The organism is Enterobacter sp. BNK-22 (assembly GCF_048684805.1).
Classification (GTDB): domain Bacteria; phylum Pseudomonadota; class Gammaproteobacteria; order Enterobacterales; family Enterobacteriaceae; genus Enterobacter; species Enterobacter quasiroggenkampii.
In genome coordinates this window covers 57,277-114,947 of the sequence record NZ_JBLQTT010000001.1, presented here as the reverse complement: position 1 = coordinate 114,947, position 57,671 = coordinate 57,277, and the positions used below count along the sequence as shown (strand labels likewise).

Here is a 57,671-nt window from a genome sequence, read left to right as displayed (position 1 = left end):
CCATCTTCCCGCTGTGCCTTAATATCCTTATCGCCCGGAAGGGCTTATCCAGGAAAAACAGAGTGAGTCAGGTCACGCGTATGCGCAAACGACATCGATTTAACACCCGAATGACCCGCATCATACTGCTCATCAGCTTCCTGTTTTTCTTTGGCCGCTTCGTTTACTCTTCGATTGGCGCCTGGTACCACCATCAGGATAAAACCCAGTCGCAGCAATCCAGCCTGACCGTCGACACCGCTGACCGCTAAACCGCCGAAGGCTGTTGCACGAGCCGAATAAGGGCCGCGATCCCTTTGCTGAGGATTTTATCCTGCCGCATGACCACCGCCAGCTGCCGCTGCAGCATGGGCATCAGCGACATCACGCATAGCCCTTCGCGATCGACCTCCTGTTCCACCGCCATGCGCGGCACGATGCTGTAGCCCAGCCCTGCGCGAACCATCCGTTTGATCGCCTCGATGCTGCCAAGCTGCATCACCGGCGCGATCGCTAACCCCTGGGCGGCAAACCAGCCGTCGATCAGCGCCCGGGTGCCACTGCCTGATTCAAAGGCTATCAGCGGATGAGCGTGCAGCGCGGCTGGGGTGAAGTCCCTGAATGCAGCCTGCTGTTCCCTTGAGGCAATAAAGACAAACTCTTCGTCCATCACCGGCATCACGTCCAGCGCTCTGCCACTCACCGGCAGCGTGACCAGCCCCATATCGAGACGGTTCTCTTCGATAGCTCTGACGATGTCGAGGGTGTTGCCCGTCGTCACCCCCACGCTCAGGAGCGGATAGTCGCGGCGTAGCTGCTCCAGCAGCGGCGGCAGAAGATGGATGCAGGCCGTTGCCCCCGTGCCAAGGGTAATGGTGCCACTTACGTCGTGGCTAAACGCATTCACGGCCCGGATGGCGTCATCCACCACCTGCTGAATACGCTCCCCGTGCGCCAGCAAGGTTTCTCCGGCAGCCGTCGCCTTAATCCCTCGCCCGGTACGCTCCACCAGCCGCGTTAGCAGAAACTGCTCCAGCTGGCGTATTTGCAGGCTGACGGCGGGCTGGGAGAGGCCCAGCACGTCCGCTGCCGCTGAAAAACTGCCGCGCTGGATCACCAGACGGAAGGTGGCGAGATAGCCCAGATTAAGCGTCGTCATTCAAAGTTTCTCTTATACCGCGCATAAGGTTGCGGCCCTGCCAGCACAATACCGCGCCCGTTATGCTCAGGACAACTGCATAGCGGAATGAAAACTCATGGAAACACCTGCCCTGCCACACCGCCTCGCCCTCACGGCCGGGTGTAATCAGCTCATCAACTGGGGGATCTCGTTTTATATGCCCGGCACCTTTGCGCTGGCCATTTCAGCCGACCAGGGATGGTCATCACCGCAGATTTACCTCGGCCTGACGCTGGCGATGCTGGTGATGGCGGCCGTATCCCCTTTTGTTGCCCGCCTGCTGGCACGCTTTGGCGGTCAGAAGGTGGTGGTGGGCGGAACGCTGCTGATCGCCGCAAGCTGTGCCTGTATGGCGTATACCCGGACGCTTTATGGATGGTACGGCGCCTGGCTGATCACAGGCGTGGGAATGCGCCTGTCGCTGTACGATGCGCTCTTCGCCGCGCTGGTCAACCTCTACGGACAGCAGGCGCGAAGAACAATCTCTCGCGTCACGCTGGCGGGCGGGCTGGCCTCCGTCGTCTTCTGGCCGCTGGGCGATGCGCTGCTTCACGTGATGCGCTGGCAGGACGCATTACGCATTTATGCCCTGCTTGGCCTGCTGAGCGCGTTGCTGATCCGCACGCTTCCCCGGCAGCGGCTGACGGTGACGACGAAAATCGCCGCACCGCCGCTGAACAACGAGCGCCGAAACGGCTGGCTTTATGCCGCCTTCATTGCCCTCATCACCTTTGTCTCTAACGGCACCTCCACCCATCTGCCGGAGTTTATTGCCCACTACGGCCTGCCGGTCGCTATCGGCATGCTGTGGGGAATCGGCCAGACGGGCGCGCGCTCGCTGGAAGTGCTGGCGGGGGCTCGCTTAACGCCCTTCACGTTAACGCTTTTTACCGCTCTCGCCATGCCGCTCTGTTTTCTTGTTGGGTTGAGCAGCGCCCTGTTTGTCTGGTGTGCGGCCGGTTTTGTGCTGGGCTATGGGGCCATCAACGGGCTGGTTACCCTTGTCAAAGCCACCCTGCCGCTGGAGCTGTTTAGCGCGGAAAGCTATGCCCGCCGCACGGGCATACTGCTTATCCCCGGTCAGCTGATGGCCGCAGCCTCACCGTATGCCTATGCGTGGCTAAATAAAACGCTGGGGATCGCGGGTGCAATGGGGGTATCGACGGGCCTGACGCTGGTGATTGCCGCGCTGGCGATAGCCATTGTGCGCCGTCCCGGGAGGCAAACTGTATCGCAGTGTATCCCGCGGGCCACGGTGACAAACGGGTACAAAACGCCCCCTCCGGCAAATATCTCCGATACATAAAAATGGTTTTCTTTCCCTGTCGCCATTGAGAACTGATGAGGAGAGAGAGCAATGATTCGTCGCTACGTACTTTTCCCCCTGCTTGTCCTGACATCCGTCGCAGGTGCCCAGGCCACTCCCCTGGACAATCTGAGCGCCGCGGATGTTAACGGCCCCGCCGCCGTTGCCCCGCTGGCGCAGCCGCAGCCGCCTGCAAAACTGATCGTCGATCCGCCGCTTGCCGGGCCGCTGAGCAAAGGCGCGGTGTTTATCCAGTACCGCGCCGAAAACCTTCGCATCGAGCCGGTATTCGGGCCCGACGCGCTCAAGGTCACCCCGCGCATCGGGCACATTCACGTGGTGGTGGATGATGCGCCGTGGCACTGGGCTGACACCAGCGGAGAGCCGGTGATCCTGGTGGGGCTGCCCGCCGGTAAACACAAGGTGACGATAATTCTGGCCGACCCGACGCACAAGCCGCTCGACCACAAAACCGTTGAATTCACCGTCCCGCCCCACGCGGCGGTCCACCATTTTTAAGGAGTCTGAAGATGAAAGCACTGTCTGTAGTCACGGCAGGCCTGCTGGCGCTTTCCGCCGGCGCCTTTGCACAGAGTAAAACCAGCGTCGTGCTGGTCCACGGCGCGTTTGCCGACGGCAGCAGCTGGAATAAGGTCATTACCCTGTTGCAGAAACAGCACGCAGAGGTCATTGCCGTCCAGCTGCCGCTCACGTCGCTAAAAGATGACGTTGCCGCCACAAAGCGGGCCATCGCCCGCGCGCAGGGTGACGTAGTGCTGGTGGGTCACTCCTGGGGCGGCACCGTCATTAGCGAGGCGGGTAACGATGCGCGGGTAAAATCGCTGGTGTATGTGGCGGCTTTCGCGCCGGACTCTGGCCAGTCGACGGCGGACCTGGCAGGAAGCTACCCTGCACCGCCGGGCAGCGCGGGCATTGCCAAAACGGCGGACGGCTATTTATATCTGCCAACGGACGCCGTCAGGAAGGATTTCGCGCCGGATGTGAAACCGGGTGAACAACAGACCATTGCAGCCACGCAGGGGCCAATTAAGGCCGAGGCGTTTGGTGAAAAGGTCGCCCACGCGGCGTGGCATGACAAACCGAGCTGGTTTGTGGTCAGCAAAAATGACCGAATGATCAACCCCGATCTTGAACGTGCGATGGCGAAGACGATCCACGCGAAAACCACCGAGGTGGCGGCGAGCCACGTGTCGATGGTGAGCCAGCCGCAGATCGTTGCCCGGACGATTGAGCAGGCGATTGACGCAGAGTAATTTTTTGCGAATTGTAGGCCGGGTAAGCGCAGCGCCACCCGGCAAAAAACAGCCTCAGCGCCCGCCATCCGCGGGATAATCCCGATTAATCCACGCGTGGTCCTCTTCCCAGGTGAACATCCACTTGCGCACCGGCCCCGCCATCACGTTGAGATAATAGCTGTCATACCCGGCCATCGTCGCCACCGGGTGGTAGCCCTTCGGCACCATGACCACATCACGGTTGTAGACCGCCATGCACTCATCCAGCGCTCTGTCGTCGGTGTAAACCCGCTGCATGCAGAACCCCTGCTCCGGGTTGAGGCGATGGTAGTAGGTCTCCTCCAGATACGTCTCCTGGGGCGGGTTATCCGTGTCGTGCTTGTGGCTCGGGTACGAGCTGGTGCAGCCCTCGTTGGTCCACACCTCCACCACCAGCAGGCTGTCGGCGGGCTTGTCTTCCGGCAGAATGTTGTGCACGTAGCGCTGGTTGTGGCCCTTGCCGCGCGCCTCAGCGTCGATATCCTGCGGCGCAATCAGCCGGGTCGGACAGGTGCCCTTGCCCGGCGCAGCGCAGACCGCCAGCTCCAGCGTCGTCAGCGCCTTCACCTGCACCGTCTCCTGCGGAGTGATGTACACCGCCCACGGCTTGATGCGCTCGAACGGGCTCATCCGCTCGCCGATGTCGTTAAACTGCGCGGAAGGCGTACTGAGGGAGGCGCGTCCTGCCACCAGCACCAGGCAGCGCTCTTCGCGGACGGCGGGCAGCGTCAGCGTCTGCCCCTCCTGTAGCTCATACGCCTCAAAGCCGACGTACCCCCACCCTGCGCTTTCCGGCGTGACGGACTGGGTGCGTCCCTCCGCGTTCGGCTGTTGCCAGCGTGATAACAGACGTGACATGTCACCTCCTCAAATCAGTCCGGCGTCGCGCGCCAGACGGCTCAGATTGTTATACCCCAGACGGGCGTAGGTCAGCGGATGGGCAATGGCCGGATCCTGCTCCGCCTCCACCACCAGCCAGCCGTGATAGTCCTGCGCCTTCAGCAGCTGCATAATCGGCGGATAATCCACGCAGCCGTCGCCCGGCACCGTAAACACGCCGCTCAGTACCGCATCAAGGAAGCTGGTTTTGCGGTTTTTCACGTCCGCCAGCACGTCGGCACGCACGTCTTTGCAGTGAACGTGGTTGATACGCGACGCCCAGCGCTGCGCCACCGCCAGCGGATCGGCCCCGGCAAAGGTCAGATGACCGGTATCCAGCAGTAGCCCCACCGCGTCGCCGGTGTGGGTCATCAGATTGTCCACGTCGTCGGCGGACTCAATCACCGTGCCCATATGGTGATGGTAGGCAATCTGCACGCCCTGCTGCTGGGTGTAGCGGGCAAATTCGGTAAGCTTCTCGCCGTACTCCTTCCAGCGCGACTGCGGGAAGCGCGGGCGCAGGTGCACCGGGGTCTGCTGCTCGCCGTGAATGCAGCCGCTCACTTCCGCAAAGACCAGCACCTTCGCCCCCAGCTCGCGCAGGAGCGTCAGGTGGGACTGCACGGCGGCGATCTCTTCCTCCACGCTGCGCTCCAGCAGGCGGCCGGAATACCAGCCGGAGACCAGCTGCAGGTCGTGGCGCTGCAGGATGGGGCCGAGCAGGCGCGCTTCGCGCGGGAACTTATTGCCCAGCTCGAAACCGGCGAAACCGGCCTCTTTACCTTCGCTCAGGCAGGTCTCCAGCGACGTCTCCGCGCCGAGTGAAGGCAGATCGTCGTTTGTCCACGTCAGCGGGTTAATGCCCAGTTGTACACTCATTGTCGTCTCCATTATGCGTGTCCGCGCTCGCGCCACCAGGCGATAAGCTGCAGGTAGTTGTCCCGGATGCGCGCCACCAGCTGCGCATCGTCAATATCGTGCTTCAGCCACGCGCGGGAGGCATCGCCAAACAGCGTGCGCCCTACGGCGAAGCCTTTTACTACCGTCTGCCCCGCTGCGGCCCTGAAGTCGGCGCGCAGCTGTTCCGCCGGAGCGTCCAGGCCGAGGATCACCACCCCGCGGCAGTGCGGGTCCCGGCGTTCGATAATCTCGCTCAGCGCCGTCCAGCCCTCGACGGAAAGCGGCGGCAGTTTCCACCAGTCGGGGTAAATGCCGAGGTTGTAGAAGCGGGAAATGGCGCGCAGGTAGAGCTCGTCGCTACGCGGCATGCTGGCAGGCAGGATCACCTCCAGCAGCAGCTCGTGCCCGGACTGACAGCAGGCGTGATACACCTCGGCAATTTTCTGCTCCTGCTCCAGGCGCAGGCCGTGAGCGTCTTCCGGATGGAAAAAGACCAGACACTTCACCACGTGCTCCTGCGGCCAGCTGATGAGCTGGGTGCCGATGTTGCCATGCTCCATCTCCAGCGGACGCGAGCCCGGCAGCTCAATGGGGCGACCAATCCACCACCCCTCGCCGGTGATGGCGTTCAGCGCGTCCTGACCAAAGGTGCCGTCGCACAGCAGGCCGGCTTTGCCCTCCAGCCCGGCCCGGCTCGCCGCCTCGCGGCTGGCCTGCAGGATCAGCTGCTTCAGCGCCGGAATGCGCCCGATCGACGCGCCGCACTGCAGCGCCATGTCCTCAAGCTGGCTGCGGTGATCGAAGGCCATCACGCACAGCTCCGGCCACTCGCGGCGGCGGGTGGTCACCCGGTGGAGGTGGTTCAGACGCGGGTCGAGATCCGGGCGCGGCACATCCGCAGCGCGGGAGAGATAGTCATCCAGCTCGATTTTGCTCGGCATCGCCGGGGCGCAGCCGTGGCGCGAGACCACCAGCGCGCCGCAGGCGTTGGCATAGCGGCACGCCTGCTCCCAGCCCTCGTCGTTCAGGTAGCCGCGCAGCAGGCCGGACATAAACGCGTCCCCCGCGCCGAGGACGTTCAGCACCTCCACGCGCACGCCGGTCACCGTCAGGCCGTCGTCCAGCCGGGGCGGAATGGCATCGGTATAGACCGAGCAGCCGAGGGCGCCGCGCTTGCAGACCAGCGTGGCCTGACTCACGGCACGCACCTGCCCCAGCGCCTGCAGGGTCTCCGTGCTACCGCCCGCAATGTGAAACTCCTCCTCGGTGCCGACAATGACGTCGAAGAGGTGCAGCACCTCCTGCAGCTCGCGGGTGACCTTATCGGCGGCGATAAAGCGCGTTTCACCGTCGCCTAAGGAGGTCAGCCCCCACAGCACCGGACGGTAGTCGATGTCCAGCACCGTGCGCACGCCGTGACGGCGGGCATAGCCCAGCGCCGTCAGCACCGCCTCGCGGGTCTGGGGATGAGAAAGGTGAGTCCCGGTGATGGCAAGACAACGTGCGGAGGCAATGTAGCTTTCGTCCACATCGCTGGCCGTAATGGCCATATCCGCGCAGTTATCGCGATAAAAAATCAGAGGAAAGGTGTCCCGGTCTTTAATGCCGAGTAGCACCAGCGCCGTGAGGCGGTCTTTATCGGTAATCAGATGGCTGGTATCGCAGCCCACCTGGTTAAGCTCTTCCCGCAGAAAGCGGCCCATATGTTCATCGCCGACGCGCGCCAGCATCGACGAGCGCAGGCCCTGGCGTGCGGTGCCGTACGCCACGTTGCCGGACGAGCCGCCGAGGTATTTGGCAAAGCTCGACACATCCTCCAGACGGGCACCAATCTGCTGACTGTAGAGGTCTACCGCCACGCGGCCCATGCATATCACATCAAACTGCTTTTCCACGTTGATACCTCATCAGACAATGTCGTTCACGTTCAGCCAGCGGCCTTCCCGGTGCGAGAGCGCGATCGCGTCCAGCACGCGCGACACCTTCCAGCCCTCTTCGAAGTCCGGCCACATCGGCACGTCGGCGGCAATCCCGTCCACCAGATCGCGCACCTCCACCGTTTTTTGATCGTTAAAGCCTATCCCGTGGCCTGCGCCCATGCAGAACGCGGCGTAGTCGGGGTGTGCAGGGCCGACGAGTAAGGTGCGGAATCCCTGACGGTTAACCGGATCGTCATGCAGATAGAGCTTCAGCTCCGCCATGCGCTCCTGGGTGAAGCTGATGGCGCCTTTCGTCCCGGTAATGACGTACGACAACCCCATCTTGCGGCCGCAGGCGACGCGGGAGGTTTCAATCACGCCCTGCGCCCCGCCCGCGAAGCGCACCATCGCGTGGGCCTGATCCTCGTTTTCGACGGCAATCATGTCCGACGATCCGGCCTTCGCCGGGCGTTCCGGGACCACGATCTTCAGGTCGCCGCAAACCTGCTCAATCTCCCCGACCAGGTACTGGGCCATGTTGACGATATGCGCCGCGAGGTCGCCCAGCGCTCCCAGCCCGGCGGTCTCTTTGAAGCAGTGCCAGTGAATGGGCGAGCGCGGGTCGGCCATATAGTCTTCGTTGTGGGTGCCGTAGAAGTGGATCACCTCGCCAATCTCGCCGCGGGCAATAATCTCCTTCGCCAGCTGCGCCGTCGGGTTTTTCATGTAGTTGAACCCCACCAGCGTTTTCACCCCGGCCCGCTTCGCGGCGTCGACCATCTCCCGTGCGTCGTGGGCGTTCAGCGCCAGCGGCTTCTCCGAGTAGACGTGCTTGCCGTGGCGGATCGCCTCCAGCGCCATCTCTTTATGCAGATGGTTGGGTGAGCAAATATCCACCACGTCAATCGCCGGGTCGGCCACCAGCGCCCGCCAGTCGCCGGTGGAGCGGTTGAAGCCAAACGCCTGCGCGCGCGCTGCCGCCAGCTCCGGCGTGACTTCCGCCACCATCTCGCGCACCAGCCTGCCGCGCAGGTTGAACACCGTCGGGGCCTGGGCATAGGCGATAGCGTGCGCCTTGCCGATATATCCGGTGCCAATTAATCCAATACGAACCTCTTTCATCGTGATCCTCACAGTGCGCCGCGACGGCTCTTGGCGTAGGTATCAAACGCCACCGCCAGAACGATAATTAATCCGGTGATAATCTGCTGGTAGTAGGCCGAGACGTTCATCAGCACCAGGCCGTTAATCAGAATCCCCATGATGATGGAGCCGATAATGGTGCCGCCGATGCGCCCGTAGCCGCCCATCAGCGAGGTGCCGCCAATCACCACCGAGGCGATGACGCGCAGCTCAAAGGAGATCCCGGCCACCGCCTCGGCGCTCCCCAGACGCGCGCTCAGAATGAAGCCCGCCAGCCCCGCCAGGCAGCCAATCAGCACGTAGACGCTGACCAGTACGCGCTTGACGTTCACCCCCGCCAGGCGCGCTGCCTCCGGGTTACCGCCGATGGCGTAGACGAAGCGGCCCCAGCGGGTTTTATGCAGCGCCAGATAGCCGCCGAGGGCGACAATGGCGAAGATCCAGATCGGAATGGAGATGCCGAGCAGCTCCCCACGCCCCCACCAGCGGTAGCCCTGATCGAAACCGGCAATCGGCGCGCCGTCGTTGATCACCAGCGTCAGGCCGCGCCAGATGGTCATCCCACCGAGGGTCACGATGAACGGCGGCAGACGCAGGCGGGTCACGCCCAGACCGTGCAGGAAGCCAATCGCCGTGCCCATCGCCAGGCAAATCCCCAGCCCAATCAGCCAGCTCATGCCGCCCCAGGCGTTCGGGTCGACGGTGGTGAAGTTGTCGCCCTTAATCACGTACGCCGCGGTCATGGCGCAGACCGCCAGAATGGATCCCACGGAGAGGTCAATCCCGGCAGTCAGGATGACGAAGGTCATCCCCACGGCCATGATCCCGTAGATGGAGACTTCGGTCAGGATGTTGAAAATATTGCGTTCAGAGAAAAAATTACTGTTCTGCGACTGGAAGAAGATCAGCAGCAGGATCATGAAAATCAGAACCCCGAAGCGCTCGAAGAAGGCGATGGGATCGATGCGTCCGGCGCGTTTGACCGGGGCCTGCGTTTTAGAAATCATCTGCGTCATGAGAAACTCCGTTATGCCGCGTTCAGGGCGTTGTGGTTGATGGCCATCATCGTCATCAGCCGTTCTTCGTTAGCGTCGTCACCGTGGATCTCGCCGGTCACCCGGCCTTCGCTGAGGGTGATGATCCGGTCTGACACCGCCATCACTTCAGGCAGATCGGAGGAGATCACGATCACCGCCACGCCCTTTTTCGCCATGTCAAACAGCACCTGGTGCACTTCCGATTTGGTCCCCACGTCGATGCCGCGCGTCGGCTCATCGACGATCAGCACCCGCGGGTTGAGCGCCATGCAGCGCGCGAGGATCACCTTTTGCTGGTTACCGCCGGAGAGCTTGCGCACCTCCTGCGCGCTGTTGACCATTTTGATCTGCAGCGCCTTGCGGTAGGACTCGATCAGATCGTCCTCTTTGCGGGTGTTCACGAACCAGCGCCACTGCAGCAGCGAGGAGAGGCAGGAGAGCGACAGGTTGTCGCGAATCGACAGTCCCAGCACCGCCCCCTCTTTTTTGCGGTCTTCCGGTACCAGCGCCACGCCCTGGTCGAGGGCATAGAGCGGGTCGCGCGGCTGGTACGGTACGCCGTCCAGCTCAAAGCTCCCGGCGGTAAACGCGTCTGCGCCAAACAGGCAGCGGGCCACTTCGGTGCGCCCAGCGCCCACCAGTCCGGCAATGCCTAAGACCTCCCCGGCGTGGACGTGGAAGCTGATGTCGTGCAGGGCGATGCCGTGCGGATCCAGCGGCGGCTTTTCGCGGCTCAGCCCCTTCACCGCCAGGCGGACGGGTTTGTCCTCATGATGGGTTTCGCTGGCGGGACGGCGATTAAAGGCCACGTCGCGCCCGACCATCAGGCGGATCAGCTGTTCGACGTTGGTCTCCGCCACCGCACCGGTGCCGGTAAAACGGCCGTCCTGGAAAACGGTGAAGCGGTCGCAGAGCTGGAAAACTTCGTGCAGGCGGTGGGTGACATAGATAATGCTCACGCCACGGTTTTTAAGCTCGCGCACCACGCGGTGCAGGCTTTCCACCTCGCTGTCGCTCAGCGCGGCGGAAGGTTCGTCCATAATGATTAAGCGGGCGTTGAGGGTCAGCGCCCGGGCGATCTCCACCATCTGCTGCTGGGCAACGCTCAGGCGGGCGACCGGGGTGGTCGGTGCAACGTTCAGCTGCAGATAGTCGAGAATGACCTGCGCCTCCTGATTGACCGCCTTTTCGTCGACGATCAGGTTACGTTTACGCGGCTCTCGCCCGAGAAACATGTTTTCCGCGACGGTCATGTTGGGCAGCAGGTTGAATTCCTGATAGATGGTGATAATGCCCTTGTTCTGCCGTTCCACCGGGGAGTCGTCCACCGGCAGCGTTTCGCCGTTGAACCAGATCTCCCCGCGGGTTTGCGGCTGCGCCCCTGCGAGCGCCTTCAGCAGCGTGGATTTACCCGCCCCGTTTTCCCCCAGCAGGGCGTGGATCTCGCCCGCGCCGACGGTCAACTGGGCGCTGCTTAACGCCCAGACGCCGGAAAAGCTTTTTGCCAGGTCGGTCACTTTCAGTAAGGGTTGCGACATCGGTCTGCTCCTCCTTTAGAGTGAGCCGCCGCGCCAGCGGCGGCTGCGGATAAATCAGTTACCGGCCTCACCGATACGCTCAGCCTGCTGCAGGTTCTCTTTGGTGATCAGCGTCGGCGGGTAGTCGGCCCCGGTGATGGCTTTTTTCTCGCGCACGTTGGCCACCAGCTGGCTCATCGCCGTCTGCACCGCAAAGCCCGGACGCTGATCCGCCGTCACCGCCAGCCAGCCGTCGCGCACGCGGGCCAGCGCTTCCGGTACCGCATCAAAGCCGGTGACCAGAATTTCGCCCGGCTTCACGCCCTGGCTCTGCAGGGCTTCAATCGCCCCCAGCGCCATGTCGTCGTTGGCGGAGAGGATCACCTGAGGACGCTTCGGCAGCGAGGGCAGCACGCTTTCCACGATGCGCATCCCTTCAGAACGCATCCAGTTGCCGGTCTGATCGGCGACGATCTTGTACTTATCCCCGCCTGCCTTCAGGCTGTCGCGGATCCCTTTGGTGCGTTCGATGTTGGAGGAGGAGCCCGGCTGGCCGGTCAGCAGAATGATCTCCGCCCCGTCGGGGAATTTGGTTTTGACGAAGTCGCCAATCGCCTGGCCGCCTTTGTAGTTGTTGGCGCCAAAGTGCGGCACCTTCTTCTGGCTGTCGACGGAGCGGTCAAGGGTGACCACCGGCAGCTTCGCATCCTGAATTTCATCCACCGCACTGGAGACCGCGTTCACGTCGTTCGGGGAGACGATAAAGCCCTGCGCGCCGCGGGTGATGGCGTTTTCCAGGTCAGCCACCTGCTTCGGTGAACTGCCCTGCCCGTCCAGTACCTGAAGCTTCACGCCCATCTCTTTTGCGGCTTTTACCGCCGTGCGCTGCATGTGAACTTCAAACGGCATGGCCAGGTTTGGCGTACTGAAAACAATTTGCTCGTTTTCGGCGAGGGCGGCCCCGGACGTCATGGCGATGAGGGCGGCTACGATCAGTTTTTTCATTATTATGTCTCTCTGTGTAGGGTTGTGGTGTTTAGAGGACGATCTCGCGCTGGCTGCGCAGTGACTCCAGCGCTTTATCCGCAAGGTACAGCGCACGTTCACCATCATCGCCGCTGCAGTCAGGCACCGCTTCACCGCGCAGGACCGCGACAAAGTGTTCCCATTCCGCGGCGTAAGCGGATTTGTAGCGCTGCAGGAAGAAGTGTTCCGGCAGCGCACTCGTGCAGCCCTGTTTGCCGTAATGCTGCACCTGGTTTTCCAGAATGTTGCCCGCGCACAGCAGCCCTTCGGAGCCGTGCAGCTCCAGGCGCTGGTCGTAGCCATACGAGGAGCGGCGGCTGTTGACGATGGTCGCCATCGCGCCGGAAGCGTATTTCAGGACGATAAACGCGGTATCGATGTCGCCTGCCTCGCCAATCGCCGGATCCACCAGGTTGCTGCCCTGGGCATACACCGACACCGGCTCTTCGCCCATGATGAAGCGGGCCATGTCAAAATCGTGAATGGTCATATCGCGGAACATGCCGCCGGAGACGCGCACGTACTCCGCAGGCGGTGGAGACGGATCGCGGGAGATGATCAGCAGCGATTCCGGCTTGCCGATGCGCCCGGCCTGCACGTCGGTTTTCACGCGGCGGAACTGCGGGTCAAAGCGGCGGTTAAAGCCGATAAACAGCGGCACGTCGTACTCTTTGACCACTTTCAGGCAGTCGCGCACGCGGGCAAGGTCGAGGTGTACCGGCTTTTCACAGAAGATGGCCTTGCCGTGGCGGGCGGCCATTTCAATCAGGTCCGCGTGGGTATCGGTCGCGGAGGCGATCAGCACGGCGTGAACGTTAGGGTCGGTCATCGCTTCAGTCAGGCTCTGCTGGCGGGCCTGATACTGCGTGGCGAGGCGGGTGGCAAATTCCTGATTCGGGTCAACCACGGACCAGAGCGTGGTTGCGCCGTGGCTGGCGATGTTAGCTGCATGTACCTGGCCAATTCGGCCAGCGCCCAGTAAAGCAATGTTAAACATAACGGCTCCCGGTGTTGGTGAATGCTGTGAACTAACGACCCTATAAATAAAACATTTATTTCATTTTTATAAATAGTGAAAATTATGTTTTTGAGTGCGGGTTAACACTTTTGAGATGAATGAGATAAATTTTGTTATCAATCTCACAACATGGGAGGACATACAGCAGCTCCCCTCACCCCGGCCCTCTCCCCAAAGGGGCGAGGGAGAAAAGAGTGCACCACACCATCCCCTCTCCCCTTTGGGGAGAGGGTTAGGGTGAGGGGAAAATGAAATGAAAATTTCGTTACGACGGAAAAACTTAATACTGACGGGCTTTTTTCACCTGCGCCTGCGTTTGCTCCGCGGCTTCACGCACGGCAGATGATTCCGCCACCTGCGCATCACCGGTTCGCCACCATGAGGCGTAGTCGTGGGTCATTGTCTTCGGCAGTACCTTGATGTCCAGCAGCGTCGGGCCAGGATGCGCGCGGGACGCCTCCAGCGCCGCCAGCAGGGTTTGCTCGTCGTGCACCCGCCACGCGCGACAGCCGTAGCTCTGCGCATTTTGCGCGAAGTCGACCTTCACCAGCGGACCGTCAAGCCGTCCGGTTTCCGGATTGCGATGGCGGTTTTCCGTGCCAAAGCTGCCCATACCGTGCCCCATCTGCAGGTTGTTAATGCAGCCGAAGCTGGCGTTATCAAACAGCAGAACAGTGACCTTAATGCCCTCCTGAACGGCGGTTTGCAGCTCGGAGTGCAGCATCATGTAGGAGCCATCCCCCACCATGGCGTATACCGGCAGCTGGGGCCGGGCAAGCTTCGCGCCGAGGGCTGCCGCAATCTCATAGCCCATGCAGGAGTAGCCGTACTCCAGGTGATAGCTGTCCGGCGTTTTGACCTGCCAGAGGCGCTGTAAATCCCCCGGCAGCGAACCGGCCGCGCCCACCACGATGGCGTTATCTTCAATATGCTGGTTGATCAGCCCCAGCACCCGCGTCTGGGTCAGGCGGGTGTTGAGTGTCTCGCCGTACTCCGCCAGCTGCGCGTCCAGGTGCCCCGCCACTTCGGGCGCGTCGTCCGGACGCCACTGGCGATCCCACAGGCGACGGCACTCGTCGCGCCAGGCGGATTTCGCCTCAGCGATCGCCTCTCCCCAGCCGCTGCGGTAATCACCGAGCGCGTGGGTCAATGCCTCGAGCCCGGTTTGAGCGTCGGCAATCAGCGCCGTGGCGTCCAGCTTCAGGGCGTCAAACTCGGCCACGTTCAGCAGCAGAAATTCGACATCCGGATGGGAAAAGAGCGCCTTGGAGCCGGTGGTAAAGTCGGTCAGGCGCGTGCCGATGCCAATCACCAGATCAGCCTGCGGCGCGAGCTGGTTGGCCGCCATTCCGCCCGTCACCCCTACGCCACCGAGGTTAAGTGGGTGGTCACTTACCAGCGCCCCCTTTCCGGCCTGGGTTTCGGCAAACGGCAGCTGCAGCGTCTCGACAAAGTCGCGAAACGCCTCATGTGCGCCGGAATAGCGCACCCCGCCACCGCACACCACCAGCGGACGACGCTTGCGGGCGATCAGCGCCCGCGCCTGCGCCAGACGCTGCGGATCGGGCGGACGGCGCTCGATGTGGTGCACGCGACGCGCGAAGAAGCTCAGCGGGTAATCCCACGCTTCCCCCTGCACGTCCTGCGGCAGGCAAATCGTCACCGCACCGGTATCTGCCGGGTCAGTAAGCGTTCGCATCGCGCTGAGCATCGCGCTCATCAGCTGCTCGGGGCGGTTAATGCGGTCCCAGTAGCGGGAGACCGGACGGAAGCAGTCGTTGGTGCTGATGCTGAGGTCGTGATACTGCTCGATCTGCTGCAGCACCGGGTCGGGCTGGCGGCAGGCATAGATATCGCCCGGGAGCAGCAGCAGCGGAATACGGTTCGCCGTGGCGGTTGCCGCGGCCGTGACCATATTGGCGGCGCCCGGCCCGACGGAGGAGGTGACGGCAAAGATGCGCTGACGCCGATGCTGTTTGGCAAATCCCGTCGCCATATGGGCGATGCCCTGCTCGTTGCAGCCCTGCATAACCTGCAGATGGCCGGGATCCTGCTCCAGCGCCTGGCCGATACCCAGCACGTTGCCGTGCCCAAAGATGGTGGCGACGCCCTCCACGAAGGGCGTTTCGTGACCATCCACGCTAACGTACTGTTGATTAAGGAACCGGACCAGCGCCTGAGCCATGGTCATACGTTCGGTTTGCATAACGCCTCCTGTCAGCCCAGCGTCGGCATGGAGAACGCAGCGCCTGTCTCCTGCTGCATTTCCGGCCAGCGCGCGGTGATGGTTTTCATTCGGGTATAGAAACGCACGCCGTCGTTGCCGTGGACATTGAGCGCCCCGAAGATGGAGCGCTTCCAGCCGCCGAAACTGTGGAATGCCATCGGCACCGGGATTGGCACGTTGACCCCCACCATGCCCGCCTGCACCTCTTCGCAGAAGCGACGCGCGCAGCCGCCGTCGCGGGTGAAGATTGCCGAGCCATTACCATATTCATGGCGGTTAATCAGGTCCACCGCGCTGGCGTAATCTGCTACGCGCACCACAGAAAGCACCGGACCAAAAATTTCTTCTTTATAGATGGTCATCTCCGGGGTGACGTTATCGAACAGCGTCGGCCCGACAAAATAGCCCTGCTCGTGGCCCTTCACGCTAAACCCGCGGCCGTCCACGCGAAGCGTCGCCCCCTGCGCTTCCCCGCTGTCGATGTAGCCCAGCACCTTGCTGCGGTGCGCGGAGGAGATGAGCGGCCCCATTTCGTTTTCCGGCGTCTGGTCGAGCCCCGGTCCGACGCGCAGCACGGCAATCTGTTTTTCGAGCCGGGCGCAGAGGTCATCGGCGGTGTTATCCCCCACGGCCAGCACCACCGAGAGCGCCATGCAGCGCTCGCCCGCCGCGCCGTAGGCCGCGCCCATGATGGCGTTGGTCGCCATCTCCATGTCGGCATCCGGCATTAAAATGCAGTGGTTTTTCGCACCGCCCAGCGCCTGGCAGCGCTTACCGTGGGCGGACGCGGTCTGGTAAATGTATTCCGCAATCGGCGTGGAGCCGACAAAGCTCACCGCCTGCACGCGCGGGTCGGTCAGGAGCACGTCAACGGACTCTTTATCGCCCTGCACCACGTTGAAGACGCCGTCCGGCAGGCCGGCTTCTTTCAGCAGCTGCGCCAGCGCGAGCGCCAGAGAAGGGTCTTTTTCCGACGGTTTCAGCACGAAGGTATTCCCGGTCGCCAGCGCAATCGGGAACATCCACATCGGCACCATCGCCGGGAAGTTAAACGGCGTGATCCCGGCGCAGACGCCGAGCGGCTGCATCAGCGAGTGGCTGTCGACGCCGGTCCCGACGTTCGCCGAGTGTTCGCCCTTTTGCAGATGCGGAATACCGCAGGCAAACTCCACCACTTCCAGGCCGCGGGTCAGTTCGCCCACCGCGTCGGAGAAGACCTTGCCGTGCTCTTCGCTGATGAGGCGGGCCAGGCGATCCATGTTCTCTTCCAGCAGCGCTTTGAAGCGGAACATCACGCGCGCGCGCTTAAGCGGAGCATGACGCGCCCACGCCGGAAACGCCTGCTGCGCGGCGGCAATCGCCTGCTCCGTTTCCTGTGCCGTACTCATCACCACCTGGCGGATCTGCTCGCCGGTGGCCGGGTTGAAGATCGCCTGAACGCGCTGGCCTGAACCGGTGACACATTCGCCGTGAATAAAATTCGCTACCGTCTCCATCCTTAACCTCTCGCTGTTGATACGTGACTGTGACCTGAACACTGTGTACTGACCACTATATATGAAACAAACATTCCATTTTAAGTTGAAATAAAATAAATGATGATTATTGTGATCAAGGATGGATTTTTATGTTAACAGCCAGCACCACAGACGCAGCGTGCGCTATTAAGGAATTTCGGGCGAGGAAATGACTGAAGTTTCTGTTTCATTTTTGCTGCCAGATGGATGGCCGACATTTAAAAGACGCGGTTTTGCGTTTAGAATCATATGACTGTATTTGGGGGAAAAGATGACGACAGCAACCAGCCTGAACGAACTGCAGCAGCAAATCCGCGATCGCTACGATAGCCTGAGCAAGAGGCTGCAGCAGGTCTCACGCTACGTGCTGGACAACACCAACAGCGTGGCGTTTGATACGGTTGCCGTCATTGCCGAGCGCGCCGACGTGCCGCCCTCGACGCTGATCCGCTTTGCCAACGCCTTTGACTTCACCGGCTTCAACGAAATGAAACAGCTGTTTCGCATGAATCTGGTGGAGGAGACCGCCAGCTACAGCGACCGCGCCCGGCTGTTCCGCGAGATGGAGAGCGAGGCCGTGCCGGAAACGCCGCTCGATATCCTGCAGGAGTTTGCCCGCTCAAACGCGCAGGCGCTGCAGCAGCTGGCCGCCCGCGCCGAACCGGAAATGCTGGAGCGCGCGGTACAGCTGCTGGCCGACGCCGACACCATCTACATCGCCGGACTGCGTCGATCCTTTAGCGTCGCCGCGTACCTTACCTATGCACTGAGCCATCTGGAGTGCCGCCCTATCCTGCTCGACGGCATGGGCGGGATGCTGCGCGAGCAGATCAGCCGCATTAAGGCACGCGACATTGTGGTGTCGATCAGCTTCTCGCCGTACGCGGAAGAGACGGTGATGGTCAGCGAAACCGCCGCCAGCGTTGGCGCGCGGCAGATTGTGATTACGGACAGCCAGATCAGCCCGCTGGCGACGTTCAGCGATCTCTGCTTTGTAGTGAAAGAGGCGCAGGTGGACGCGTTTCGGTCTCAGTCGGCGACGCTGTGTCTGGTGCAGTCGCTGGTGGTGGCGCTGGCGTATCGGTTGGGTGGTGGGGATAAATAGCCCACGGTACCGCTCAACAGGCCGGGTAACATAAACAAGCTACCCGGCATAATCGCCGTTTCCGGTGTACATCCGCCCGATCTTAGCGGTTTTCGATCTCAGGACACTCAGGATAGCTGACCGAAGCGAGGGCATTTAGACGCTGCCCCGTAATCTGTAACACCCGCAGCAAAAGCATGATGCCGCGGCGGGTATCAGGGTCGTTGAGCATAGTAAACACCTGACGAAGCGAGATATCCCCTTCCCGGTTAACCTGCTCCCCCCACGCCATGCGTAGCGCGGTTCCCCCTTCCCAGCCGACGGTCACGACATCGTCAAAAACGCCAGCCAGTTTTTCGACCATCGCGTTATCGGCCATTTCCAGCAGGTCTGCGACGACGGCAAGCAGATCAACCAGATTATTCAGACGATTGCCCGCCATAAGCGGGGCAAGGCTTTTTAGTAACTGTTCCTGGTCACTCATCAGAACATCCCCCTCACGACGCCCCAATACAGTCCACGGTTAAAACCGTTTCGCAGCATGCCGCCGAGTTTTGTCGCCGGCATGGGGGTCACGTCATTGCGATAGTCATATACCAACGGCATGCCGGCCCAGAGTCCCATCTGCGCGACGGCCTGAACCCGTCCATCATAATGGTTACCGCTTCCGGGCGGTCTGCCGTAGAGCTCCGCCACGATGTTGTCAGCAATGACGGGCGCCTGGTTGTGGCACGACCCTCCCGCTTTACTGATCGGCAGATCGACGGTATCGCCGATCACATATACGCCTTCTAAACCGTAGACGCCCAGCGTCTGGTGATCCGTCGGCAGCCAGCCTTCACCGTTCTGAAACTCACTAAGCCCGGTATCACGCACCGCGTCGACTGCCCGGATGGGAGGCGTTGCCATCAGGATGTCGAAATTCTGTGAATCGCCCTCGGCGGAATAGGCAATTTTGCTGTCAGGATCGACATGGCTTAAGGTAAAACCACGCTGATGCTGTATTCCTTTGGCGGCAAAAATATCGCCAAGCGCCTCCCCCACCGGACGTTGCAGGAACAGGCAGTTTCGCAGCAGCTGCGCGACGGTCGGATAGGTATAAACAATCTCAACCTGATTACGCACCCCACGCTGGCGCAGATAATCGTCAACCATCAGCGTGGTTTCAATGGGGGCGATGCCGCACTGGTGGGGCACATTCGGCGTTTCCGGGAAAGAGACGGTAATAAATATTCGCCCCTTTTTGAGGGTGGCGAGCTTATGCGCTAATTGTCTGGCCGCCGCGTATTGATAAAAATGATCGCCCGCTTCGGCAAGGCCAGGGATTTTTTGTGTAAAAGGTGTGCAGCCGGTGGCAATAACCAGCAGGTCCCAGTCGTAATGTCGCTTACTGGCCCCGTACAGTCGACGCTGCTTAAAATCGAAAGATTCAATCCTGTCGGTAATAAATTGAATTTCCGGACTCAGTAATTGCCGTTCAGGCCGGGCCAGTTCATGGTGATGGAAGAGGTTAAAGGCGACGTACATAAAGGCGGGTTTGTAGTAGTGCACTGGTGATTCGGAAATCAGTACCAGCTCTACCTGACCGGCAGCAATTTCACGTCGTAATTTCCTGGCCAGCAGATTGGCAACAATGGTTCCTCCCGTGCCGCCGCCGACAATCATTATGCGGTTTTTCATTCCTTTATTCGCTCATGGTAGTGAATGGGAATTCACGTAACCAGACCGCTTCACTGTTACGCTCAGCTAAAGCGTAGTAACAGAGCAATATTCCGCAATATAACCCTTAATAAGAAATTTAATTTTGACAACCCGATCATCATTTATAATATACACTATAAAATATAATTTATATCTCTATAACGTAGCCTTTTACTGTGGTCTCTTTTCATCACCATTATTCGCCAAACAGCAGCGTTGTGTACTTTTTAGATACCGCCCCGGAGCGCTGTCCGTTCGCGCCATAATAGCGATCTTCACGGCACAGTCGCTCCTTCACATCGCAGAAAATACCGTTGGCAAAGGTGAATTCAGTCAGATCGACATTGCTCGACGTGAACACCTCGTTTGCAGCAGCCTTCTTACCGAGATAGGTCTCTGTCAACGCGCGGGATAATCCCTTGTCATTGGCGCATACATATCGGTCGCAGAGCACGCCCGATACTGGCGACTTGAGCCTGGCGGGGGTCCTGGCCTGGGCGGACATGGCGGACACGGCCAGCAGCGCGGCCACAGAGCATGCGAGTATTGATTTGTTCAAGATGATAATCTCCGTTGGTTAATGAATGTCGGCTTTACGCCGGGCGCGGTGGAACCATCATGAGGGTGAAAAACCCTGGAGGGTTTTAAGCTTCAGCAGGGAACGCCCCGTATGGCTTTTTGTCGACCGAAACGTCGTCGAAAGTTCAGCTCGTAGGCAATTGTAAGGGCCCTATCCCGGTGAGTCATGCGATTTTAAAGAGCTGAACTAATATGCTGTATACGGAGTGGGTTTGTGGGGCGGGTTAGGTCCGCTCTGAGCGAGGAGCGGACCATCAGCTTATATCAGTGTTACAAGGACGATATAGATTAGTCTTGTGAGTTATGCCTTAATTTCTTAAGGATAATATCTGCAAAGCCCTCCTCAAACTCATTTCCATGGTAAGCACTCCCCTCAATGATTAATATTTCATTAACATCTATTTTTTCATCGAAAAAGTTAATTATTTCTTCGATTCGATAAGGAGAACCATAGTGACATTCACATATTATTCTGATGATTCCGCCCATTGTTATAGGTATATTTAATTGCGTTTGCTTAATGCACAGTAAATCTATATCCGAGTTAGTCCAGATTTTAGTATTTGGCATTGGGTGATATAATCTATAAGCTAGGTCATGAATTATACAACTTGACCCGCGCTGATGTCTGTTGACATTAAGTGGCTTATGTATACTTTCTGCCGTATAAAATTGTTCCCAAACAGCATAATTAGAGTTTATAGCACGAGTCTGTCTATCAAGTTGAGATGAAAAATGAGACATTAAGGAAGGTTTGTGAGTGTAATCCCAGTTTGCACGATCTGTTTTTGCTTCAAAAAAACAAATTTTACCAAGACGAGTATAACGATCGATTAATACAACCATAGCGTCCGCTCCCCAGAATCGTTCTCGAGATGAGGGAAGTTTTTGGGAATGAGTATGAACTCTCAATGGCATTGCTGCATTGACTATCCTCCTGATATGCGAAGTTAAATTTGAAGTGTAGTCATTTTCATCAACAATGTATCCATTATGAAAGTCCTGCCTGATTTCCATATCAGCAACATTGATTAAACTTTCGAGTCTGAGTCTCATACCACTATCAAACAATGTCATTTCATCTCCTTTAAAAATAGCACTCAAATGATAACTTTATCGGCAGAAAATGACTTTTCTTTAATTATAATTATTTTATTGTGGGCATAAGGAACCATGCTTCAGGATTAAAATTGTAATTTAGCAGGTTGAATAAAATTCATATCGGAATGTTTTATCTTATTTACCATTGGCATACATGAACCAACTTAATGATGACTGATGAAGATATAGGAGCTAAATAGCGAATAAGTATAGAACAAAAATATTATAACCGCCCGCCTCTGGCACTAAGCGGGCTAAAGCAGACAGATTTGACGAGAAAAGGGTACAGATGAATTATTATCCATACCCTTGAACGATTACTTCCCAGTTGATTTGCTTGGTTTCAATCCTGGGGTATTGCCGGGTGTATCCTTATTATCACGTCTGCGTTGATCTGGTTTTCCTGTTGATTTTGCGATTGGTTTTGGACCAGGTTTAAGCCCCATAAGAGTGTTCCTTAGCCTTGTTAGAGGTTATTCCTCAGTGTGGATATAAGGGGAGCGGTAAGAATTATCAAGATTGGATGGGCGGTGGAGAGTGACATACTAGGCTATTATGTGAGCAATGTCAGCTTTTGGCACGGAGCGGACACTGGGTTTACCCTTTCGGTAAAACTTAACTGGAAGATTTCGATACGACACCAGACCCGCTAAACAACATGCGGATACCGAGGCCTATCATGACAACACCTGTAAATCGTTCCTGCCATTTGATAAAGCCAGGGTGTTTACTTAGCCAGTTTCCAAATGTCCCTGATGCCATCGCGACTGACCCCAGGGAAATAATTCCTGCCAGCTTCTGGATACTACCCAGAACAAGCAATTGCAGCCAGACAGGACCCGCGGCAGGATCGACAAACTGAGGAAGAAAAGCAAACATGAACAGCAGGGATTTTGGGTTAGTCAGGCTGTTCAGGGCGCCTTCCTTAACGGCACTCCAGTCAGAAATTTTGGCCGTTTTTCGCAGCCGCGTATCTGTGCCAGAAGTCGCAATCATTTTTATGCCCAGCCACATCAGATAAGCCGCACCAGCCCACCTTAACAGATCTAGTGCAACCGGCCAGGCATGAACAACGGCTACCAGCCCCAGGACAAGAAAAGAAACTTGCACAAAACCCGCTACAAATACATTACCCAGTACCGTAAACAGTGCAATACGTCTTCCCTGACCGACGCCTCTGGCGATAGTTAGCATCATGTCTGGCCCCGGAGAAATCTCCAGAAGCGTCAGCGCGAGAAGAAAAGTGATAAACGTTTCGATGGAAGGCATCTTGGTTGAGTCCGGATAAATATTTCTGCTACGTTACCTCAGTCCGATTCGAGCCGAAAGTGGAATATACTGCAGCGTCTGCTGCAGGCACAGAGCAGACAGAGCAGATACAGAAGCATGATGTCCACTGTGAGCGAGATGCGAACGCTGACCTTTCATCTTTGTACACTTTACACTCTGGCCTGATCTGACGTATGTATCATAGATACAGGAACTCACTAGCATGATCGGAGATTGCATATGCTGATATATAACGTTTTTGGACGGCATATTGGCGTTCAACGTAAGCATGATCGGTGGCTGGTATTTCGTGCTGACCTGACGGAGAGAAAGTTTTCTCGACTCTATGACATCGCTATTCCTGACGATATGACTGAAGGCGAGATTGCCGGCTGGCTGGGTGACATTTTCCATGAATCCGCAACCGATCGTCATCCAAATGTGGAACGCATCGAATAAGGATTTAATGGATAGCATTACGTTGCGCCCGCACCTGGCACTCACCTGACATGATGTTGCCAGCCATGGCCCAAAAAAAAGCCCGCAATCCGCGGGCTTAGAGATAATTTAGAACCTGTTAGTACCAACGTATCCGGTTGGGAAATCATTCCCACTCAATCGTAGCCGGTGGCTTACCGCTGATGTCATACACCACGCGGGAAATACCGTTCACTTCGTTGATGATGCGGTTAGACACGCGGCCCAGGAAGTCATACGGCAGGTGCGCCCAGTGCGCGGTCATGAAGTCGATGGTTTCCACCGCACGCAGGGAAACTACCCAGTCGTACTTACGGCCATCGCCCATCACACCGACGGAGCGAACCGGCAGGAACACGGTGAACGCCTGGCTTACCTTGTTGTACAGGTCAGCTTTGTGCAGCTCTTCGATGAAGATCGCGTCCGCACGACGCAGCAGGTCGCAGTACTCTTTCTTCACTTCGCCCAGCACGCGCACGCCCAGACCCGGACCCGGGAACGGGTGACGGTAGAGCATGTCGTACGGCAGACCCAGTTCCAGACCGATCTTACGCACTTCGTCTTTGAACAGCTCGCGCAGCGGCTCAACCAGCCCCATCTTCATCTCTTTCGGCAGGCCGCCCACGTTGTGGTGAGATTTGATAACGTGCGCTTTACCGGTGGCGGAGGCCGCAGACTCGATAACGTCAGGGTAGATGGTGCCCTGCGCCAGCCACTTCACGTCGTCCAGCTTCAGCGCTTCTTCGTCGAACACTTCCACGAACACGCGACCGATGATCTTACGTTTTGCTTCCGGATCGTTCTCGCCTTTCAGCGCGTCCAGGAAGCGCTGCTCGCCTTCCACGTGAACGATGTTCAGACCGAAGTGGTCGCCAAACATGTCCATAACCTGCTGGGCTTCGTTCAGACGCAGCAGGCCGTTGTCCACGAAGACGCAGGTCAGGTTTTTGCCGATAGCGCGGTGCAGCAGCATCGCGGTCACGGAGGAGTCCACGCCGCCGGAGAGGCCGAGGATCACTTTGTCATCGCCAACCTGCTGGCGGATACGCTCAACGGCGTCGTCGATGATTTTTGCCGGGGTCCACAGGGCTTCACACTGGCAGATGTCGCGCACGAAGCGCTCCAGCATACGCATACCCTGACGGGTGTGGGTTACTTCCGGGTGGAACTGCACGCCGTAGAAGCGTTTTTCTTCGTTCGCCATGATGGCAAACGGGCAGCTTTCGGTGCTGGCAACGGTCACGAAGTCAGACGGGATAGCGGTGACTTTGTCGCCGTGGCTCATCCACACGTCCAGAAGCGGTTTGCCGTCTGCGGTCAGGGAGTCTTCGATACCGCGCACCAGCGCGCTGTCGTTAACCACTTCAACCTGCGCATAGCCGAACTCGCGCTCGCTGGAGCCTTCTACGTGGCCACCCAGCTGCATGGCCATGGTCTGCATGCCGTAGCAGACGCCGAATACCGGCACGCCAGCTTCGAACACGTACTGCGGCGCGCGCGGGCTGTTCTCTTCGGTGGTGCTTTCCGGGCCGCCGGACAGGATGATGCCGCTTGGATTGAATTCGCGAATCTGTGCTTCCGTGACATCCCACGCCCACAGTTCACAGTAAACGCCCAGTTCACGTACGCGACGCGCCACCAGCTGAGTGTACTGCGAACCGAAGTCCAGGATGAGAATGCGATGTTTATGAATGTTTTCCGTCATTGACGCTAATTCCGAGGCAAGTGAAACAGATGAAATAAATCGCCCGACACGAGGTCGGGCGAAGAAAAATCAGGAGCCCAGACGATAGTTCGGGGACTCTTTGGTGATCGTCACGTCGTGAACGTGGCTCTCCTGGATACCCGCACCGCTGATGCGTACGAATTCCGCTTTAGTACGCAGCAGGTCAATGGTACCACAGCCGGTCAGACCCATACAGGAGCGCAGGCCGCCCATCTGCTGGTGGATGATCTCTTTCAGACGGCCTTTATAGGCAACGCGACCTTCGATACCTTCCGGCACCAGTTTGTCAGCAGCGTTATCGGTCTGGAAGTAACGGTCAGAGGAACCTTTGGACATCGCGCCCAGGGAGCCCATGCCGCGGTAGGATTTGTAAGAACGGCCCTGGTAGAGTTCGATTTCACCCGGGGATTCTTCGGTACCGGCCAGCATGGAGCCTACCATCACAGCAGCGGCGCCCGCAGCGATCGCTTTCGCGATGTCGCCAGAGAAGCGGATACCGCCGTCAGCGATAACCGGAATACCGGTGCCTTCCAGGGCCTCAACCGCGTCAGACACCGCGGTGATCTGCGGAACGCCCACGCCGGTCACGATACGCGTGGTACAGATAGAGCCAGGACCGATACCCACTTTCACCGCGCTGCAGCCAGCGTCAGCCAGCGCGCGAGCGCCTGCGCCAGTGGCCACGTTACCGCCGATGATCTGCAGGTCAGGGTATTTGGCACGGGTGTCGCGAATACGCTGCAGCACGCCTTCGGAGTGGCCGTGAGAGGAGTCAATCAGCAGGACGTCAACGCCCGCAGCAACCAGCGCGTCAACGCGCTCTTCGTTACCGGCACCTGCGCCTACCGCAGCGCCAACGCGCAGACGGCCATGCTCGTCTTTACAGGCGTTCGGTTTGCGTTCTGCTTTCTGGAAATCTTTAACGGTGATCATGCCGCGCAGGTGGAAGTTGCTGTCAACAACCAGCGCTTTTTCAACGCGTTTTTCGTGCATTTTTGCCAGCACCACGTCGCGGGTTTCACCTTCGCGAACGGTGACCAGACGCTCTTTTGGCGTCATGTACACGCTGACAGGCTGGTTCAGGTCAGTCACGAAACGCACGTCACGACCGGTAATAATACCGACCAGCTCGTTCTCTTCGGTCACCACCGGGTAACCGGCGAAGCCGTTACGCTCGGTCAGGGCTTTCACTTCGTGCAGGGTGGTGGTTGGCAGAACGGTCTGTGGATCGGACACGATACCGGATTCATGTTTCTTCACGCGGCGAACTTCTTCCGCCTGACGTTCGATAGACATGTTTTTGTGAATAAAGCCAATGCCACCTTCCTGTGCCAGGGCAATAGCCAGGCGCGCTTCAGTCACGGTGTCCATTGCCGCAGAGAGCATAGGAATGTTCAGGCGAATGGTTTTCGTCAACTGCGTGCTGAGATCGGCAGTATTCGGCAGAACAGTGGAGTGAGCGGGAACGAGGAGGACGTCGTCAAACGTCAGTGCTTCTTTAGCGATACGTAGCATGGGCAATATCTCTGACCTGGGTGGTTAAATATTGCCGTGGCATTATACAGAGCGTAACCGATTGCATCTACACTTTTTTATAAAAAAGCTTGCGATTGCCTCTCAGCAGGTTACTATCGACTGAATAACTTGCTGATTTAGAATTTGATCCCGCTCACATGTTATCCTCTCAATCCCCCTCAATTTATACCGTCAGCCGCCTGAATCAGACGGTGCGTTTGCTGCTTGAGCAGGAAATGGGGCAGGTCTGGATCAGCGGTGAAATCTCTAACTTCACGCAGCCCTCCTCCGGCCACTGGTACTTTACGCTAAAAGACGATACCGCCCAGGTGCGCTGCGCGATGTTTCGCAACAGCAACCGCCGCGTGACGTTCCGTCCTCAGCACGGCCAGCAGGTTCTGGTGCGCGCCAATATCACCCTGTATGAGCCGCGCGGTGATTATCAAATTATCGTCGAGAGCATGCAGCCTGCGGGCGAAGGCCTGCTGCAGCAAAAGTACGAACAGTTAAAGGCGAAGCTCTCCGAAGAGGGACTTTTCGACCAGCAGTTCAAAAAGCCGCTGCCCTCGCCTGCCCACTGCGTGGGTGTCATCACCTCGAAAACCGGTGCGGCACTGCACGATATTTTGCACGTCCTGAAGCGTCGCGACCCTTCCCTGCCCGTCATCATCTACCCGACCGCTGTTCAGGGTGACGATGCGCCGGGCCAAATTGTGCGCGCCATTGAGCTGGCGAACGCGCGTCAGGAGTGCGACGTGCTCATCGTAGGGCGCGGCGGCGGCTCGCTGGAAGATCTGTGGAGCTTTAACGACGAGCGCGTGGCGCGGGCAATATTTGCAAGTCAGATCCCCGTGGTGAGCGCCGTCGGCCACGAAACGGACGTGACGATCGCCGATTTTGTCGCGGATCTCCGCGCGCCGACGCCGTCCGCGGCGGCAGAGGTGGTCAGCCGCAACCAGCTGGAGCTGCTGCGTCAGATCCAGAGTGCACAGCAGCGTCTTGAGATGGCGATGGACTACTACCTCGCCAATCGGACCCGGCGCTTTACCCAGCTTCATCACCGTCTCCAGCAGCAACATCCGCAGCTGCGTCTGGCGCGTCAGCAAACCGTGCTGGAGCGTCTGCGCCAGCGCATGAACGTGGCGATGGACACGCAGATCAAGCGCGCGGTGTCGCGCCAACAGCGCGTGACGCAGCGTCTGAACCAGCAGAACCCGCAGCCGAAAATTTATCGCGCGCAAACGCGGATTCAGCAGCTGGAGTACCGTCTGGCGGAAACTCTCCGCGCGCGACTGAGCACCACCCGCGAACGCTTTGGCAATGCGGTGACCCACCTTGAAGCGGTTAGCCCCCTCTCCACGCTGGCGCGCGGCTATAGCGTGACGACGGCGACAGACGGCAAGGTGCTGAAGCAAACCAAACAGGTGAGCGCCGGTGATGTGCTGACGACGCGTCTGTCAGACGGCTGGGTAGAAAGCGAAGTGAAATCAATTAAACCGGTGAAAAAGACGCGTCAGCGTAAAACCGGATAATTCTTCGCCGGTTACTTACTATACTGCTGCTATTCCCTTTTTTAATAAGGAGAGCAGCATGTCCCATCTTTATAGCGTGATCCCCCCGTATATTCTTCGTCGTATTATCGAAAGCGGTTCCGAACCGCAGCAGCGCTGTGCCCGCCAGACCTTAACCCACGTCCAGACGCTGATGGCCCACATGCCGGGCAAACCCGCCGCGCCGCACGTGAATAAAGCCGGACAGCTGGAGCGGGACATCTACGATGCGAAGCAAACTCAGGAGCTACCGGGTACGCAGGTACGTTATGAAGGTCAGCCGTCGAACGGTGATGTGGCGGTGGACGAAGCCTACGATTATTTGGGTATTACCCATGATTTCTTCTGGAAGGAATATCAGCGCGATTCGCTCGATAATAAAGGGCTTATTTTAACCGGTACCGTTCACTATGGCCGGGAATATCAGAACGCCTTCTGGAACGGTCAGCAGATGGTATTTGGCGACGGCGACGGGGAAATATTTAACCGCTTTACCATCGCCATAGACGTCGTGGCGCATGAGTTGAGCCACGGCGTGACCGAGACCGAAGCCGGGCTTATCTACTTTGAGCAGTCCGGCGCGCTGAACGAATCGCTGTCAGACGTGTTTGGCTCACTGGTGAAGCAGTACCATCTGAAGCAAACCGCCGATAAAGCGGACTGGCTGATTGGTGAGGGATTACTGGCGAAAGGCATCAACGGCAAAGGGCTGCGCTCGATGTCTGAACCGGGCACCGCCTACAACGATCCGCTGCTCGGCAAAGACCCGCAGCCTGCACACATGAAGGATTTCATCAAAACGCGTGAGGATAACGGCGGCGTGCATCTGAACTCCGGCATCCCCAACCGGGCATTTTATCTGGCCGCGACAGCGATCGGCGGCTACGCCTGGGAAAAAGCGGGTTATGCCTGGTACGACACGGTTTGCGATCGCAATCTGGCGCAGGATGCAGATTTTGAGGCCTTCGCAAAACTGACGATCGCGCACGGAGAGAAACGCTCCGGCGGCGACGTTGGAGCGGCCATTAAACAAGCCTGGGAACAGGTGGGAGTGTTGTAAATGCAGGTTCCGGAACTGACGGATGACGCCGTGGTTGAGCTGGCCCGGGAAGGCGGCGTCGCCTATATTCCCAAGCTGAGCGGCCAGCGCACCATCGCGCTCTCCTCGCTCAATGAGGCCCAGCGCCAGCGCCTGGTAAGCATCCTGGAGCAGGCCTTTCCGCGCGGTCAGCCGCCGGGACAGGCCTCGTCCCCCGGCAGCGGCGACCAGCGCTATTTCCGCATCCAGATTATCTGGACCGGGCAAAATCAGGCGCACTACGCCGATATCATCGTGCTGGTACCGGAGCAGGAAGCGCCCGAGTCGCTGGTCGAGCTGTGGAAGAAAGGCGAAGGCTGCGTGTGCGATTAACCTTCGGCCCGAACAAACTCCACGCGTTTTTTAGAGATAAGACCGTGGCCGTTCTGGCAGAAGTAGTCCACCGCCCCGCAGGCTTTTAAGACCTGGAGTGGCTGATGGCACTCCGGGCAGCGGGCTTCAAGCGCAATATCCTTATTACAGCTCTCGCAGTGTGCCACCCCGTTCAGGGGCTCAAGCGGTGCCTGGCAATCCGGGCAGGTAATCGTCATGGTGACTCCTTAAAAGCATTCTGGTCTGCAATAATTTTACCACGTGGCGTTCAGTGCGGGCCACGCAGCTGTTGCTGCAAGGTCAGCAGCAGCGTCACTTCCTCGATTCGGCGGCGCGTCGTGCGGCTCACCTCGTACGGATCCCGTTCAAACAGGCTGTTGGTGCCCAGAATATGCCCGGCAAGACAGTGCTCGTAAATTGTCCCGGGGATATGCCAGCGCTGAATGTTCTCACCCTCAATCTGCTCAAGCACATCCTCCGCACCGCGCCGGTCGTAGCTAATGATGCGGCCGTCGCGCAACCAGAGCCGTAAGCCTTTTTGCCCGCCGGCGGGTCCCGCGTATTTGTTAAGCCAGAGATCCACCGGCACGCCGCTGATGCGGCCCTGCAGATGCGCCTCGCCCTCCGCCGTGGTCAGGTCGCCTTTGGCAATAGCGCGGCCCAGGCGGTCTTTAGCCGTCACCACCTGCAACGTCATCTCATCATTCCCGCCCAGATAACGCACCGTTTCGCGCAGCATCGCCAGCACGTGCGTACCGATATCCAGAATCACGCCGTCCGGGTGGTGAAGCGTACGGGTGTCCGGTTCGCCGGTAGCAAAGTTAAGCGCGATGGGCTCCCCTGCAGCGTTAAATCCGCTCGGCTCCTGCAAAAAGCCGTCGATTTTGACGATGTCAGAGACAGTGCCCACCAGCGACCGCTTCACCGTTTCGAGGCGCGCCATCCAGTGATCGAGCGCAAGCACGCGGGGTGCAACGTCGGGGTTTGCCAGCAGCGCGTTGAGCTTTTCGATTTGGGCAAGCGTGGCAACGATCGGTTTTTCAACCACGATGCGGGAAACCGATGAGGCGAGAGCGTGTTCAAGCACCTCAAGATGGTGCAGCGACGCCGTGGTAATAAACAGGGTATCAAGCGGCCGGGAGAGGAGTTCAGCCAGTGTGGCACAGCGCGTTACCCCCTCCGGCTGTTTTACGGGCTGGATATCAAAGCCTAAACAGTGAGGGAGATTATCAAAGCATTTTCGTATTGCGGGCAGGTAAGCTGTTTCAACGACTGCGCCAAGACCAACAAACCCTAACAGCATGTTCTTACCTCGTTGAGTAAATTGCCGGGGCATAACGCCGCCCCGGCAAGCCCGAGGTTTATGAGGCGTTAGCTGCCGGTTTAGTCTGCGCATTTTCCAGCATGCGGCGTACCGGAACAATGAGGACGATCAGTACCGCGGCACAAATCAGCAGCGCGACAGAGCAGCGCGCAAAGAGATCCGGCAGCATATCCAGCTGGTCGGCCTTCACATGGCCGCCAATCAGACCTGCCGCCAGGTTACCCAGCGCGCTGGCACAGAACCACAGCCCCATCATCTGACCGCGCATTCTCTCCGGCGCCAGCAGCGTCATGGTCGCCAGGCCAATCGGGCTCAGACACAGTTCGCCGAGCGTCAGCATCAGGATGCTGCCCACCAGCCAGAACGGCGATACGCCCGCCCCACCGCTGCTCAGCACGTTCTGTGCCGCCAGCATCATCAGGCCAAAGCCCGCTGCGGCACACAGGATACCGATAACAAACTTGGTGATGCTGCTCGGGCGAATGTTCATGCTCGCCAGCTTCGGCCACGCCCAGCTGAATACCGGTGCCAGCAGGATGATGAACAGGGCGTTGATTGACTGGAACCACACCGCCGGGATTTCGAAATCGCCGATCATGCGGTTAGTGTAGTCGTTGGCAAACAGGTTGAACGAGGTTGGCTTCTGTTCAAACGCGGACCAGAAGAACGCCGCGGAGATCAGCAGAATAAAGCAGACCAGCAGTCTGGCGCGCTCTTTACGGTTCAGGCCCGCAAAGACAAACAGATAGATAAAGTAGAGGGCCACGGACGCCGCAATCACGTAGACCAGCACGCTGGCTACCGCGACCGGGTTAATCACAATCACGCCCTGCGCAATCAGCGTCACGAGCGTTGCCACGCCTGCCGCCAACGCCAGCAGCCAAACGCCCACGCCGTTACGCTTCACCACCGGGCTGTTCCAGGTGGAGTCGAGGCCGACTTCGCCGTCATAGCGTTTCATGGCCGGAACGGCAAACACGCGGAAGATAATCAGCGCCACCAGCATCCCGATACCGCCAATGCCAAAGCCCCAGTGCCAGCCGTGGGTTTTAATCAGCCAGCCGGAAATCAGCGGCGCGATGAACGAGCCCATGTTGATACCCATATAGAACAGCGAGAAGCCGCCGTCGCGACGCGCGTCGCCTTTTTTATACAGGGTACCGACCATCACCGAAATACAGGTCTTGAACAGCCCGGAGCCGAGCACGATGAACATCAGTCCGATAAAGAACAGGTTGTTGCCCATCACCGCCGAGAGCGCAATCGACAGGTGACCGAGCGCAATCAGGATCGAACCGTACCAGACGGCTCTCTGCTGACCGAGCCAGTTATCCGCCAGCCAGCCGCCCGGCAGCGCAGCCAGGTACATGGTACCGGCAAAGATACCGACAATCGCCGAGGCGTTTTCACGCGCCAGGCCCATCCCGCCGTCATAGACGGTGGCGGCCATAAACAGGATCAGTAACGGACGAATGCCGTAAAACGAGAAACGCTCCCACATCTCGGTGAAGAACAGGGAACCGAGCGGATAAGGATGGCCGAAGAACGTTCGGCTTTCTTTTTGATTAACAGAGGATTGCATAATTCTCCCGAAAGATATGTCGTCGTGCTTGTAAACACCAGCAGGTACGCCGGCCAGTTACGTATCTGGCCGATTTTTTACATGCGGCGAAAAGTTGGTTAACCATTTGATAACCAGGCGCTAGTTTTGTCTAGTACCGGACCCTGGACTTTAAGATGAAAATTCGACGATTGTCTACTTTCTTAGATTTAAACATGGTTAAAAGTGAATAGTGATTGACTTCACACAGGGAAAACCGGCGGTATGATTGGGCAAAAAAAACCCGCGATCATCGCGGGCTTTCGTGAGAGCAGCAAAGCTTATTTGCTTTTCTTAATGTGCTTAATCAGACGCTGACGCTTACGCATCTGGTTTGGCGTCAGGGTGTTGCGCTTGTTGGCGAACGGGTTTTCCCCTTCCTTGAACTGAATACGGATAGGCGTGCCCATCACGTCCAGCGATTTACGGAAGTAGTTCATCAGGTAGCGCTTGTAGGAATCCGGCAGGTCTTTCACCTGGTTACCGTGAATCACCACGATTGGTGGGTTATAACCACCGGCGTGGGCGTATTTCAGCTTCACGCGACGACCGCGCACAAGCGGCGGCTGATGGTCTTCCGCAGCCATATTCATAATACGAGTCAGCATGGCGGTGCTCTGACGACGGGTGGAGCTGTCGTAAGCTTCGCGCACGGATTCGAACAGGTTACCCACGCCGCTGCCGTGTAGCGCAGAGATGAAGTGTACGCGAGCAAAGTCGATAAAGCCCAGACGGAAGTCGAGGGTCTCTTTCACCTGCTCACGAACCTCGTTGCTCAGGCCATCCCATTTGTTGACCACGATAACCAGTGAGCGCCCACTATTGAGGATAAAGCCGAGCAGAGAGAGGTCCTGATCGGAGATCCCTTCGCGTGCGTCGATAACCAGCAGCACGACGTTGGCATCTTCGATCGCCTGCAGGGTTTTGATAACGGAGAATTTTTCCACCACATCGGTGATTTTCCCGCGCTTACGCACCCCGGCGGTATCGATGAGGACATACTCACGCTCATCGCGCTGCATCGGGATGTAGATACTGTCGCGGGTGGTGCCCGGCATGTCGTAAACGACCACGCGCTCTTCACCCAGAATACGGTTAGTAAGTGTAGACTTACCTACGTTTGGACGGCCCACGATAGCCAGCTTGATCGGCAGATCCTGCGGGTTGAAGTCGTCTTCAGGTTCTTCTTCTTCGCCCTCTTCTCCGTCTTCAAACTGCGCCCAGTATTCAGCGTCTTCGTCCACCTCTTCCGGCGGGTTCACTTCGTCAACCCACGGCAGCAGAACGGTTTCCAGCAGGCTGGTAACGCCACGGCCATGGGACGCCGCGATAGGATAGATTTCACCCAGGCCCAGAGACCAGAAATCCGCGATGGCCTGATCGGCATCGATGCCGTCAGTTTTGTTCGCCACCAGAAAGGTTGGTTTTTCGCGTGAACGCAGGTGTTTAGCGATTGCGGAGTCCGCCGGCATCAGGCCAGCGCGTGCATCCACCATGAACAGCACCACGTCCGCTTCTTCAATCGCCAGCAGCGACTGTTCCGCCATGCGGGTTTCCACGCCGTCTTCTGTGCCGTCAATACCACCGGTATCAATACAGATGAACTCGCGTCCTTCCACCTCTGCACGACCGTACTTACGGTCACGCGTCAGCCCCGGGAAATCCGCAACCAGCGCATCACGGGTGCGTGTTAAACGGTTAAAAAGAGTGGATTTTCCAACGTTAGGGCGCCCGACAAGCGCGACCACAGGTACCATGTTTGAAGCCTCATAAAATTCAAAATAACGTCGCTTTCGCGGCGTTTTTAAAAATGTCAAAACGGCTCCTGAGTGAACAGGAGCCGTTTAGTATACTACAACCGCCGGGTAATTAACGCGTGATCGCGTACAGCGTGCCGTCTTTTGCCTGAATCAGCAGTTTGCCGTCGGCCACAACCGGGTCGGTCAGGAAACCGGAGCTGTCGACTTTTTGCTGCGCAACAAAGCGGCCGTTATCCGGATCGATCCAGTGCATATACCCTTCGCTGTCGCCCACAACCAGGCTACCGTTGTACAGCGCTGGCGCAGTCAGCAGACGGTGCAGCAGGTCGCTTTGCGTCCACAGCGTCACACCGCCTTCGGTACTCAGGGCCAGCAGACGGTCGTTCTGGTCAACCATATAGATGCGGTTACCCTCAACGATGAAATCATTTACCGAGCCCAGCTCACGTTTCCACATGATCTGGCCGCTGCGCAGATCCAGCGCGGTCAGGTTGCCGTTGTAGGCCAGCGCGTAAACCACACCGTTAACGATGACCGGCGTTGTGTCCACGTCGCTCAGACGGTCAATTTCCGTTGAGCCTGTGGCCTGAGAGATACGCTGCTGCCAGATCATCTGGCCCTGCTGCATCAGCACGGCGCTCACGCGACCGTTGTCACCGCCCACAATGGCAGCACCAAATGCGGTAGCCGGGGCAGATTCGCCACGCAGAGAGAGCGCAGGCATATCCAGGTTAACGGTCCATTTCACCAGACCGTCCGCTTCGTTCAGCGCCTGCAGCTGGCCGTTGCTGGTATGAATCAGCACCAGGCCGTCGCTCACTACCGGACGCGACAGGGATTCACCCGCCACGGTTGTTTGCCAGGCAATGGAGCCGTCGCTGCTGTTCAGGGCATAAACCTGCGCTTTTTCGCTGCCCACGTAGACGTGGCCACCGGCAACGGTCAGGCCGCCAGACAGCAGTGCCGGCTTACGGGAGAACCAGCCGTCTTTTTCCGCCAGGTTAACGGACCACACTTCTTTTCCGTCATCCGCGTTCACCGCTTTCACGGTACCTTTGCGGTCAGCCGCATAGACAACGCTGTCTGCATACGCTGGATGAAGGTTGGAATAGAAATCACCAATCCCATTGCCCACGGAGACATCCCACGCGGTGGATGGGGTAAACTGGTTTTCAACCGTCGGCAGTGGGGACATTTTCACAACGTCTTCTTCGCCACTGAACAGTGAACAACCACTCAATAACGTAACAGAAAGCAGTCCTGGCAGAAGTAATTTACGCAATTGCATCGGGTCCCTCTCAGACGGACAAATTATTTATTTTCATCTGCATCATTTCGCTCAGCGCAGGTGAAGCATTGCTCTCTACGCCAGCTTGCCACGCTTTACGCGCGCCCGCTTTGTCACCTTTGCTCAGCAGTGCTTCACCGCGCAGATCGGCAACGATGGCAGCAAAGCCTTCGCCTTTGATGGTATCGAGCGTTTTCAGCGCATCGTCAGCTTTCTTCTGCTGAACCTGAATACGTGCCAGGCGCAGATTGATCACCGCTTTCAGGTTTTCATCACTGGCGGCAGCAAGGCCCTGAGACAGCTGTGCTACGGCTTTATCCAGTTCGTTCTTATCAACGTACTGCTGAGCCACTTCCAGCGCAGCCAGTGCACCGTAGGTGTTTTTGTTGTCAGCCGCAAATTTTTCTGCCGCCGTCAGCGTTTGCGGCTGATCGGCACGAATTGCGCTCACGGTATTTTCATAGGACAGGGACGCGCCGCGCGCGGAATCCGCCTGATGATTGTTCCAGTAACGCCAGCCTACCAGCGCACCGACACCTAAAATAACCCCAACAACCAGCGCTTTGCCGTTTTCAGCAAAGAAGCGTTTAATCGCGTCGACCTGATCGTGTTCGTTCTCGTAAATTTCCACGCAGTCCTTCTCCTTAGCCCAATAGAGTGCGCAAGTGCGCCGCAACGCCGTCCTGCGTTACCGTTGTCTGCTCACCAGAGCGCAGGTCTTTCACCACCACTTCGCCGTTGGCCACTTCGGACTCACCCAGCACCAGTGCGATACTTGCGCCCCACTTATCGGCACGAGCAAACTGTTTTTTGAAGTTGCCGCCGCCATGGTTGGTCATCAGCTTAACGCCCGGCAGCGCATCGCGCACGCGTTCGGCAAGCTGCATTGCCGCAGACTGCGTTTCCGCGCCTGAGGCCACCAGGTATATATCGACAACGGAATCTGCTTTAAATTCCGGATTAACTGCCTGAACCAGCAAAACAAGTCGCTCAAGACCCATCGCGAAGCCTACAGCAGGTGCTGCGCGACCGCCAAGTTGCTCAACCAGACCGTCATAACGACCGCCCGCGCACACGGTGCCCTGAGAGCCGAGGCTCGTGGTCACCCACTCAAACACGGTACGGTTGTAGTAGTCCAGACCGCGTACCAGGCGCTGGTTTACGGTGTAGGCGATGCCAGCCGCTTCAAGCAGCTTGCACAGGCCCGCGAAGTGTTCGCGAGATTCTTCATCCAGATAATCACCCAGCGCAGGCGCATCGTTCAGCAGTGCCTGAACATCTGCGTTTTTGGAATCCAGAACGCGCAGCGGGTTGCTGTACATGCGACGTTTGCAGTCTTCGTCCAGCTTCTCTTTATGCTGTTCCAGGAACGCCACCAGCGCATCGCGGTAGTTAGCGCGCGCTTCCAGAGAACCGATAGAGTTCAGCTCGAGGGAAACGTGATCGGCGATACCGAGCGCACGCCACCAGCGGGCGGTCAGCATAATCAGTTCAGCGTCGATGTCGGGGCCCTGCAGGCCAAAGACTTCCACACCCAACTGATTGAACTGGCGATAACGCCCTTTCTGAGGACGTTCGTGGCGGAACATCGGGCCGATATACCACAGGCGCTGCTCCTGATTGTACAGAAGACCATGTTCGATGCCGGCGCGTACGCAGCCCGCCGTCCCTTCCGGACGCAGGGTCAGGCTGTCGCCGTTGCGGTCCTCAAAGGTGTACATCTCTTTTTCAACCACGTCGGTGACTTCACCAATCGCGCGTTTGAATAACGGGGTCTGCTCTACAATCGGCAAACGGATTTCGCTGTAACCGTAGCTGCCGAGCACCTGCTTCAGCGTGCCTTCAATGCGCTGCCAGATGGCGGTTTCGCCAGGCAGATAATCGTTCATGCCGCGGATGGCTTGAATGTTTTTTGCCACGTTTATTCTCTTTCTATATACAAAAAAAACCCAAAGAATGGGTTCAATCATACATGGGAAGCTCGCGGCTTCCCATCACGTTATTTTTCAACCTGCTGAACGTTAATACGCTGTGTCTCGTCCATCATGGCGGCTTTCGCGCGGATGCGGGCTTCAAGCTGGTCGATCATGTCGCTATTATCCAGACGATCTTTACGAACGCCATCTTCATAGAGACCACTTTTCTTGTTACCGCCGGTCACGCCCAGTGTTGACACCAGTGCTTCACCCGGACCGTTCACCACGCAGCCGATGATAGAGACGTCCATCGGGGTGATAATGTCTTCCAGACGTTGCTCCAGGGCATTTACCGTCCCGATCACATCAAACTCCTGACGCGAACAGGTTGGGCAGGCAATGAAGTTGATCCCACGCGCGCGAATACGCAGCGACTTCAGGATATCGAAACCGACCTTGATCTCTTCGACCGGATCGGCCGCCAGCGAGACGCGCAGGGTGTCACCGATCCCTTCAGAGAGCAGCAGCCCCAGACCGATCGCGGATTTTACCGAGCCGCTGCGCAGGCCGCCCGCTTCGGTGATCCCGAGATGCAGAGGCTGGTCGATCTGCTTTGCCAGCAGGCGGTAAGATTCTACGGCAAGGAACACGTCGGAGGCTTTTACGCTGACTTTGAACTGATCGAAGTTGAGACGATCGAGATGATCGACGTGACGCATCGCGGATTCGAGCAGCGCCTGTGGCGTCGGCTCACCGTATTTTTCCTGCAGATCTTTTTCCAGCGAACCGGCGTTAACGCCGATACGGATAGGAATATTTTTATCGCGGGCGCAGTCCACGACCATGCGGATACGCTCTTCGTTACCGATGTTGCCCGGGTTAATACGCAGGCAATCGACGCCGTATTCGGCCACTTTCAGTGCGATGCGGTAGTCGAAGTGAATATCAGCCACCAGCGGAACGCTGACCTGCTGTTTGATCAGTTTGAACGCCTCAGCGGCATCCATAGTCGGGACGGAGACGCGAACAATGTCCGCGCCTACACGTTCTAATGCTTTGATTTGATTGACCGTCGCTTCCACATCGGTGGTGCGCGTGTTGGTCATCGACTGAACGGCGATAGGTGCCCCATCGCCGATTGGCACATTCCCAACGTAAATCCGTTTCGATTTTCTACGTTGAATCGGAGCCTGGTTATGCATGAAAAATCTCCCGCGTTGCCCGTCTGTTACTGTGCTGCTGATTGTTCGGCATTAACGGTAAGACGTGCAACCTGGTTAGTTCTGATAAAGCGGCTCAGGTCGACAGGTTTTCCTTGATACTGGATCTGTACCGCTGCCGGAGCGCCGATTTTAAGTTTATAGGGAGCCTGACCTGTTAGGTTTAACGTGCCATCTTTGCGCTGCAGGCCGCTGAAAAGTTTTTTACCTGTCGCGTCAGTCACTTCCAGCCAGCAGTCAGCGCTGAAGTTCATTACCAGCGCATTAGGGTCGGCTGCTGTTGTCGCCGTACCCGCCGGACTGGTTGGCAGAGACGCTGCGGTATTGTCTGCAGGCTGAGTAACTGCAGGCGCGTTCGCCGCCGTATCAACATTTGCCTGAGAAGGGGCAACCACCGCGTTTTGATCCTGAGCCTGAGGCGCAGCGGTGTTAGCCGTTGCTGCCGGAGCCTGCACAGCACCGGTTGCTGACGCGTCTGGCGCTGCGGTCTGTGGCTCGCTGGAGGACGCCGCACCGTCGGTATTCAGCGGCACGCTCTGGGCGTTATCATTTCCGGCCTGGTTGAGTTCGGCGGAGGATTGATCGGCCATGGTGGTGATCTCTTCCTGCTGCGCCTTGTGGTTTTGCCACCACCATGCACCGGTCAGACCGACCACCACAAACAGCACCAGCCAGGTAAAGCTCATCAGCCAGCCATCACGTTTTTTACGACGTTTCCCCAGGGAGAAGGTCTGCATCGGCGCAACTTTTGCTGCACGGACCGGCGCCTGCTTCTCCATCATTGGCAGTAATTCGTTTTCGGGGATGTGAACCAGTTTTGCGTAAGAGCGGATATAACCGCGCAAGAACGTTGAAGCCAGATCGGCAGGCGCCTTATCTTCTTCAATATCGCGAACCGTGGAAACCTTCAGGCACAAGCGTTCCGCAACGGCTTGCTGGCTGAGTCCGAGTTGTTCACGGGCGTTGCGAAGACGAACGCCAGTGGAGAGTGCTTCATGTTGGTCGTGAGTGGCTTCAGTATTCATTCGCTACAACTACTGGTACGTGAAAAATAAGGGTTCAGGCGCCGGTGAGTCACAATGCCACCCGCACCGCGAAACTTCTGGTCAGTTAACCTTGAACAGAGAGTATAAGACTGTCAGCCCGGAGATGACAGTACAGCCCTGCCCGTACGGCTAAACTGTTGTTACGTCGTTACATACTGCCCGAAAGTCGGATGAAACGCACCGTAATTATTGATCAGTCTTCACGAATCTGACTGATTATTCAGTAAGGTTATGTCTCACGGCGCAGATAATGCGCCGCGAGTGCATAATAATCAAACAGCTTTAACCGCGATCGTCTCGCCCTGCATGCGTTTACGCAGGGTGCGCTTGGTACGGTCAATGACATCACCAGCCAGCTGTCCACATGCGGCATCAATATCATCACCACGCGTTTTACGCACGATGGTGGTGAAACCATACTCCATCAGTACCTTGGAGAAACGGTCGATACGGCTGTTCGAGCTACGGCCATACGGCGCGCCCGGGAACGGGTTCCATGGGATCAGGTTGATTTTGCACGGCGTATCTTTCAGCAGTTCAGCCAGCTGATGCGCATGTTCGGTACCGTCGTTGACGTGGTCCAGCATCACGTACTCGATAGTGACGCGACCCTGGTTGGCGTTGGATTTCTCCAGATAGCGACGTACGGCAGCGAGGAAGGTTTCGATATTGTACTTTTTGTTGATTGGCACAATTTCGTCACGAATTTCATCGTTTGGCGCGTGCAGGGAGATCGCCAGCGCGACGTCAATCATATCGCCGAGCTTGTCCAGCGCAGGCACAACGCCTGAGGTCGACAGCGTGACGCGACGCTTGGACAGACCAAAGCCAAAGTCATCCAGCATGATTTCCATCGCCGGAACGACGTTGGTCAGGTTCAGCAGCGGTTCACCCATCCCCATCATCACCACGTTGGTGATTGGGCGAGTGCCGGTCACTTTTGCCGCGCCTACGATTTTCGCAGCACGCCAGACCTGGCCGATAATTTCTGAAACACGCAGGTTACGGTTAAAGCCTTGCTGCGCGGTTGAGCAGAATTTGCACTCCAGCGCACAGCCAACCTGGGAGGAGACACACAGCGTCGCGCGGTCTTCTTCCGGAATGTAGACGGTTTCAACGCGCTGATCGCCGACTGCAATCGCCCATTTGATGGTGCCATCCGCGGAGCGCTGCTCTTCCACTACTTCCGGGGCGCGGATTTCAGCCACTTCTTTGAGCTTATTGCGCAGGACCTTGTTGATGTCAGTCATGTCATCAAAATTGTCGCTGCAGTAATGGTACATCCACTTCATGACCTGATCGGCACGAAACGGCTTTTCGCCCATCTCTTTGAAGAACTCGCGCATCTGCTGACGGTTCAGATCCAGCAGGTTGATTTTTCCATTTTTATTGGGAACCGCAGGAATGGCGACTTCGGAGGTATTCACTAATTCAGACATAATATTTACCGGCCTCGTTGTTACACGTTATGGCCCATGGAGGGTTGAATAGAAACGCCCCGGAAAGCGGTCTGCTCGTCCGGGGCGTTGCATTGTACAAAGTCTGGCGCAGGGATGCCACGTCTGGACGCGGCATTTACGAAAATAATGTGTAAACGAAACCGTTAAATTAACGGGTACGTGGACACACTTCGCCTTCAGCGAAGAAGAATGCGATTTCGCGTGCAGCAGATTCAACAGAGTCAGAACCGTGGGTGCCGTTCTCGGTGAAGCTGTCAGCGTAGTCAGCGCGCAGAGTTCCTGCCAGCGCGTTGTCCGGGTTGGTTGCACCCAGCAGATCGCGGTGACGCTGTACGGCGTTTTCGCCTTCCAGTACGGATACCACGATTGGACCGGAGGTCATGAACTCAACCAGGCCGTCAAAGAATGGGCGACCTTCGTGCTCAGCGTAGAAGCCGCGCGCCTGCTCAACGGTCAGGTGCAGCATTTTGGTGCCAACAATTTTGAACCCTGCAGATTCAAAGCGAGCGAAGATGCTGCCAATAACGTTTTTTGCCACCGCGTTTGGTTTGATGATGGAAAAAGTACGTTCAATAGCCATGATAACCTCTGTCAATGTTCTGTTGTTTTGCATACCTGAGTATGGTGTGGCGCGGATTATAATGAGCAATGGCGCCATTGCCTATGGATTCAGGTAACATTTTTTTAAAATAAGACGAGTTTTAGCAACAGCTCACATCAGAAAGCTGTTTTCAGGTCACTGAAGCGTAAAATTCACCGTCGCGACCTGCCCGGTCTCATCCATAACGAGTAACTGATAATCGCCCGACTTATCAAGCTGTAATGTGTAAACGCTTCCTTTCACATCCAGCGGTTCACCGTTCAAAAACCACCAGCGCTCACCGCTGTTGCCGGTCGCCTGAAGCGGCAACGAAACGCGGGATTCCCCCGGCAGACGTTTAATAACGGCCCCTTCACGCACGCCGGTCAGAATGAGTGGCGCAGGTGCGTCCTGCGACAGCGGAGGACAGGTTGTTGATGAAGGCGGAATCCGTACCGCACGACGCTCGGTTGCAGGCAGCCACGGCTCCAGCGGCAGCGGCCAGACATCCAGCACTTTTTCAGTAGCATCCGGGCAATCTGCGGCCACGCGTTTGCCGGTTTTATCCAGCCAGACCGGGAAACGGATCCCGCGTATGCCCTCCTGTTCGGGCAGGAGCAGCGTGGGCGGTTCACTCCCTTCCAGCAGCCAGGTAGACAGGCGACGTCGACAGTTTTCGCTGCCTTCCGGTAGCGACTGGCCGCCCGGCCAGCAGATCACGCCCCGCCCGACGCTTGCCGGACGCGGATCGCGCGGCAGACGGGCTTCGTCTACCGTTGAGCGCGACTGAAGCAGGTTATTGACCTGGTTTAATAGCGGAACCGCGCTGGCAAACCCAAACTGTCCCGCCACGGGCGTGCCGTCCGGTCGTCCGGTCCAGATGCCTATCACATAACGGGCATTCAGACCGATGGCCCAGGCATCACGGTAGCCGTAACTGGTACCGGTTTTCCACGCCAGCGGCGCAACCTGGGGTAGCGCATTATCCGGCAGCGGCTGCGCTTCATTGGCCAGAATACGGCGAATAATCCACGCCGAGCCCGGTGATAACAGCGGACGTTCAGTTAGCGGATCGCCTGGCTGCAGGCGCAGCCTTCCCGCCTTACCGTGTCGGGCAAAAGCACTGTAGGCCGCAGCAATATCTGCCAGCCGCGCGCCTGCCCCACCGAGGATCAGAGACAGATTCGGCTGCGCCCCCGCAGGCAGGATCAGCGGCAGGCCTGCGTTGCTCAGCATCCCGGCAAATCGTTTTGGTCCGTAGGCTTCCAGCACCTGAACGGCAGGCAGGTTGAGGGAGCGTACCAGCGCTTCACTCATGCTGACCGGTCCATGAAACCCGCTGTCAAAATTCCCGGGCCGATAATCACCGGTTTTTCTGGGAACGTCCTGAAGCAGCGAGGCGGGATGGATCAGGCCATCATCCAGCGCCATGCCGTAGATAAAGGGTTTTAACACCGATCCCGGCGATCGGATCGCATTGACCATATCCACATGGCTAAAACGCGTGTCATCGTTAATATCCACTGATCCCACCCAGCCGCGCACTTTCATATCGGTATGATCGACCACGATCATCGCCAGCGAGCTGCGTGCCGGCAGGCGGGATTTCCAGTTCATCGCCAGCTCTTCAAGCTGCCGCTGCAGTCCGGCATCCAGCGTGGTGACAATTTTCGTGTCGCGACTTTTACCGAGCATCATCCGAGCAAAGAGCGGCGCCAGCTGCGGCATCTGCCGGGGCGCCAGCCATACTGATTCTTCACGGGACTCTTTGACCTGCTTTGCGGACCAGACGCCCTGCGTCGCCATGCGGTCGAGCACTTTATTGCGCGCCGCTTCGGCCCGTTCAGGCCAGCGATCCGGGCGTAAACGACTCGGTGCCTGCGGCAGCACCGCCAGCAGCGCCGCGTCGGAATAGCTGAGCTGCGACGGCGGCTTGCCCAGATACGTCCAGCTTGCCGCTCCCACGCCCTGCAGCGTACCGCCAAACGGCGCGCGGTTGAGATAGAGCGTGAGGATTTCGCGTTTGGAAAGATGCCACTCCAGCTGCATGGCACGCCAGAGCTGGCGAATTTTACCGCCGAAGGTGCGCGGATGCGGGTCCAGCAGTCGCGCGACCTGCATGGTGAGTGTGCTTCCGCCAGAGATGACTTTCCCGGAACTGAGATCCTGCCAGGCAGCGCGCAGGACAGAAAGCGGGTTTACGCCGGGGTGATCCCAGAACCAGCGATCTTCGTACTGGATCAGCGCCTCAAGATAACGGGGAGAGACCTCTTCGATCGTCACCGGATAGCGCCAGATCCCGTCGCTATCGGCAAAACGCCAGAGCGGCGTGCCCTTCTCATCCACCACCACCCGGGCAGGGTTAACCTCTTTCAGCGGCAACGGCCACAGGCGGTCGGCGGCGACAATCAGCCCCCATAAAACGAGAAGCGCTCCCGCCAGCCACAGCCAGCGGGAGCGTGTCAAACGTGCCATTCGCATATTACGGAACAACAATCAGCGGGCCACTGGCCGCACCCGTTGCCCGCCACTGCGGCACATACATAGACTCGACCATCGGAACCGGCACCTGGTAGGTTCCCGGCGTCACGGCGCGCGCCAGATAAACCAGCGTAACCGGCTGACCTTCATTTACCGGCACGGCCGCCACAAAGCGGTCGTCGCGGAATTCCATATGCTGAATGTCCGCCTGCTGCATCTGGCTGAGCAGGTTCTGCACTTCGCTACCGCTGTCCTGCAGGCTGGCGCTGCTGCTTGCCAGGTTCTGGTTTTCCAGCTCCAGACCCGCAGGGAGGAGATCAACCACCAGCGCGTCCGGCACGTTCTGGCTGGCTTTGACTTCCAGCCATACCAGCACCAGCTCGCCGCTCTTCAGCGAAGAGAGCGATTTCGTGCTGCCGTCCGTTGCCAGAATATGGCGTTCAACCTGCAGCACGTTCGAGCTCGGCTGAGGAGCATAGTCAGGATAACCGGTGCTATCAAGGCGTACCCACAGCGGTGAAGTGCCGGTATTGGTCACCTGCAGCGCGCCAAGCTGGTCGCCGCTCACGTTTTGTACCTGCGCTTTATCGCCACCTGATGCGGAATCTGACAGGGAGGTTTTCGCCTGCCACGCACCCGACAAGGTTTGCAGCGAACGACCGGCCAGGAACAGCGCATTGCTCTCCTGAGTGGACAACCAGCGCTGGCTGAAGGCCTGCTCAGACAGGGCATTCAGCAGCGTATTTTGCGCATCCGGCAGAAGTTTGTACTCCTCCAGCAGAGAGAGCATCAGCGCGTTATCGCGAAGCTGGCTACCGTAATCGGCCATCCAGGTTTTGCTGTCGTTGCGCGGTGTTTTGAGCGCCAGATCCAGCGCCTGCTGGCTGCGCGGGGCATCGCCCATCAGCTTGAGCGCCATGCCCAACTGCATCAGCGGCAGGCCGGACGCCGCCTGAGCGTGACGATCCCATATTTCACGCAGCGCGCCCAGCGGCGCTTTTTGCTGACGTGCCAGCACCAGCGCGGCATAGGCCTGCACGGCGAACTTGCTGGCCTGCGTATCGTCGCTGTAGCGAACAGACATCATGCCCGGGTCCTGCAGGTAGCGCAGCAACCGGCTATTGGCATTATTCACCGCATCGGCAGGCACGCTGTAGCCCTGCTCGCCCGTACGGACCAGGAAGTCGGTCACGTAGGCCGTCAGCCAGTACTCTTCCGGACCGTTTTTATCCCACAGCGCGAACCCACCGTCTTCACGCTGCATCTGCAGCAGACGGGAAATGCCGATATCAATGGCGGCACGGCGTTTATCGTCCGTATCACCTTTGATGCCAAGCGCCGTAAGCTGCGCCGCGTTGGTGTAGAGCGACGGGAACAGACCGCTGGTGGTCTGCTCCAGACATCCATACGGATAGGCCTGCAGTTCGCGAATATAGCGCGCCAGGTTGAGCGGTGGTTTGCCGCTCAGCAGCAGTTGCCCCTGCAGGGTGGCAGGAGAGAAACCGTTGCTGTGCTGCGCCGGTGCGGTCCAGGATTCGCCAGGGTTCAGCATGGCACCGGTATTGACCGTCTGCGCAGGGAACGCCGGACGCACGCCGATTTTCCAACTCTTCTGCTGCGGGGCGAAGGTCTCGCCCGGAAGCTGCAGGCCGGTCACCTGCGCGGTCACTTCACCGTCACCATAACCGTCAAGCGCGCGTACCGGAATAAACAGCGTGCTGCGCGCCCCCGGTGGCAGCTGAACCGGCTGAGGCTGCGCGCCTTCCAGCGCCAGTTTGCCTGTCGCGTTCAGAGCGATATTCAGCGTTTGCGGCTGGTCGGTCAGGTTAGTGATATCCAACGTCAGCCGCGAGGTATCTCCGCTTGCCAGGAAGCGCGGGGTATTCAGCTCGGTAATGACCGGCGCGGCCACGATAATCTTGCTTTCGCTGCTGCCGAAATCCTCTTCCGTCCAGGCCTGCGCCATCAGACGCAGCTCACCGTTGAAGTCTCCAATCGGCAATGTAATTGTGCCTTCCCCGTTGGCATCCAGCGTGACCGGTTGTGCCTGCTGGGCAATGATGGTGACGTGGTTCACCGGCGGTTTGCCGCCACGCTTCAGTTCATCCCCATCGCCACCAAAGCGCAGCGCGGCCAGACGGCCCTGCCCTTCAATAACCTGGCCGTATATATCGTAGATATCCGCGCCGTAACGCTTCTGACCAAAGAAAGCCTGCCACGGATCCGGCGTGACGTAATCGGTAATATTCAGCACGCCGCTGTCCACCGCCGATACCAGGACATTCACCTTCTGCGGCACGGCCCCCTCTTTCACGCTGGCTTTCACCTTCACCGAGAGCGTCTGGTTCGGACGCATTTTCTGCGGATTATCGAGCGCAATATTCAGGCGGCGATTTTCGTCACCCATCGGCAGATGCAGCAGGCCGACCGCGCGTTTCGGCGTGGCGGATTTGGATTTATCTCCGGGACGTACCACCAGCGTACTCAGGTAGAGGTCGTGACGCTTCCAGGCCTTGTCGACCGGGATAGCGAGATCCAGTCCGTTTGCCGGTACGTCGATCTCTTTCCACCACAGCGGCCCTTCGCTGGACTCGATCATCGCATAGCCCTTGCCTGCGGCTGGCGCGGCAATGTGCAGGTTGATGGTGTCGCCTGGCTGATAGGCTGGCTTATCCAGTTTCAAGGTCACGCGGTCAGGGCGTGCAGCGCCGGTGCCGTCGCTGTTATCCTGCCAGCTGTACCCCGCCCAGAAGCGCACGCTGCTGACCATCTCATCAGGCGCTTTCACCTCCAGACGATAAGAGCCCCACTCCACCGGGAAGGTGACTTTACCCGTTTCATCGGCCTTAAGCGTCAGCTCCTGCTCGCCTTCGACCAGGTCTTTCTGATCGAACTGAGACTGCCAGCCTTCGCTCTCAGACCAGTTCCAGAAGTAGTCCCGACGCTCGCGAATCAGACGAACCTGTAACCCGGAAACGGCCTTTTTCGCGCCGCTGGCATCGGCATACACGATGTCGAAGCTGGCATTGCCGTTCTCATCAACAATCGGTTGGTTGACGGTCGTATCGGTGCGGTAGTCATAAACCGCCTTGCTAGCGAACTGAGGACGGATACCCGGCAATTCCGCTGCGGGCCAGATAGCCTGCTCAGCACGACGCGTCACCGGACGACCACCCGACTCCAGCAGGCTGGCCTGCAGGATCAGCTGCAGCGGAGAGTGCACCTCTTTCCACTGGCTTTCGGTAGAAACCTGCCCACGTCCCTGCTCGTCCAGCGTAAGCTGCACTTCATCCAGGCTGCGGCTCAGGTTCTCTTCAGCGATATCACCAAACTGGAAGCCCGGCAGCGCGGCCACCGCGTCACGCAGCGGACGCAGGAAGAGCTGGCCCTGCAGAGAGTTACCGTTGGCCGGAGCGCCATACAGGTAATAGCCGACCACGTTAAAGTCCACGTTATCCTGCGGTGAAACCGGCGTTTTTTGTCCGCTCAGGTTGAGCGCCATGCGCTCTGGCATGAAGTCTTCGACGTGGAAGTCCCACAGACGCTGCAGGTTATCGCCCGTGTTGGCGCGGATATGCCACATGCCGGTCTGCGCCCCGCTGTCCAGCGGATAGTTAAAGCGATAGAGACCGTTCTCCGGCTTGACGACGATGGTACGTGCAATCTGTCCATCCGGACGCAGCACGTCAAGCTTCACGGGCTGATCGGGAAGTGGCTTACCGTCACTGTCGCGCAGCAGGCCGTTGAGGATCACCGTTTCGCCCGGGCGGTAGAGATCGCGTGGGCCAAACATAAAGAACTGCTTGCTGTAGCCCGGACTCCCTGCGATATCAAACTCCGCCAGATCAAGAGCCGGCAGCTTGAGGTCAAGCAGCGTGGTCTGGCCGTCTTTACTGGCCAGGATCAGCGCGGCCTCTTTGTCGGTCTCAAGCTTTGCGTGGCCATCGCCGTCGCTTTTCGCTTCGGCAAGCGTCTGCCCTTTATCGTTCAACAGGGTGACGGTGACGCCAGACTGCGCCGCACCGTTCTCCAGACTCTGGGTGAAGATGTCTAGGCGATTATGATAACGGTGAGCGGACAGGCCAATATCGCTTAAGGTAAAGAGTGTCGCGGCGTTGCTGTAGTTGTAGTGCCCGGCCTGGTTCATGACCGCGATATAAACGCCAGACTGCTGGAGCGGTTTAATATCCTTTAGGGGCAACAGTAATTTTTCGCGCGTGTTGCGCGCCGGATTAAGATCGAATCGACCGGTGTAAACCAGCTCCGCCATCTTCAGCAGGTTGTCGGATTCCCAGTTGGTCAGCGAGTTACGGTACTCCCACTGGCTGACAAGGGAAGCCAGCGATTCCGGCTTCACGCGGTAGAAGTTGACGTCAACATTGTTGACGTTGAGCGCCATTACCGGCAACCCTTCCACCACCTTACCCGGCAGCAGCGAGCCGCGGCTGGCAAAACCGACGGTGGGTTCAACGTCCCGGGTGGTCAGGGCTTTCTCATAATCAATGCCGAACGTCGCCTTGTTCAGCGCCTGCAGGCCCCGTTCAACGGTAACGACCAGGTTGCGGTTGGGCTCCAGATGGCGCAGGCGAAGCTCTTTCAGGTTAGGCGCAAGTTCCCACGCCCCGTCAACTTTGCCGCTTTTTTTGTCCACGACATGCACGGTTTTCGCGAAATCCTGATCGGGATTCAGCGGAACCGAGAATGTCAGCACCAGCGTGGCGGCACCGTCGAGCTGAACTTCAGAGGCATCCAGCAGGGTCAGCGCTTTTCCCTGACTCTGGGCGGCGAGCTTAGCCAGCGTTTCAGCATTTGGCTTTTCCGCGGCTTTCGGTGTGGATGCGGTGGATGCCGCGGGAGCCGCAGCCTGAGATTTATCGTCGCTGTTATCACAGCCGACAAGCGTAAACGTGGTAAGCAGCGCAAGAGAGAGCGCGGCTAAGCGAAACGGTTTCATCCTTTGTCCCTGGCCCTGAGGGGGCCTGTTGGTCGTCGTCCGGATAAGTATTATCCGCAAGTTTCATTAATTCAAAAAGTCCAATTTTAGAATCTGGAAAGCGCCTCGCAGAATGGCAACACGCCGCTACGCCGTGATGGAACCGCGATCACAGCCCCAAACGTCACATGTTACCTTTCACGTCATTTGTTTTTAAAACAAGAGGATAGCTGGATAAGCGTCCCTGAAGGCTGCTAGTTTTATAACCATGACGCACCCCGAGTGCGCGGTTCAATAAGAGAGAAAGCCATGAAACGAGCCGTGAACGCCCTACAAAATTTCGGAAAATCATTGTACGGACCGGTGCTTATCTTACCGATCGTCGGTCTGTTTATCGCCTTTGGTAACGTGCTGGGTAACGGTAATCTCGCTGAATACCTGCCCTTTCTTGGCCATCCGCTGATTCAGCATCTTGGTCAGCTTATCGCGAAATCGGCCGTGTCGGTGCTGGTGAACCTGGCACTGGTGTTTGCCGTTGGTATTCCGATTGGTCTGGCGACGCGCGATAAAGGCTATGCCGCGCTGATTGGACTGGTCACCTTTGTCGTATTCATCAACGCCATGAACGTCACGCTGCAGCTGCAGGGCGCGCTGGCGCCTGCAGCCGAAATGAAGGCGGCCGGGCAGACCATGGTGCTGGGCGTCCAAGTACTGGAGATGGGCGTTTTCGCCGGGATCCTGACCGGGGCGCTGTCGGGATACCTGTACAATAAATATTCCGGCGTACAGTTTAACGGCGCGATGGCGATTTACTCCGGCCACTGTTTTGTCGCCATTGTGATGCTTCCCGTCTCCATGCTGCTCGGCGTGGTGATGAGCGAACTGTGGCCGTTTGCCCAGCACGGTATTAGCGCCCTGGCGCTGGCCATCAAAGGCTCCGGACCATTTGGCGTGGCCATCTACGGCTTCCTGGAACGCATTCTGGTCCCCACTGGCCTGCACCATCTGGTCTATACCCCGTTCCTCTATACCGAACTCGGGGGCACGCAGGAGGTCTGCGGCACGGTGTATCAGGGTGCGCGCAATATCTACTTCGCTGAGATGGCCTGCCCGGACGTGAAGCAGCTCAGCAGCACGGTGGTGTGGGACGCCCGCGGCATCAGCAAGATGTTTGGCCTGCCCGCCGCGGCGCTGGCGATGTATATGACCGCCAGGCCAGAGCGTAAAGCGGCGGCGAAAGCGATTCTGCTCCCGGCGGCGCTGACCTCGCTGCTGGTCGGCGTCACCGAGCCGATTGAGTTCTCCTTCCTGTTCGTCGCCCCGCTGCTGTTCGTGGTGCATGCGGTGCTGACCGGCATCGGCATGATGCTGTTCTCGCTGCTGGGCGTTCACGCCATCGGCGCCAACGGGATTATCGACTTCATCCTCTACAACCTGCCGCTCGGCACGGCCAAGTCCAACTGGCCGATGTACATCCTGGTCGGGCTGATCATGTTCGCCCTCTACTTCGTGGTGTTCCGCTTCCTGATCCTGCGCTTCAACATGAAAACGCCGGGTCGTGAAGATGAGGACCAGGAGACGCGCCTCTACAACAAGCAGGAGTACCAGGCGAAGGGCAATAACGACGGTCTGGGCGAGTCCATCGTGGTGGGGCTGGGCGGCCGGGAAAATATTGAAGTGGTGGACAACTGCTACACCCGCTTACGCGTCACGGTAAAGGACGTCGCCATTATCGACGAGCCGCGTCTGAAGGCGACCGGCGCGAAAGGGATTATCAAACAAGGTAACAACGTTCAGGTGGTCTACGGGCTGCATGTCAAAAAAATGCGAGAAGCCGTTGAGACGTTTCTCTGAAAGGAGCTAAAGATGTTTACACCCCCAGTCATTCTGTCGATTGCCGGCGGCGGCAGCACCTACACGCCGGGCATTGTGAAAAGCCTGATGGTGCGCCTGCAGGATTTCCCGCTGGCCGAAATTCGCCTGTACGATATCGACGAGGCGCGTCAGAACACCATTGCGCCGGTCGTCGAGAAGGTCATTCGCGACCACAGTCAGCACATCAAATTTACCGTCACCAGCGACCCGGAAGTGGCCTTCAGCGGCGCGCATTTTGTCTTCGCCCAGATGCGCGTCGGCCAGTACAAAATGCGCGAGCAGGATGAGAAGATCCCGCTGCGTCACGGCGTGGTGGGCCAGGAAACGTGCGGCCCCGGCGGGCTGGCCTACGGCCTGCGCACGATCCTGCCGATGGTGGAGCTTATCGATCTGGTCGATCGCTACGCGCATGAAAAAGCCTGGATCGTGAACTACTCCAACCCGGCGGCGATCGTCGCGGAGGGCGTGCGCCGTCTGCGGCCAAATGCGCGGGTGCTGAACATCTGCGATATGCCGGTGGCCGCCATGCGCAATATGGGGGCGATTCTGGGTGTCGATCGCCGCAAGCTGGAAGTGGACTACTTCGGCCTGAACCACTTCGGCTGGTTTACCCGCGTGCTGGTGGACGGCGAAGACAAGCTCCCGGCGCTGCGTAAGCATATCGCGAAGTTTGGCCTGCTGACGGAAGATGCGGCTAAAACCGATCCGCAGCATTCCGACCCCTCCTGGGTGAAAACCTGGCGCAACATCAAGCCGATCATGGACAATTTCCCCGAGTATCTGCCGAACCCGTATCTGCAGTATTACCTGATGCCGAACCAGATTGTGGCGCACCAGAGCCCGGACTATACTCGCGCAAATGAAGTGATGGACGGGCGCGAGAAAAAGCTGTTCGCCGCCGCCGAAGAATATCAACGCACCGGAATTTTACCGGATGCCTTTCACGTGGGCGTCCACGGCGAGTTTATCGTCGATGTGGCCTGCTCGCTGGCCTTTAACCTGAGAAGCCGCCATCTGGTGATGGTGGAAAACCGCGGGGCGATTACCAACCTGCCGTACGATGCGGTGGTGGAAGTTCCCGCTTATATCACCTCCGAGGGCCCAGAACCGATCCGTATTGGTCAGGTGCCGCTGTTCCATCAGACGCTTTTGCAACAGCAGCTCGCATCTGAACAGCTGCTGGTGGAGGCGACTATCGAAGGCAGCTATGAGAAAGCCTTGCAGGCGTTTACCCTCAACCGCACCGTGCCGACCATGGAACATGCAAAAGCCATTCTGGATGAGATGATTGAGGCCAACCGTGACTACTGGCCAGCGCTGCAAAAAGCCTGGCAGGACGGCGAACCGGTGAAAAAATAGGGGCTTGCTCGCGAGTTGAACGTGGTTTGCTTGTCGGTGTCAGAAAAAACACCGACAATCCTTTTTTACGGAAAAGAATGGAGGCAACCCATGTCCACCTCATATTTTGTCGCTGCCGACTGGCTGATTGAGCACGGCGACGATCCGGAAGTTCAGATTATCGACGCGCGTATGGCCCCTCCGGGACAAGAGCATCGTGACGTGCCCGGTGAATACCGTGCCGGGCATCTGCCGGGTGCGGTATTTTTTGATATTGAAGCCCTCTCCGATCACACCTCTCCCCTGCCGCACATGCTGCCGCGCCCGGAAGCGTTTTCCGTGGCGATGCGCGAGCTGGGCATCAGCAAAGACAAACACCTCGTTGTCTATGATGAAGGTAACCTCTTCTCCGCGCCGCGTGCGTGGTGGATGCTGAAAAACTTCGGCGTGGAAAAAGTCTCGATTCTTGCCGGCGGGCTGGCGGGCTGGAAGCGCGACGAGCTGCCGCTTCAGCAGGGTGATGTCACGCTGCCGGAAGGTGAATTCGACGCGACCTTTGACACCCACGTGGTAAAACGCCTGACCGACGTGCTGGTCGTGAGCCATGAAAAAACGGCGCAAATCGTCGATGCCCGCCCTGCTCCTCGCTTCAATGCCGAAGCGGATGAACCGCGTCCGGGGCTGAAGCGCGGGCATATTCCGGGCGCGCTGAACGTGCCGTGGGGCGATCTGGTATTTGAGGGTGAGCTGAAAACTACCGACGAACTGCGCGCCATTTTTGACCGGGCAGGGGTTGATTTGCATCGTCCAGTGATTGCCAGCTGCGGTTCCGGCGTAACGGCCTGCGTGGTCATTCTGGCGCTCGCCACGCTCGGCGTAAGCGACGTCACGCTCTACGACGGCGCCTGGAGCGAATGGGGTGCGCGAGACGATCTGCCTGTCGAACCCGCGAAATAATGGATAACCGCCTGGCCACGCTGTTAACGCGCGGAGCGTCATTGACCCGCGCGGAGTATCGCGTCCTCGCCCACCTCACGGAGCATCCTCTGCTGGTGGGCAATATTACGGTTCGCGAGCTGGCACAGGCGACGTTCGTTTCTACCGCCACCATCATGCGGCTGTGCCAGAAGCTGGGGTTCAGCGGCTTTAGCGAGTTTATCTGGCACTGCAAGCAGCTGCTCACCGACACGCCGCACATTGCCGTTCAGGGGCAATCGCCCCCTGAGCTCCCGGCGCTGTTTAATCAGTTTATCGCCAACTATCAGCACACCTTTCAGTGGGTCACCCAGGACAAACGCCAGCAGTTTGCTAACCTGCTGCGCCAGAAAGAGAGTTTCTTTCTCTACGGGGCCGGGTTCTCTTATCTGTTTGCGGAGTACCTGACCAAGAAGCTGCAGGTGCTGGGCAAAACGGCGTTTATCTCCGGACCGGGCGACAGCCGGAACATTTTTCTCAGCAATGCCGCTCGCTATCAGGTGTTTATTGCCGTCTCGCGCAGCGGCGAAACGGAGCAGGTGCTGGATAAAGCGCGGATAGCCAAAAACGTCGGCATGACCATCGTCGCGTTTACCCGCGCCTCGGCCAACACGCTGGCGGAGATGGCCGACGTTCACTTTGCGCTCTATGACGAAGCGGTACACTTCGCTGCCGAAGCCGCAGGGGTGACGTCGTTTGAGTCGAATCTGGTGCTGCTGATGGATTTACTGCTGCTGGAAGCAACGGGGTGATATTCACCCCGCTGAAATCAGATGATGCGGTTGGTTTTGAGATCGCGCAGGAACCCGCCCCAGCGACGCTCATAGAACGGCGTGATGTGCTCGGTAATAAAGTGGCTGATGCCCTTCTCACCGTTTTTCACCTGACAGATATCAATTGGTTCATCGCCCGGTAGCGTGTCGGTCGCCACGCTGCCCGCCGCCTGAACGATCTCGTCGAAATCGCCATCGGCTTCAATACCGATCAACAGCACCGGCTTTTCGTCCGCACGCTCTTTGATGGAGCAGAGAAACGCGCGCCTGACGGGCTTGAGCGTTTTGAACAACGTCGTCAGAGAATCAATCATCTGCGCGGGTGGCTCGGCCACTTCAGACAGCAGCAGCGTTTCGCCCCCTTCCAGCACTTCCTGCGTGCTGAGCGGGTTGCCCTCTTCGCCAATCAGGTGGCTGATTTCACGCGGCGTAAACTCTTTCCCGGTCGGCAACTTGGCGTTGAGAAACAGCGTCTGGCCGAGCGTCATTTCAAACAAGGTACGCACCGGCATCACCACGAACGCCTGTTCGTCTTCAACCGCTTCCTGCAGCGCTTCCAGCGAGGTGAAGAACGGAATCACCGACGTGCCGTCGTCTTTCTCCCAGTGCAGCAGATCCAGCGCGCTGTCTTCCACGACCTGCTCACCTTCCGCGGCGGTACCTGGTACCCAGACGGTGGACTCCAGCAGCGTGCGGAAAAATGCCGGACGGTGAGCGGGCTCGGTCGCCGCCTGCTCCAGCAGGGTTTCTAATTCGTTTTTGGTATCTGACATAGTTTGGCTACTTCAAAAAACGCCGGGTGGCGCTTCGCTTACCCGGCCTACAAAACCGTAGGTCCGTGCAAGCGCAGCGCCGCCGGGCAATATGATGACTCCGAAGGCGCGCGTAAGCGTAGCGCCACCCGGCTAAAAAGATTACTCAGCCGTCAGCAGGTTCGCTACGGTACGCACGCCCAGACCGGTCGCGCCCGCGGACCACTGCTCAACCGCCGCTTTGCGGTACGTTGCGGAGCAGTCAATGTGCAGCCAGCCTTCATGGTAGTTCTCAACGAAGTGAGACAGGAATCCTGCTGCGGTGCTTGCACCCGCCGGGTACGCCGCGCTGGCGGTATTGTTCAGTTCGGCAAAGTTGGACGGCAGCTGGCTACGGTGGAACTCGGCCAGCGGCAGACGCCAGAACGGTTCGTTTTCCGCCGCAGCGCTGGCCAGCAGGCGTGCGGCCAGCTTGTCGTCAAAGCTGAACAGCGCGTGGTAGTCGTTACCCAGCGCGGTTTTCGCCGCACCGGTCAGAGTCGCCATGTCGATGATCAGCTCAGGCTTCTGGGCAGAAGCGTCGATCAGGCCATCGGCCAGCACCAGACGGCCTTCGGCGTCGGTGTTCATCACCTCAACGTTTTTGCCGTTACGGTAGCGAATGATGTCGCCCAGCTTGAAGGCGTTACCGCTGACCATGTTGTCCGCGCAGCACAGGTACAGCTTCACGCGCTTTTTCAGACCGCGGGTGATGGCAAACGCCAGCGCACCGGTGATGGTGGCCGCGCCGCCCATGTCGGACTTCATGGAGTCCATGAACGCGCTCTGCTTCAGGCTGTAGCCGCCGGTGTCGAAGGTGATGCCTTTACCTACCAGGCAGGCAAAGACAGGGGCGTCTTTATCGCCGGTTGGGTTGTAGTCCAGCGCCAGCAGCACCGGTGGACGCTCAGAACCACGGCCCACGGTGTGGATCCCCATGTAGTTCTGCTCGCGCAGGTCTTCGCCCTTGGTGATGCGGTAGGACATCTTGTCGCCCGCCACGCCGCACAGCAGGTCAACGGCGCGCTGCGCCAGCTGCTCAGGGCCTAACTCTTCCGCCGGAGCGTTAATGGTGTCGCGTACCCAGTCGATGATTTGCAGACGGCTTTCCAGCTCTTTCTGACCGGCTTCGTCGAGGTTCGCCCACTCAATTTTGCGGGTGCCTTTCGGCCCTTTGTAACCCGCCCAGAACGCCCAGCTGCGGTCGGTGTCCCAGCCTTCGCCTTCCAGCGAGACATGCTTAATGCCCAGACCGTCAATTTTACGCGCGGCGCGCTGGATCAGGCCCAAATCATCGTTGCCCGTCAGGTGCAGGGTAATACCGTCGTTGTTGATGCTGTAGCTGGCTTTCTCGCCCCAGCGCGCGTCGGCGGGCTGCGTAGAGAGCGTAATCTTCATCGCTTCGGTCATTTTATTTTTCCTTATTAGCAACTAGCAAACGGGCCGCCTGAAGGCAGCCCGTTTTGTTATTTATTCTGCTTCATCTAACCAGACTAACAGAATCGCCTCCAGAATTTTTTCATTGGATGCGTTTGGATCGTCGTCGAAATCTTCCAGATCGCAGATCCACTGATGCATATCGGTGAATCGTACGGTCTTCGGATCGAGATCCGGGTTCGCGTCGTAGAGCGCTTCGCCGATTTCACGGCTGTCTGTCCACTTCAGTCCCATATTAATGCTCGCGTGCGTGGTTGATGGTGTAGCGTGGGAACTCCACGACCAGATCTTCATCGGTCACCGCAGCCTGGCAGCTTAAGCGGCTGTCTGGCTCCAGACCCCATGCTTTATCTAGCATGTCGTCTTCGTCTTCGGTGCTCTCGGCGAGAGAGTCAAAACCTTCACGCACGATGCAGTGGCAGGTGGTGCAGGCACAGGATTTTTCACAGGCGTGTTCCACTTCGATACCTGCACGCAGGGCCACATCGAGAATGGTTTCACCGGTCTTCGCTTCCAGAACAGCGCCATCCGGACAGAGGTCCGCATGAGGCAAAATTACAATCTTTGGCATATTAAACCTCGTCCACGGACTGGCCTTTCAGCGCGACGCGGACAGATTTGTCCATGCGGCGAGCAGCAAAGTCCTGGGTTTGTTTATCAACGTTTTTAATGGCTTCTTCTATTGCGTCAGCGTCATTACCTTCGGCCACGGCGCTTAAGCGCGCGGCAGCGTCGTCAATCACCTGGCGCTCAGCGGCGCTTAACAGCGCGGCGTCGGCAGCGAGCGCGCCGTTCAGACTCTCCAGCACGCGTGCGGCTTCCACTTTTTGTTCCGCCAGCATACGCGCCTTCACATCCTGCTCGGCGTAGCTCATTGAGTCCTGAATCATGGAGGCGATTTCGCCATCGGTCAGGCCGTAGGACGGCTTCACCTGGATGGACGATTCCACGCCGGTGGATTTTTCCATCGCCGTGACGCTCAGCAGGCCGTCGGCATCCACCTGGAAGGTGACGCGAATATGCGCCCCGCCCGCAGGCAGCGCCGGGATACCGCGCAGCGCAAAGCGCGCCAGAGAACGGCAGTCCTGCACCAGCTCGCGTTCGCCCTGCATTACGTGGATGGACATCGCGGTCTGGCCGTCTTTAAAGGTGGTGAACTCCTGCGCGCGCGCCACCGGAATGGTAGTGTTACGCGGGATCACTTTCTCCACCAGGCCGCCCATGGTTTCTAAGCCCAGCGACAGCGGGATGACGTCCAGCAGCAGCATTTCGCTGTCCGGCTTGTTGCCGACCAGAATATCGGCCTGGATTGCGGCGCCCACGGCAACCACTTTGTCCGGGTCGATAGAGGTCAGCGGCGTGCGGCCAAAGAATTCGCCCACGCGCTCGCGCACCAGCGGCACGCGGGTCGAACCGCCCACCATGACTACTTCCAGCACCTCGTTCGCCTCAACGCCCGCATCTTTCAATGCGCGACGGCAAGCCAGCAGGGTGCGTTTAACCAGCGGGGCAATCAGA

At 58.3% G+C, this 57,671-nt stretch carries 49 protein-coding genes (1 of these 49 running past the window's edge); 13 read left to right on the top strand and 36 right to left on the bottom strand.

The features are described 5' to 3' along the window. Positions 1–62 precede the first annotated feature (62 nt). Complete coding sequence (locus ACMGGE_RS00515) at positions 63–251, top strand: YfgG family protein (RefSeq protein WP_021241815.1); 189 nt, start codon at positions 63–65, stop codon at positions 249–251. Here ACMGGE_RS00515 and ACMGGE_RS00510 read toward each other — a convergent pair. Then, positions 248–1,138 (bottom strand): LysR family transcriptional regulator, encoded by an 891-nt coding sequence (locus ACMGGE_RS00510; protein ID WP_420293236.1) that lies wholly within the window; start codon positions 1,136–1,138, stop codon positions 248–250. The genes ACMGGE_RS00515 and ACMGGE_RS00510 overlap by 4 nt on opposite strands. Before the next feature lie 97 nt (positions 1,139–1,235). Here ACMGGE_RS00510 and ACMGGE_RS00505 point away from each other — a divergent pair, with 97 nt between their 5' ends. From ACMGGE_RS00505 to ACMGGE_RS00495, 3 genes are read left to right on the top strand one after another with little or no spacing between them, the layout of a single operon-like run. After that, the gene (locus ACMGGE_RS00505; RefSeq protein WP_420293235.1) at positions 1,236–2,465 is read left to right on the top strand and encodes an MFS transporter; all 1,230 of its coding nucleotides are present in this window, start codon (positions 1,236–1,238) and stop codon (positions 2,463–2,465) included. A 51-nt stretch (positions 2,466–2,516) separates the two neighbouring features. Next, positions 2,517–2,984, top strand: coding sequence for a DUF6130 family protein (locus ACMGGE_RS00500; protein WP_063622244.1), 468 nt, complete (start codon positions 2,517–2,519; stop codon positions 2,982–2,984). An 11-nt stretch (positions 2,985–2,995) separates the two neighbouring features. Next, positions 2,996–3,739 (top strand): alpha/beta fold hydrolase, encoded by a 744-nt coding sequence (locus tag ACMGGE_RS00495; RefSeq protein ID WP_420293234.1) that lies wholly within the window; start codon positions 2,996–2,998, stop codon positions 3,737–3,739. Positions 3,740–3,793: 54 nt separating this feature from the next. Here ACMGGE_RS00495 and iolB read toward each other — a convergent pair whose 3' ends face one another. From iolB to ACMGGE_RS00445, 10 genes are all read right to left on the bottom strand, one after another. Then, entirely contained in the window at positions 3,794–4,618 is an 825-nt protein-coding gene (gene iolB / locus ACMGGE_RS00490) for a 5-deoxy-glucuronate isomerase (protein ID WP_229226229.1), read from the bottom strand. Between the two features lie 9 nt (positions 4,619–4,627). After that, on the bottom strand, positions 4,628–5,518 hold the full coding sequence (iolE, locus tag ACMGGE_RS00485) for a myo-inosose-2 dehydratase (RefSeq protein ID WP_229226230.1): 891 nt from the start codon (positions 5,516–5,518) through the stop codon (positions 4,628–4,630). Positions 5,519–5,529: 11 nt separating this feature from the next. Further along, on the bottom strand, positions 5,530–7,434 hold the full coding sequence (locus ACMGGE_RS00480; protein ID WP_420293233.1) for a bifunctional 5-dehydro-2-deoxygluconokinase/5-dehydro-2-deoxyphosphogluconate aldolase: 1,905 nt from the start codon (positions 7,432–7,434) through the stop codon (positions 5,530–5,532). 12 nt (positions 7,435–7,446) lie between these two features. Continuing rightward, positions 7,447–8,580 (bottom strand): Gfo/Idh/MocA family protein, encoded by a 1,134-nt coding sequence (locus ACMGGE_RS00475; protein WP_111967898.1) that lies wholly within the window; start codon positions 8,578–8,580, stop codon positions 7,447–7,449. A gap of 8 nt (positions 8,581–8,588) precedes the next feature. After that, the gene (locus ACMGGE_RS00470; RefSeq protein ID WP_008502116.1) at positions 8,589–9,617 is read right to left on the bottom strand and encodes an ABC transporter permease; all 1,029 of its coding nucleotides are present in this window, start codon (positions 9,615–9,617) and stop codon (positions 8,589–8,591) included. Between the two features lie 11 nt (positions 9,618–9,628). Continuing rightward, a complete protein-coding gene (locus ACMGGE_RS00465) occupies positions 9,629–11,176 on the bottom strand; it encodes a sugar ABC transporter ATP-binding protein (RefSeq protein ID WP_032675318.1) in 1,548 nt (515 codons plus the stop codon). Positions 11,177–11,230: 54 nt separating this feature from the next. Further along, entirely contained in the window at positions 11,231–12,160 is a 930-nt protein-coding gene (locus tag ACMGGE_RS00460) for a sugar ABC transporter substrate-binding protein (RefSeq protein WP_008502118.1), read from the bottom strand. A gap of 31 nt (positions 12,161–12,191) precedes the next feature. Next, positions 12,192–13,178, bottom strand: a complete 987-nt coding sequence (iolG, locus tag ACMGGE_RS00455) for an inositol 2-dehydrogenase (protein WP_032675319.1) — start codon at positions 13,176–13,178, stop codon at positions 12,192–12,194. Positions 13,179–13,479: 301 nt separating this feature from the next. Further along, positions 13,480–15,405: a 3D-(3,5/4)-trihydroxycyclohexane-1,2-dione acylhydrolase (decyclizing) gene (gene iolD / locus ACMGGE_RS00450; RefSeq protein ID WP_420293232.1), complete on the bottom strand. Its 1,926-nt coding sequence runs from the start codon at positions 15,403–15,405 to the stop codon at positions 13,480–13,482. An 11-nt stretch (positions 15,406–15,416) separates the two neighbouring features. Beyond that, positions 15,417–16,922: a CoA-acylating methylmalonate-semialdehyde dehydrogenase gene (locus tag ACMGGE_RS00445; RefSeq protein ID WP_048226210.1), complete on the bottom strand. Its 1,506-nt coding sequence runs from the start codon at positions 16,920–16,922 to the stop codon at positions 15,417–15,419. Between the two features lie 292 nt (positions 16,923–17,214). Between ACMGGE_RS00445 and ACMGGE_RS00440 the strand changes: the two genes are divergently transcribed. Continuing rightward, positions 17,215–18,048 carry a MurR/RpiR family transcriptional regulator gene (locus ACMGGE_RS00440; RefSeq protein ID WP_023344667.1) on the top strand — a complete coding sequence of 278 codons (834 nt, stop codon included), beginning with the start codon at positions 17,215–17,217 and terminating at the stop codon, positions 18,046–18,048. Between the two features lie 82 nt (positions 18,049–18,130). On the opposite strand, the gene ACMGGE_RS00435 is transcribed toward ACMGGE_RS00440, so the two are convergent. From ACMGGE_RS00435 to ACMGGE_RS00415, 5 genes are all read right to left on the bottom strand, one after another. Further along, positions 18,131–18,511, bottom strand: coding sequence for a DUF1641 domain-containing protein (locus ACMGGE_RS00435; RefSeq protein WP_023617688.1), 381 nt, complete (start codon positions 18,509–18,511; stop codon positions 18,131–18,133). Further along, a complete protein-coding gene (locus ACMGGE_RS00430; RefSeq protein WP_420293231.1) occupies positions 18,511–19,707 on the bottom strand; it encodes an NAD(P)/FAD-dependent oxidoreductase in 1,197 nt (398 codons plus the stop codon). Before ACMGGE_RS00430 ends, ACMGGE_RS00435 begins: the two co-directional genes overlap by 1 nt. Before the next feature lie 217 nt (positions 19,708–19,924). Next, positions 19,925–20,287, bottom strand: coding sequence for a YcgJ family protein (locus ACMGGE_RS00425; RefSeq protein WP_023344670.1), 363 nt, complete (start codon positions 20,285–20,287; stop codon positions 19,925–19,927). Positions 20,288–20,595: 308 nt separating this feature from the next. After that, on the bottom strand, positions 20,596–21,384 hold the full coding sequence (locus ACMGGE_RS00420; protein ID WP_420293230.1) for a hypothetical protein: 789 nt from the start codon (positions 21,382–21,384) through the stop codon (positions 20,596–20,598). Between the two features lie 639 nt (positions 21,385–22,023). Then, on the bottom strand, positions 22,024–22,677 hold the full coding sequence (locus ACMGGE_RS00415) for a LysE family translocator (RefSeq protein ID WP_032675326.1): 654 nt from the start codon (positions 22,675–22,677) through the stop codon (positions 22,024–22,026). Between the two features lie 240 nt (positions 22,678–22,917). Here ACMGGE_RS00415 and ACMGGE_RS00410 point away from each other — a divergent pair, with 240 nt between their 5' ends. Continuing rightward, on the top strand, positions 22,918–23,136 hold the full coding sequence (locus ACMGGE_RS00410) for a DUF7661 family protein (RefSeq protein WP_045908562.1): 219 nt from the start codon (positions 22,918–22,920) through the stop codon (positions 23,134–23,136). 145 nt (positions 23,137–23,281) lie between these two features. Here ACMGGE_RS00410 and guaA read toward each other — a convergent pair whose 3' ends face one another. Next, on the bottom strand, positions 23,282–24,859 hold the full coding sequence (gene guaA, locus ACMGGE_RS00405) for a glutamine-hydrolyzing GMP synthase (protein ID WP_008502126.1): 1,578 nt from the start codon (positions 24,857–24,859) through the stop codon (positions 23,282–23,284). Between the two features lie 69 nt (positions 24,860–24,928). Then, a complete protein-coding gene (gene guaB / locus ACMGGE_RS00400; RefSeq protein WP_008502128.1) occupies positions 24,929–26,395 on the bottom strand; it encodes an IMP dehydrogenase in 1,467 nt (488 codons plus the stop codon). A 158-nt stretch (positions 26,396–26,553) separates the two neighbouring features. On the opposite strand from guaB, the gene xseA reads away from it, so the two are divergent. From xseA to ACMGGE_RS00385, 3 genes are read left to right on the top strand one after another with little or no spacing between them, the layout of a single operon-like run. Then, the gene (gene xseA / locus ACMGGE_RS00395) at positions 26,554–27,927 is read left to right on the top strand and encodes an exodeoxyribonuclease VII large subunit (RefSeq protein WP_420293229.1); all 1,374 of its coding nucleotides are present in this window, start codon (positions 26,554–26,556) and stop codon (positions 27,925–27,927) included. Between the two features lie 58 nt (positions 27,928–27,985). After that, a complete protein-coding gene (locus tag ACMGGE_RS00390; RefSeq protein WP_048029595.1) occupies positions 27,986–29,005 on the top strand; it encodes a M4 family metallopeptidase in 1,020 nt (339 codons plus the stop codon). Next, positions 29,006–29,356 carry a protealysin inhibitor emfourin gene (locus ACMGGE_RS00385; protein ID WP_021241848.1) on the top strand — a complete coding sequence of 117 codons (351 nt, stop codon included), beginning with the start codon at positions 29,006–29,008 and terminating at the stop codon, positions 29,354–29,356. Here ACMGGE_RS00385 and ACMGGE_RS00380 read toward each other — a convergent pair. The 13 genes from ACMGGE_RS00380 to ACMGGE_RS00320 form a co-directional block, all read right to left on the bottom strand. Further along, a complete protein-coding gene (locus ACMGGE_RS00380; protein ID WP_023294288.1) occupies positions 29,353–29,574 on the bottom strand; it encodes a zinc ribbon domain-containing protein in 222 nt (73 codons plus the stop codon). The genes ACMGGE_RS00385 and ACMGGE_RS00380 overlap by 4 nt on opposite strands. A 50-nt stretch (positions 29,575–29,624) precedes the next feature. Further along, on the bottom strand, positions 29,625–30,659 hold the full coding sequence (locus ACMGGE_RS00375) for a Gfo/Idh/MocA family oxidoreductase (protein WP_420293228.1): 1,035 nt from the start codon (positions 30,657–30,659) through the stop codon (positions 29,625–29,627). Positions 30,660–30,717: 58 nt separating this feature from the next. Next, positions 30,718–32,262 (bottom strand): peptide MFS transporter, encoded by a 1,545-nt coding sequence (locus tag ACMGGE_RS00370; protein WP_111967887.1) that lies wholly within the window; start codon positions 32,260–32,262, stop codon positions 30,718–30,720. Positions 32,263–32,561: 299 nt separating this feature from the next. Beyond that, entirely contained in the window at positions 32,562–34,037 is a 1,476-nt protein-coding gene (gene der / locus ACMGGE_RS00365) for a ribosome biogenesis GTPase Der (protein ID WP_420293227.1), read from the bottom strand. A 112-nt stretch (positions 34,038–34,149) separates the two neighbouring features. After that, a complete protein-coding gene (gene bamB, locus ACMGGE_RS00360) occupies positions 34,150–35,328 on the bottom strand; it encodes an outer membrane protein assembly factor BamB (protein WP_008502135.1) in 1,179 nt (392 codons plus the stop codon). Between the two features lie 10 nt (positions 35,329–35,338). Then, positions 35,339–35,959 carry a YfgM family protein gene (locus tag ACMGGE_RS00355; RefSeq protein WP_008502136.1) on the bottom strand — a complete coding sequence of 207 codons (621 nt, stop codon included), beginning with the start codon at positions 35,957–35,959 and terminating at the stop codon, positions 35,339–35,341. A 13-nt stretch (positions 35,960–35,972) separates the two neighbouring features. Further along, complete coding sequence (gene hisS / locus ACMGGE_RS00350) at positions 35,973–37,247, bottom strand: histidine--tRNA ligase (protein ID WP_032622984.1); 1,275 nt, start codon at positions 37,245–37,247, stop codon at positions 35,973–35,975. An 80-nt stretch (positions 37,248–37,327) separates the two neighbouring features. Then, positions 37,328–38,446 carry a flavodoxin-dependent (E)-4-hydroxy-3-methylbut-2-enyl-diphosphate synthase gene (gene ispG, locus ACMGGE_RS00345; protein WP_008502138.1) on the bottom strand — a complete coding sequence of 373 codons (1,119 nt, stop codon included), beginning with the start codon at positions 38,444–38,446 and terminating at the stop codon, positions 37,328–37,330. A gap of 26 nt (positions 38,447–38,472) precedes the next feature. Beyond that, positions 38,473–39,489: a cytoskeleton protein RodZ gene (rodZ, locus tag ACMGGE_RS00340; protein WP_262790640.1), complete on the bottom strand. Its 1,017-nt coding sequence runs from the start codon at positions 39,487–39,489 to the stop codon at positions 38,473–38,475. 293 nt (positions 39,490–39,782) lie between these two features. Continuing rightward, on the bottom strand, positions 39,783–40,949 hold the full coding sequence (locus ACMGGE_RS00335; RefSeq protein WP_014171168.1) for a bifunctional tRNA (adenosine(37)-C2)-methyltransferase TrmG/ribosomal RNA large subunit methyltransferase RlmN: 1,167 nt from the start codon (positions 40,947–40,949) through the stop codon (positions 39,783–39,785). Positions 40,950–41,118: 169 nt separating this feature from the next. Further along, the gene (ndk, locus tag ACMGGE_RS00330) at positions 41,119–41,550 is read right to left on the bottom strand and encodes a nucleoside-diphosphate kinase (protein WP_003860625.1); all 432 of its coding nucleotides are present in this window, start codon (positions 41,548–41,550) and stop codon (positions 41,119–41,121) included. 156 nt (positions 41,551–41,706) lie between these two features. Beyond that, positions 41,707–44,031 carry a peptidoglycan glycosyltransferase PbpC gene (pbpC, locus tag ACMGGE_RS00325; RefSeq protein WP_248225913.1) on the bottom strand — a complete coding sequence of 775 codons (2,325 nt, stop codon included), beginning with the start codon at positions 44,029–44,031 and terminating at the stop codon, positions 41,707–41,709. Between the two features lies 1 nt (position 44,032). Beyond that, a complete protein-coding gene (locus tag ACMGGE_RS00320) occupies positions 44,033–48,985 on the bottom strand; it encodes an alpha-2-macroglobulin family protein (RefSeq protein WP_420293226.1) in 4,953 nt (1,650 codons plus the stop codon). Positions 48,986–49,273: 288 nt separating this feature from the next. Here ACMGGE_RS00320 and ACMGGE_RS00315 point away from each other — a divergent pair, with 288 nt between their 5' ends. From ACMGGE_RS00315 to ACMGGE_RS00300, 4 genes are all read left to right on the top strand, one after another. Next, positions 49,274–50,818 carry a PTS transporter subunit EIIC gene (locus ACMGGE_RS00315; protein WP_420293225.1) on the top strand — a complete coding sequence of 515 codons (1,545 nt, stop codon included), beginning with the start codon at positions 49,274–49,276 and terminating at the stop codon, positions 50,816–50,818. 12 nt (positions 50,819–50,830) lie between these two features. After that, positions 50,831–52,198, top strand: coding sequence for a 6-phospho-alpha-glucosidase (locus ACMGGE_RS00310; RefSeq protein ID WP_420293224.1), 1,368 nt, complete (start codon positions 50,831–50,833; stop codon positions 52,196–52,198). 90 nt (positions 52,199–52,288) lie between these two features. After that, the gene (sseA, locus tag ACMGGE_RS00305; RefSeq protein WP_032675337.1) at positions 52,289–53,134 is read left to right on the top strand and encodes a 3-mercaptopyruvate sulfurtransferase; all 846 of its coding nucleotides are present in this window, start codon (positions 52,289–52,291) and stop codon (positions 53,132–53,134) included. Continuing rightward, positions 53,134–53,904, top strand: coding sequence for a MurR/RpiR family transcriptional regulator (locus ACMGGE_RS00300; RefSeq protein ID WP_048029586.1), 771 nt, complete (start codon positions 53,134–53,136; stop codon positions 53,902–53,904). Before sseA ends, ACMGGE_RS00300 begins: the two co-directional genes overlap by 1 nt. Before the next feature lie 17 nt (positions 53,905–53,921). Here ACMGGE_RS00300 and sseB read toward each other — a convergent pair whose 3' ends face one another. The 5 genes from sseB to hscA all read right to left on the bottom strand — a co-directional run. Continuing rightward, positions 53,922–54,698: an enhanced serine sensitivity protein SseB gene (sseB, locus tag ACMGGE_RS00295; protein ID WP_032648693.1), complete on the bottom strand. Its 777-nt coding sequence runs from the start codon at positions 54,696–54,698 to the stop codon at positions 53,922–53,924. Positions 54,699–54,839: 141 nt separating this feature from the next. Continuing rightward, a complete protein-coding gene (gene pepB, locus ACMGGE_RS00290) occupies positions 54,840–56,126 on the bottom strand; it encodes an aminopeptidase PepB (RefSeq protein ID WP_024908644.1) in 1,287 nt (428 codons plus the stop codon). A gap of 60 nt (positions 56,127–56,186) precedes the next feature. Further along, positions 56,187–56,387: a Fe-S cluster assembly protein IscX gene (iscX, locus tag ACMGGE_RS00285; protein WP_003860650.1), complete on the bottom strand. Its 201-nt coding sequence runs from the start codon at positions 56,385–56,387 to the stop codon at positions 56,187–56,189. A gap of 1 nt (position 56,388) precedes the next feature. Continuing rightward, a complete protein-coding gene (fdx, locus tag ACMGGE_RS00280; protein ID WP_003860652.1) occupies positions 56,389–56,724 on the bottom strand; it encodes an ISC system 2Fe-2S type ferredoxin in 336 nt (111 codons plus the stop codon). Between the two features lies 1 nt (position 56,725). Then, positions 56,726–57,671 carry the 3' portion of a Fe-S protein assembly chaperone HscA gene (gene hscA / locus ACMGGE_RS00275; RefSeq protein WP_420293223.1) on the bottom strand. The gene runs 905 nt beyond the window's last position, so 946 of the gene's 1,851 nt are visible here — the last part of the coding sequence; the start codon falls outside the window, past its right edge; it ends in the stop codon at positions 56,726–56,728.

Coding starts and splice junctions, on each gene's coding strand:
- ACMGGE_RS00510 (WP_420293236.1), bottom strand. CDS start 1,138: ATGACGACGCTTAATCTGGGCTATCTCGCCACCTTCCGTCTGGTGATC.
- ACMGGE_RS00375 (WP_420293228.1), bottom strand. CDS start 30,659: ATGCTGTTAGGGTTTGTTGGTCTTGGCGCAGTCGTTGAAACAGCTTAC.
- iolE (WP_229226230.1), bottom strand. CDS start 5,518: ATGAGTGTACAACTGGGCATTAACCCGCTGACGTGGACAAACGACGAT.
- ACMGGE_RS00320 (WP_420293226.1), bottom strand. CDS start 48,985: ATGAAACCGTTTCGCTTAGCCGCGCTCTCTCTTGCGCTGCTTACCACG.
- iolG (WP_032675319.1), bottom strand. CDS start 13,178: ATGTTTAACATTGCTTTACTGGGCGCTGGCCGAATTGGCCAGGTACAT.
- ACMGGE_RS00335 (WP_014171168.1), bottom strand. CDS start 40,949: ATGTCTGAATTAGTGAATACCTCCGAAGTCGCCATTCCTGCGGTTCCC.
- ACMGGE_RS00380 (WP_023294288.1), bottom strand. CDS start 29,574: ATGACGATTACCTGCCCGGATTGCCAGGCACCGCTTGAGCCCCTGAAC.
- iolD (WP_420293232.1), bottom strand. CDS start 15,405: ATGCAAACCGAACGTATGACCATGGCTCAGGCGCTGGTCCGGTTCCTT.
- xseA (WP_420293229.1), top strand. CDS start 26,554: ATGTTATCCTCTCAATCCCCCTCAATTTATACCGTCAGCCGCCTGAAT.
- ACMGGE_RS00300 (WP_048029586.1), top strand. CDS start 53,134: ATGGATAACCGCCTGGCCACGCTGTTAACGCGCGGAGCGTCATTGACC.
- iscX (WP_003860650.1), bottom strand. CDS start 56,387: ATGGGACTGAAGTGGACAGACAGCCGTGAAATCGGCGAAGCGCTCTAC.
- iolB (WP_229226229.1), bottom strand. CDS start 4,618: ATGTCACGTCTGTTATCACGCTGGCAACAGCCGAACGCGGAGGGACGC.
- guaA (WP_008502126.1), bottom strand. CDS start 24,859: ATGACGGAAAACATTCATAAACATCGCATTCTCATCCTGGACTTCGGT.
- ACMGGE_RS00440 (WP_023344667.1), top strand. CDS start 17,215: ATGACGACAGCAACCAGCCTGAACGAACTGCAGCAGCAAATCCGCGAT.
- ACMGGE_RS00410 (WP_045908562.1), top strand. CDS start 22,918: ATGCTGATATATAACGTTTTTGGACGGCATATTGGCGTTCAACGTAAG.
- ACMGGE_RS00415 (WP_032675326.1), bottom strand. CDS start 22,677: ATGCCTTCCATCGAAACGTTTATCACTTTTCTTCTCGCGCTGACGCTT.
- sseB (WP_032648693.1), bottom strand. CDS start 54,698: ATGTCAGATACCAAAAACGAATTAGAAACCCTGCTGGAGCAGGCGGCG.
- ispG (WP_008502138.1), bottom strand. CDS start 38,446: ATGCATAACCAGGCTCCGATTCAACGTAGAAAATCGAAACGGATTTAC.
- ACMGGE_RS00475 (WP_111967898.1), bottom strand. CDS start 8,580: ATGAAAGAGGTTCGTATTGGATTAATTGGCACCGGATATATCGGCAAG.
- ACMGGE_RS00505 (WP_420293235.1), top strand. CDS start 1,236: ATGGAAACACCTGCCCTGCCACACCGCCTCGCCCTCACGGCCGGGTGT.
- ACMGGE_RS00435 (WP_023617688.1), bottom strand. CDS start 18,511: ATGAGTGACCAGGAACAGTTACTAAAAAGCCTTGCCCCGCTTATGGCG.
- ACMGGE_RS00370 (WP_111967887.1), bottom strand. CDS start 32,262: ATGCAATCCTCTGTTAATCAAAAAGAAAGCCGAACGTTCTTCGGCCAT.
- ACMGGE_RS00495 (WP_420293234.1), top strand. CDS start 2,996: ATGAAAGCACTGTCTGTAGTCACGGCAGGCCTGCTGGCGCTTTCCGCC.
- ACMGGE_RS00465 (WP_032675318.1), bottom strand. CDS start 11,176: ATGTCGCAACCCTTACTGAAAGTGACCGACCTGGCAAAAAGCTTTTCC.
- ACMGGE_RS00385 (WP_021241848.1), top strand. CDS start 29,006: ATGCAGGTTCCGGAACTGACGGATGACGCCGTGGTTGAGCTGGCCCGG.
- der (WP_420293227.1), bottom strand. CDS start 34,037: ATGGTACCTGTGGTCGCGCTTGTCGGGCGCCCTAACGTTGGAAAATCC.
- ACMGGE_RS00460 (WP_008502118.1), bottom strand. CDS start 12,160: ATGAAAAAACTGATCGTAGCCGCCCTCATCGCCATGACGTCCGGGGCC.
- rodZ (WP_262790640.1), bottom strand. CDS start 39,489: ATGAATACTGAAGCCACTCACGACCAACATGAAGCACTCTCCACTGGC.
- sseA (WP_032675337.1), top strand. CDS start 52,289: ATGTCCACCTCATATTTTGTCGCTGCCGACTGGCTGATTGAGCACGGC.
- pbpC (WP_248225913.1), bottom strand. CDS start 44,031: ATGCGAATGGCACGTTTGACACGCTCCCGCTGGCTGTGGCTGGCGGGA.
- ACMGGE_RS00420 (WP_420293230.1), bottom strand. CDS start 21,384: ATGACATTGTTTGATAGTGGTATGAGACTCAGACTCGAAAGTTTAATC.
- ACMGGE_RS00500 (WP_063622244.1), top strand. CDS start 2,517: ATGATTCGTCGCTACGTACTTTTCCCCCTGCTTGTCCTGACATCCGTC.
- pepB (WP_024908644.1), bottom strand. CDS start 56,126: ATGACCGAAGCGATGAAGATTACGCTCTCTACGCAGCCCGCCGACGCG.
- ACMGGE_RS00390 (WP_048029595.1), top strand. CDS start 27,986: ATGTCCCATCTTTATAGCGTGATCCCCCCGTATATTCTTCGTCGTATT.
- ACMGGE_RS00430 (WP_420293231.1), bottom strand. CDS start 19,707: ATGAAAAACCGCATAATGATTGTCGGCGGCGGCACGGGAGGAACCATT.
- ndk (WP_003860625.1), bottom strand. CDS start 41,550: ATGGCTATTGAACGTACTTTTTCCATCATCAAACCAAACGCGGTGGCA.
- guaB (WP_008502128.1), bottom strand. CDS start 26,395: ATGCTACGTATCGCTAAAGAAGCACTGACGTTTGACGACGTCCTCCTC.
- ACMGGE_RS00445 (WP_048226210.1), bottom strand. CDS start 16,922: ATGGAGACGGTAGCGAATTTTATTCACGGCGAATGTGTCACCGGTTCA.
- fdx (WP_003860652.1), bottom strand. CDS start 56,724: ATGCCAAAGATTGTAATTTTGCCTCATGCGGACCTCTGTCCGGATGGC.
- bamB (WP_008502135.1), bottom strand. CDS start 35,328: ATGCAATTGCGTAAATTACTTCTGCCAGGACTGCTTTCTGTTACGTTA.
- ACMGGE_RS00315 (WP_420293225.1), top strand. CDS start 49,274: ATGAAACGAGCCGTGAACGCCCTACAAAATTTCGGAAAATCATTGTAC.
- ACMGGE_RS00470 (WP_008502116.1), bottom strand. CDS start 9,617: ATGACGCAGATGATTTCTAAAACGCAGGCCCCGGTCAAACGCGCCGGA.
- ACMGGE_RS00310 (WP_420293224.1), top strand. CDS start 50,831: ATGTTTACACCCCCAGTCATTCTGTCGATTGCCGGCGGCGGCAGCACC.